General features: G+C 69.3%; 57 protein-coding genes, 1 tRNA gene and 1 pseudogene (2 of these 59 cut by a window edge). 34 read left to right on the top strand and 25 right to left on the bottom strand.

Going from position 1 to position 53,679, the window contains the following annotated elements; translation table 11 throughout:
* On the bottom strand, positions 1 to 1,991 hold the 5' portion of the coding sequence (locus FRZ32_RS06055; RefSeq protein WP_147042675.1) for a DNA translocase FtsK. It extends 331 nt beyond the left edge of the window; the window shows 1,991 of its 2,322 coding nt (coding positions 1–1,991); its start codon is at positions 1,989 to 1,991; the stop codon falls past the left edge of the window.
* A 98-nt stretch (positions 1,992 to 2,089) separates the two neighbouring features.
* On the opposite strand from FRZ32_RS06055, the gene FRZ32_RS06050 reads away from it, so the two are divergent.
* A complete protein-coding gene (locus FRZ32_RS06050) occupies positions 2,090 to 3,310 on the top strand; it encodes a UbiH/UbiF/VisC/COQ6 family ubiquinone biosynthesis hydroxylase (RefSeq protein WP_147042674.1) in 1,221 nt (406 codons plus the stop codon).
* On the opposite strand, the gene FRZ32_RS06045 is transcribed toward FRZ32_RS06050, so the two are convergent.
* Genes FRZ32_RS06045 through FRZ32_RS06035 form a run of 3 tightly spaced genes read right to left on the bottom strand, consistent with a single transcriptional unit; the run spans position 3,284 to position 5,014 of the window.
* Complete coding sequence (locus FRZ32_RS06045; RefSeq protein WP_147042673.1) at positions 3,284 to 3,472, bottom strand: Trm112 family protein; 189 nt, start codon at positions 3,470 to 3,472, stop codon at positions 3,284 to 3,286. The genes FRZ32_RS06050 and FRZ32_RS06045 overlap by 27 nt on opposite strands.
* Before the next feature lie 7 nt (positions 3,473 to 3,479).
* Positions 3,480 to 4,109 (bottom strand): LON peptidase substrate-binding domain-containing protein, encoded by a 630-nt coding sequence (locus FRZ32_RS06040; RefSeq protein WP_147042672.1) that lies wholly within the window; start codon positions 4,107 to 4,109, stop codon positions 3,480 to 3,482.
* Entirely contained in the window at positions 4,109 to 5,014 is a 906-nt protein-coding gene (locus FRZ32_RS06035; protein WP_147042671.1) for a tetratricopeptide repeat protein, read from the bottom strand. Before FRZ32_RS06035 ends, FRZ32_RS06040 begins: the two co-directional genes overlap by 1 nt.
* Before the next feature lie 105 nt (positions 5,015 to 5,119).
* Between FRZ32_RS06035 and FRZ32_RS06030 the strand changes: the two genes are divergently transcribed.
* Together FRZ32_RS06030 and FRZ32_RS06025 are read left to right on the top strand one after the other, a co-directional pair.
* On the top strand, positions 5,120 to 6,580 hold the full coding sequence (locus tag FRZ32_RS06030) for a hypothetical protein (protein ID WP_147042670.1): 1,461 nt from the start codon (positions 5,120 to 5,122) through the stop codon (positions 6,578 to 6,580).
* 21 nt (positions 6,581 to 6,601) lie between these two features.
* Positions 6,602 to 6,676, top strand: a tRNA-Gly gene (locus FRZ32_RS06025).
* Positions 6,677 to 6,728: 52 nt separating this feature from the next.
* Here FRZ32_RS06025 and FRZ32_RS06020 read toward each other — a convergent pair.
* The 7 genes from FRZ32_RS06020 to FRZ32_RS05990 form a co-directional block, all read right to left on the bottom strand.
* Complete coding sequence (locus FRZ32_RS06020; RefSeq protein ID WP_147042669.1) at positions 6,729 to 8,807, bottom strand: alpha/beta hydrolase family protein; 2,079 nt, start codon at positions 8,805 to 8,807, stop codon at positions 6,729 to 6,731.
* Between the two features lie 68 nt (positions 8,808 to 8,875).
* Positions 8,876 to 10,015: a GNAT family N-acetyltransferase gene (locus FRZ32_RS06015; RefSeq protein WP_147042668.1), complete on the bottom strand. Its 1,140-nt coding sequence runs from the start codon at positions 10,013 to 10,015 to the stop codon at positions 8,876 to 8,878.
* A complete protein-coding gene (locus FRZ32_RS06010) occupies positions 10,012 to 10,746 on the bottom strand; it encodes a glycerophosphodiester phosphodiesterase family protein (RefSeq protein ID WP_147042667.1) in 735 nt (244 codons plus the stop codon). Before FRZ32_RS06010 ends, FRZ32_RS06015 begins: the two co-directional genes overlap by 4 nt.
* Positions 10,718 to 11,188, bottom strand: coding sequence for a RidA family protein (locus FRZ32_RS06005; protein ID WP_147042666.1), 471 nt, complete (start codon positions 11,186 to 11,188; stop codon positions 10,718 to 10,720). Before FRZ32_RS06005 ends, FRZ32_RS06010 begins: the two co-directional genes overlap by 29 nt.
* Before the next feature lie 33 nt (positions 11,189 to 11,221).
* Entirely contained in the window at positions 11,222 to 11,962 is a 741-nt protein-coding gene (locus FRZ32_RS06000; RefSeq protein WP_147042665.1) for an SDR family NAD(P)-dependent oxidoreductase, read from the bottom strand.
* Positions 11,959 to 12,579, bottom strand: coding sequence for an HAD family hydrolase (locus tag FRZ32_RS05995; protein WP_147042664.1), 621 nt, complete (start codon positions 12,577 to 12,579; stop codon positions 11,959 to 11,961). Before FRZ32_RS05995 ends, FRZ32_RS06000 begins: the two co-directional genes overlap by 4 nt.
* Positions 12,576 to 12,842 carry a DUF3572 family protein gene (locus tag FRZ32_RS05990; protein ID WP_147042663.1) on the bottom strand — a complete coding sequence of 89 codons (267 nt, stop codon included), beginning with the start codon at positions 12,840 to 12,842 and terminating at the stop codon, positions 12,576 to 12,578. Before FRZ32_RS05990 ends, FRZ32_RS05995 begins: the two co-directional genes overlap by 4 nt.
* Before the next feature lie 16 nt (positions 12,843 to 12,858).
* On the opposite strand from FRZ32_RS05990, the pseudogene FRZ32_RS05985 reads away from it, so the two are divergent.
* Positions 12,859 to 13,218 (top strand): annotated as a pseudogene (locus FRZ32_RS05985) (response regulator); the annotation flags it as partial.
* 178 nt (positions 13,219 to 13,396) lie between these two features.
* Here FRZ32_RS05985 and rpmG read toward each other — a convergent pair.
* Positions 13,397 to 13,564, bottom strand: coding sequence for a 50S ribosomal protein L33 (gene rpmG / locus FRZ32_RS05980; RefSeq protein ID WP_147042662.1), 168 nt, complete (start codon positions 13,562 to 13,564; stop codon positions 13,397 to 13,399).
* Positions 13,565 to 13,732: 168 nt separating this feature from the next.
* On the opposite strand from rpmG, the gene FRZ32_RS05975 reads away from it, so the two are divergent.
* From FRZ32_RS05975 to FRZ32_RS05955, 5 genes are all read left to right on the top strand, one after another.
* The gene (locus FRZ32_RS05975) at positions 13,733 to 14,056 is read left to right on the top strand and encodes a hypothetical protein (RefSeq protein WP_147042661.1); all 324 of its coding nucleotides are present in this window, start codon (positions 13,733 to 13,735) and stop codon (positions 14,054 to 14,056) included.
* A 7-nt stretch (positions 14,057 to 14,063) separates the two neighbouring features.
* Complete coding sequence (locus FRZ32_RS05970; protein WP_147042660.1) at positions 14,064 to 14,624, top strand: TMEM165/GDT1 family protein; 561 nt, start codon at positions 14,064 to 14,066, stop codon at positions 14,622 to 14,624.
* Positions 14,625 to 14,751: 127 nt separating this feature from the next.
* The gene (locus tag FRZ32_RS05965; protein WP_147042659.1) at positions 14,752 to 15,246 is read left to right on the top strand and encodes a Dps family protein; all 495 of its coding nucleotides are present in this window, start codon (positions 14,752 to 14,754) and stop codon (positions 15,244 to 15,246) included.
* A 57-nt stretch (positions 15,247 to 15,303) separates the two neighbouring features.
* Positions 15,304 to 15,477 (top strand): DUF1328 family protein, encoded by a 174-nt coding sequence (locus FRZ32_RS05960; protein ID WP_147042658.1) that lies wholly within the window; start codon positions 15,304 to 15,306, stop codon positions 15,475 to 15,477.
* Between the two features lie 34 nt (positions 15,478 to 15,511).
* The gene (locus FRZ32_RS05955) at positions 15,512 to 17,086 is read left to right on the top strand and encodes a cisplatin damage response ATP-dependent DNA ligase (RefSeq protein ID WP_147042657.1); all 1,575 of its coding nucleotides are present in this window, start codon (positions 15,512 to 15,514) and stop codon (positions 17,084 to 17,086) included.
* Here the strand turns inward: FRZ32_RS05955 and FRZ32_RS05950 are convergent.
* Both FRZ32_RS05950 and FRZ32_RS15635 read right to left on the bottom strand, forming a co-directional pair.
* The gene (locus FRZ32_RS05950; RefSeq protein WP_147042656.1) at positions 17,083 to 17,418 is read right to left on the bottom strand and encodes a hypothetical protein; all 336 of its coding nucleotides are present in this window, start codon (positions 17,416 to 17,418) and stop codon (positions 17,083 to 17,085) included. The genes FRZ32_RS05955 and FRZ32_RS05950 overlap by 4 nt on opposite strands.
* Positions 17,419 to 17,556: 138 nt before the next feature.
* Positions 17,557 to 18,297 carry a cold-shock protein gene (locus tag FRZ32_RS15635; RefSeq protein ID WP_147042655.1) on the bottom strand — a complete coding sequence of 247 codons (741 nt, stop codon included), beginning with the start codon at positions 18,295 to 18,297 and terminating at the stop codon, positions 17,557 to 17,559.
* Positions 18,298 to 18,529: 232 nt separating this feature from the next.
* Between FRZ32_RS15635 and FRZ32_RS05940 the strand changes: the two genes are divergently transcribed.
* From FRZ32_RS05940 to FRZ32_RS05885, 12 genes are all read left to right on the top strand, one after another.
* Positions 18,530 to 19,324, top strand: coding sequence for a TerC family protein (locus FRZ32_RS05940; protein WP_147042654.1), 795 nt, complete (start codon positions 18,530 to 18,532; stop codon positions 19,322 to 19,324).
* A gap of 31 nt (positions 19,325 to 19,355) precedes the next feature.
* On the top strand, positions 19,356 to 19,973 hold the full coding sequence (locus FRZ32_RS05935) for a ribonuclease D (RefSeq protein WP_147042653.1): 618 nt from the start codon (positions 19,356 to 19,358) through the stop codon (positions 19,971 to 19,973).
* A gap of 39 nt (positions 19,974 to 20,012) precedes the next feature.
* Positions 20,013 to 20,666, top strand: a complete 654-nt coding sequence (locus FRZ32_RS05930) for an LPS export ABC transporter periplasmic protein LptC (protein ID WP_147042652.1) — start codon at positions 20,013 to 20,015, stop codon at positions 20,664 to 20,666.
* Positions 20,663 to 21,268, top strand: a complete 606-nt coding sequence (locus tag FRZ32_RS05925; protein WP_147042651.1) for an LptA/OstA family protein — start codon at positions 20,663 to 20,665, stop codon at positions 21,266 to 21,268. Before FRZ32_RS05930 ends, FRZ32_RS05925 begins: the two co-directional genes overlap by 4 nt.
* A 140-nt stretch (positions 21,269 to 21,408) precedes the next feature.
* Complete coding sequence (gene lptB / locus FRZ32_RS05920; protein WP_424141300.1) at positions 21,409 to 22,134, top strand: LPS export ABC transporter ATP-binding protein; 726 nt, start codon at positions 21,409 to 21,411, stop codon at positions 22,132 to 22,134.
* Positions 22,135 to 22,137: 3 nt separating this feature from the next.
* The gene (rpoN, locus tag FRZ32_RS05915) at positions 22,138 to 23,661 is read left to right on the top strand and encodes an RNA polymerase factor sigma-54 (RefSeq protein ID WP_147042649.1); all 1,524 of its coding nucleotides are present in this window, start codon (positions 22,138 to 22,140) and stop codon (positions 23,659 to 23,661) included.
* Positions 23,662 to 23,725: 64 nt separating this feature from the next.
* On the top strand, positions 23,726 to 24,016 hold the full coding sequence (locus FRZ32_RS05910) for a hypothetical protein (protein WP_147042648.1): 291 nt from the start codon (positions 23,726 to 23,728) through the stop codon (positions 24,014 to 24,016).
* 75 nt (positions 24,017 to 24,091) lie between these two features.
* Complete coding sequence (gene sucC, locus FRZ32_RS05905; protein WP_147042647.1) at positions 24,092 to 25,294, top strand: ADP-forming succinate--CoA ligase subunit beta; 1,203 nt, start codon at positions 24,092 to 24,094, stop codon at positions 25,292 to 25,294.
* Between the two features lie 77 nt (positions 25,295 to 25,371).
* Positions 25,372 to 26,121 (top strand): electron transfer flavoprotein subunit beta/FixA family protein, encoded by a 750-nt coding sequence (locus FRZ32_RS05900; RefSeq protein ID WP_147041976.1) that lies wholly within the window; start codon positions 25,372 to 25,374, stop codon positions 26,119 to 26,121.
* Positions 26,118 to 27,053: an electron transfer flavoprotein subunit alpha/FixB family protein gene (locus FRZ32_RS05895; protein ID WP_147042646.1), complete on the top strand. Its 936-nt coding sequence runs from the start codon at positions 26,118 to 26,120 to the stop codon at positions 27,051 to 27,053. The genes FRZ32_RS05900 and FRZ32_RS05895 overlap by 4 nt, the downstream gene beginning before the upstream one ends.
* 89 nt (positions 27,054 to 27,142) lie before the next feature.
* Positions 27,143 to 27,934 carry a nucleotidyltransferase family protein gene (locus FRZ32_RS05890; RefSeq protein WP_147042645.1) on the top strand — a complete coding sequence of 264 codons (792 nt, stop codon included), beginning with the start codon at positions 27,143 to 27,145 and terminating at the stop codon, positions 27,932 to 27,934.
* Entirely contained in the window at positions 27,918 to 28,646 is a 729-nt protein-coding gene (locus FRZ32_RS05885) for a metallophosphoesterase family protein (RefSeq protein WP_147042644.1), read from the top strand. The genes FRZ32_RS05890 and FRZ32_RS05885 overlap by 17 nt, the downstream gene beginning before the upstream one ends.
* Here the strand turns inward: FRZ32_RS05885 and FRZ32_RS05880 are convergent.
* The 3 genes from FRZ32_RS05880 to hemC are packed head-to-tail and all read right to left on the bottom strand — an operon-like array spanning position 28,643 to position 31,168.
* Positions 28,643 to 29,596: a hypothetical protein gene (locus tag FRZ32_RS05880; protein ID WP_147042643.1), complete on the bottom strand. Its 954-nt coding sequence runs from the start codon at positions 29,594 to 29,596 to the stop codon at positions 28,643 to 28,645. The genes FRZ32_RS05885 and FRZ32_RS05880 overlap by 4 nt on opposite strands.
* Before the next feature lie 13 nt (positions 29,597 to 29,609).
* A complete protein-coding gene (locus FRZ32_RS05875) occupies positions 29,610 to 30,293 on the bottom strand; it encodes a uroporphyrinogen-III synthase (RefSeq protein ID WP_147042642.1) in 684 nt (227 codons plus the stop codon).
* Positions 30,290 to 31,168: a hydroxymethylbilane synthase gene (hemC, locus tag FRZ32_RS05870; RefSeq protein WP_147042641.1), complete on the bottom strand. Its 879-nt coding sequence runs from the start codon at positions 31,166 to 31,168 to the stop codon at positions 30,290 to 30,292. The genes FRZ32_RS05875 and hemC overlap by 4 nt, the downstream gene beginning before the upstream one ends.
* Before the next feature lie 43 nt (positions 31,169 to 31,211).
* On the opposite strand from hemC, the gene tsaD reads away from it, so the two are divergent.
* A complete protein-coding gene (tsaD, locus tag FRZ32_RS05865) occupies positions 31,212 to 32,246 on the top strand; it encodes a tRNA (adenosine(37)-N6)-threonylcarbamoyltransferase complex transferase subunit TsaD (protein WP_147042640.1) in 1,035 nt (344 codons plus the stop codon).
* Positions 32,243 to 33,223: an NAD(P)H-dependent glycerol-3-phosphate dehydrogenase gene (locus FRZ32_RS05860; RefSeq protein ID WP_147042639.1), complete on the top strand. Its 981-nt coding sequence runs from the start codon at positions 32,243 to 32,245 to the stop codon at positions 33,221 to 33,223. The genes tsaD and FRZ32_RS05860 overlap by 4 nt, the downstream gene beginning before the upstream one ends.
* Before the next feature lie 26 nt (positions 33,224 to 33,249).
* Here the strand turns inward: FRZ32_RS05860 and FRZ32_RS05855 are convergent, their stop codons facing one another.
* Positions 33,250 to 33,417 (bottom strand): DUF1674 domain-containing protein, encoded by a 168-nt coding sequence (locus FRZ32_RS05855; RefSeq protein ID WP_147042638.1) that lies wholly within the window; start codon positions 33,415 to 33,417, stop codon positions 33,250 to 33,252.
* A gap of 68 nt (positions 33,418 to 33,485) precedes the next feature.
* Here FRZ32_RS05855 and htpX point away from each other — a divergent pair, with 68 nt between their 5' ends.
* The 5 genes from htpX (at position 33,486) to purH (ending at position 39,729) form a co-directional block, all read left to right on the top strand.
* On the top strand, positions 33,486 to 34,379 hold the full coding sequence (gene htpX, locus FRZ32_RS05850) for a zinc metalloprotease HtpX (RefSeq protein WP_147042637.1): 894 nt from the start codon (positions 33,486 to 33,488) through the stop codon (positions 34,377 to 34,379).
* The gene (locus FRZ32_RS05845) at positions 34,376 to 35,587 is read left to right on the top strand and encodes an RsmB/NOP family class I SAM-dependent RNA methyltransferase (protein WP_147042636.1); all 1,212 of its coding nucleotides are present in this window, start codon (positions 34,376 to 34,378) and stop codon (positions 35,585 to 35,587) included. The genes htpX and FRZ32_RS05845 overlap by 4 nt, the downstream gene beginning before the upstream one ends.
* A gap of 60 nt (positions 35,588 to 35,647) precedes the next feature.
* Entirely contained in the window at positions 35,648 to 36,310 is a 663-nt protein-coding gene (gene rpe / locus FRZ32_RS05840; protein ID WP_147042635.1) for a ribulose-phosphate 3-epimerase, read from the top strand.
* Positions 36,307 to 38,046, top strand: coding sequence for a heparinase II/III family protein (locus FRZ32_RS05835; RefSeq protein ID WP_147042634.1), 1,740 nt, complete (start codon positions 36,307 to 36,309; stop codon positions 38,044 to 38,046). The genes rpe and FRZ32_RS05835 overlap by 4 nt, the downstream gene beginning before the upstream one ends.
* 90 nt (positions 38,047 to 38,136) lie before the next feature.
* Positions 38,137 to 39,729 carry a bifunctional phosphoribosylaminoimidazolecarboxamide formyltransferase/IMP cyclohydrolase gene (gene purH / locus FRZ32_RS05830; RefSeq protein WP_147042633.1) on the top strand — a complete coding sequence of 531 codons (1,593 nt, stop codon included), beginning with the start codon at positions 38,137 to 38,139 and terminating at the stop codon, positions 39,727 to 39,729.
* A 3-nt stretch (positions 39,730 to 39,732) separates the two neighbouring features.
* Here the strand turns inward: purH and FRZ32_RS05825 are convergent, their stop codons facing one another.
* Together FRZ32_RS05825 and polA are read right to left on the bottom strand one after the other, a co-directional pair.
* Positions 39,733 to 41,259: a lipopolysaccharide biosynthesis protein gene (locus FRZ32_RS05825; RefSeq protein ID WP_147042632.1), complete on the bottom strand. Its 1,527-nt coding sequence runs from the start codon at positions 41,257 to 41,259 to the stop codon at positions 39,733 to 39,735.
* A complete protein-coding gene (gene polA / locus FRZ32_RS05820; RefSeq protein WP_147042631.1) occupies positions 41,256 to 44,018 on the bottom strand; it encodes a DNA polymerase I in 2,763 nt (920 codons plus the stop codon). The genes FRZ32_RS05825 and polA overlap by 4 nt, the downstream gene beginning before the upstream one ends.
* Before the next feature lie 96 nt (positions 44,019 to 44,114).
* On the opposite strand from polA, the gene FRZ32_RS05815 reads away from it, so the two are divergent.
* Positions 44,115 to 44,942, top strand: a complete 828-nt coding sequence (locus FRZ32_RS05815) for an alpha/beta fold hydrolase (protein WP_243445205.1) — start codon at positions 44,115 to 44,117, stop codon at positions 44,940 to 44,942.
* A gap of 17 nt (positions 44,943 to 44,959) precedes the next feature.
* On the opposite strand, the gene nadB is transcribed toward FRZ32_RS05815, so the two are convergent.
* Positions 44,960 to 46,540 carry an L-aspartate oxidase gene (gene nadB, locus FRZ32_RS05810; protein ID WP_147044350.1) on the bottom strand — a complete coding sequence of 527 codons (1,581 nt, stop codon included), beginning with the start codon at positions 46,538 to 46,540 and terminating at the stop codon, positions 44,960 to 44,962.
* Positions 46,541 to 46,676: 136 nt separating this feature from the next.
* Between nadB and FRZ32_RS05805 the strand changes: the two genes are divergently transcribed.
* Complete coding sequence (locus tag FRZ32_RS05805) at positions 46,677 to 48,167, top strand: M28 family peptidase (RefSeq protein ID WP_147042630.1); 1,491 nt, start codon at positions 46,677 to 46,679, stop codon at positions 48,165 to 48,167.
* Between the two features lie 3 nt (positions 48,168 to 48,170).
* On the opposite strand, the gene FRZ32_RS05800 is transcribed toward FRZ32_RS05805, so the two are convergent.
* Together FRZ32_RS05800 and FRZ32_RS05795 are read right to left on the bottom strand one after the other, a co-directional pair.
* Positions 48,171 to 48,635: a cupin domain-containing protein gene (locus tag FRZ32_RS05800; protein ID WP_147042629.1), complete on the bottom strand. Its 465-nt coding sequence runs from the start codon at positions 48,633 to 48,635 to the stop codon at positions 48,171 to 48,173.
* 41 nt (positions 48,636 to 48,676) lie between these two features.
* A complete protein-coding gene (locus FRZ32_RS05795) occupies positions 48,677 to 49,600 on the bottom strand; it encodes an ABC transporter ATP-binding protein (RefSeq protein WP_147042628.1) in 924 nt (307 codons plus the stop codon).
* A gap of 78 nt (positions 49,601 to 49,678) precedes the next feature.
* Between FRZ32_RS05795 and FRZ32_RS05790 the strand changes: the two genes are divergently transcribed.
* The 4 genes from FRZ32_RS05790 to FRZ32_RS05775 are packed head-to-tail and all read left to right on the top strand — an operon-like array spanning position 49,679 to position 52,184.
* Positions 49,679 to 49,918 (top strand): zinc-finger domain-containing protein, encoded by a 240-nt coding sequence (locus FRZ32_RS05790; protein WP_147042627.1) that lies wholly within the window; start codon positions 49,679 to 49,681, stop codon positions 49,916 to 49,918.
* 48 nt (positions 49,919 to 49,966) lie between these two features.
* On the top strand, positions 49,967 to 51,391 hold the full coding sequence (gene tldD / locus FRZ32_RS05785) for a metalloprotease TldD (protein ID WP_147042626.1): 1,425 nt from the start codon (positions 49,967 to 49,969) through the stop codon (positions 51,389 to 51,391).
* Positions 51,388 to 51,927 carry a DUF924 family protein gene (locus FRZ32_RS05780; RefSeq protein WP_147042625.1) on the top strand — a complete coding sequence of 180 codons (540 nt, stop codon included), beginning with the start codon at positions 51,388 to 51,390 and terminating at the stop codon, positions 51,925 to 51,927. The genes tldD and FRZ32_RS05780 overlap by 4 nt, the downstream gene beginning before the upstream one ends.
* A 2-nt stretch (positions 51,928 to 51,929) precedes the next feature.
* The gene (locus FRZ32_RS05775; RefSeq protein WP_147042624.1) at positions 51,930 to 52,184 is read left to right on the top strand and encodes a putative signal transducing protein; all 255 of its coding nucleotides are present in this window, start codon (positions 51,930 to 51,932) and stop codon (positions 52,182 to 52,184) included.
* Here FRZ32_RS05775 and FRZ32_RS05770 read toward each other — a convergent pair.
* Together FRZ32_RS05770 and recQ are read right to left on the bottom strand one after the other, a co-directional pair.
* Positions 52,120 to 52,530: a protein tyrosine phosphatase family protein gene (locus FRZ32_RS05770; RefSeq protein WP_147042623.1), complete on the bottom strand. Its 411-nt coding sequence runs from the start codon at positions 52,528 to 52,530 to the stop codon at positions 52,120 to 52,122. The genes FRZ32_RS05775 and FRZ32_RS05770 overlap by 65 nt on opposite strands.
* A 14-nt stretch (positions 52,531 to 52,544) precedes the next feature.
* Positions 52,545 to 53,679: the 3' portion of a DNA helicase RecQ gene (gene recQ / locus FRZ32_RS05765; RefSeq protein WP_424141283.1), read on the bottom strand. The gene runs 665 nt beyond the window's last position; the window shows 1,135 of its 1,800 coding nt (coding positions 666–1,800); its start codon lies beyond the right edge, outside the window — the gene reads right to left on this strand; it ends in the stop codon at positions 52,545 to 52,547.

Here is a 53,679-nt window from a genome sequence, read left to right as displayed (position 1 = left end):
TCGTCGGAGACGAAGGGGCCGTGGACGCGGGCGATCTGCTTGCCGCCGGGCATGTAGAGCATGTCGCCCTTGCCGAGCAGCTGCTCCGCGCCCTGTTCGCCAAGGATGGTGCGCGAATCGATCTTCGATGTGACCGCGAAGCTGATCCGGGTCGGCAGGTTCGCCTTGATGACGCCGGTGATGACGTCGACCGACGGGCGCTGCGTCGCCATGATGAGGTGGATTCCGGCCGCGCGCGCCTTCTGCGCGAGCCGCTGGATCAGGAACTCGACCTCCTTGCCGGCGGTCATCATCAGGTCGGCGAGCTCGTCCACCACCACCACGATCTGCGGCAGGATGTCGTAGTCGAGCATCTCCATCTCATATTGCGGCTGGCCGCTTTCCGGATCGTAGCCGGTCTGGACGCGCCGCCCGAGCGTCTGGCCCTTCATCTTGGCCTCGCGCACCTTGGCATTGAAGCTGGAGAGCTGGCGCACCCCGAGCGAGGCCATCATCCGGTAACGGTCCTCCATCTGCTCGACGGTCCATTTGAGCGCGCGGATCGCCTTTGGCGGCTCGGTGACGACGGGGGCGAGCAGGTGCGGGATGCCGTCATAGACGCTCAGCTCCAGCATCTTGGGATCGATCAGGATCATTTTGCACTGCTCGGGCGTCAGCCGGTAGAGCAGCGACAGGATCATCGCGTTGAGGCCGACCGACTTGCCCGATCCGGTGGTGCCGGCGACGAGCAGGTGGGGCATCGGCGCGAGATCGGCGACGACAGGGTCGCCGGCGATATTCTTGCCGAGGATGATCGGCAGCGAGGCGACCTGTTCTTCGAAGGCCGGGCTCGCCACCAGCTCGGAAAAGCTCACCGTCTCGCGCTTGGCGTTGGGCAGTTCGATGCCGATCACGCTGCGCCCTGGAATCGTCGCGACGCGCGCCGAAAGCGCCGACATGTTGCGGGCGATGTCGTCGGCAAGCTGGATGACGCGGCTCGCCTTGATGCCGCTCGCCGGCTCCAGCTCGTACATGGTAACGACCGGGCCGGGCCTGACCTCGACGATCTCGCCCTTCACCGAGAAATCGTCGAGCACGCTCTCCAGCAGGCGGGCATTGCGCTCCAGCGCGGCCTTGTCGAGCTGCACATTCGTCTGTTTGGGCGCCGGGTTGAGCAGGTCGATCGACGGCAGCGTGTAGCTGTCGCCGAGCGCGAGCGAGGGTTGACGCTCGCGCAGCGGCCGGCGCGCGCCCTCGGCCGGACGGGTGCGATCGGCGATCACCGGGCTGCGGCTCTCCTGCGGCGGCGTGACCACCGCCCGTGCCGGGCGTGCGGGGGACTCCGGCTCCTCGGGCGCGCTGCTGACCTCGCGTCCGCTCGGCACCGGCAGGCGGCGTGAGGCGATCCAGCGGCGCTCCTCGACGGTAAGGCCGAGCCCGATGAGGCACAAGGCGAGCCCGCCCGCGGTCGCAAGCGCCATCAGCGCGACCCGGAACGGCTGGACGATCGCCGGATTGCCGATCGCCGAGAGTCCCCATTGCGCGAGATCGGCCAGCGCCAGTCCGATCGCGCCGCCCCAGCCGGCCGGCAGCCCGACGACGGCGCCGCCGACGAGCAGCCCGGCCGCCGTCCCGATCAGGACGATGCCGATGATCGTCAGCACCAGCGAGCGGATCCAGCGTCCCGGCTCGGCGCTGCGGGCGATCCTGAGGCCGAACAGGAACAGCAAGGGCAGGACGAGGCCGATCGGCGGGCCGAACAGCATGAGCAGCGCATCCGCGCCCCAGGCGCCGACCGGCCCGAGCCAGTTGCGAGTCGGATCGCCGGCCGCCGTGTTCAGCGAGGCGTCGCTCGGATGGTAGCTGACCAGCGCGGCGAGCGCGAGCAGCGCGCCGATGCTCAGCATGCCGCCAAGCGTGGCGTCGCGCACGCGCCGCGCCGCCCGGCTGGAGCGCTCCTTCAACCGGGCGATCCGTCCGCCGCCGCTCTTTTGCGCCGTCACCGTCGCCATTTGCGTGCCCCAAATGTTCCCGCTTCGCCCTATTGCGCCCGCCCGGACTCCCGGGTCAAGCGCTTGGCGGCCCCCATGCGGCCCGCTACAGGGGGCAAATGCGGCGAAGCGACGTCATCATCCTCGGCGGCGGTCTCGTCGGTCTCAGCCTCGCGATCGCGCTCGGCCGTCACGGGCTTGCGGTCGCCGTGGTCGATCCGGCCCGGCCCGAAACGCAGCTCGCACCCGCTTATGACGGCCGCGCGACCGCGGTGTCCTCGTCCTCGTGGAAGATGCTTCAGGCAATCGGCGTCGGCGCGCGGCTGGACGGCCAGGGCGCGCCGATCCGCGCGATCCGCGTCAGCGACGGCCTCCGGCCTGGCGGCATCGTCTTCGACCCGCCCGAAGGCGACGATCCCCTCGGCATGATGTTCGAGAATCGCCTGCTTCGGCAGGCGCTGCGCGAATCGGCGCTGGCCGAGCCGGCGGTCGCCCTGCACATGCCGGCGCGCGCGTCGGAGGTCGTGCGCGAGCCCGCCGGGACGCGGGTCGTGCTGGCCGATGGCGAGACGCTCGCCGCGCCCCTCATCGTCGGCGCGGAAGGGCGCGCTTCTCCGATGCGCGAGGCCGCGGGCATCGCCATGGCGCGCTGGCGTTACGATCATGTCGCGATCGTCGCCACGATCACGCACGAGAGGCCGCATGAGGAAACGGCCTACGAGATTTTCTATCCCGCGGGCCCCTTCGCGATCCTGCCGATGCGCGCCGGCGCCGATGGCCGGCCGCGTTCTGCGATCGTCTGGTCGGTGAAGGCCAAGGACGGCCCGGCGACGCTCGCGCTTCCCGATCGCGCGCTTGCGCACGAAATCGAAAAGCGGATGGATGGCTTTCTGGGGCCGGTCACGCTTGCCGGCCCGCGCTTCTCCTACCCGCTCGGCTTCCATCATGCCGCGCGCATCACCGATATCCGCCTCGCCCTGGTCGGCGATGCCGCCCACGGCATCCATCCGATCGCCGGCCAGGGCCTCAATCTCGGCTTCCGCGACGCCGCCGCTCTGGCCGAAGTGCTCGTTGAGGGCGCGCGGCTCGGCATGGACCTCGGCGATGCCCAGCTCCTCGCCCGCTATGAACGCTGGCGCAGCCTCGATACGTTCATGGTCGCGCTCGCCACCGACGGGCTCACCCGACTCTATGGCGTGCCGGGTCGCGCCGCCTCCGCCGTCCGCCGCTTCGGCATGGCGGCGGTGGAGCGGATCGGCCCGGTCAAGGATCGGCTGATGGCCGAAGCGCGCGGCGAATCGGGCGATCTGCCCTTATTGCTGCGCGGCCTCTCCATCTAGGGGCGCGGCCTCCTCGACCAGCAGGCAGGGCACGCCGCCGCGCACCGGAAAGGCGAGGCCCGCGCCGTCCGACACCAGCACGTCGCGCGCCGGCACGTAGCGGAGCGGCCCGCGCGTCACCGGGCAGACCAGAACCTCAAGCAGCTTCGGATCGAGGCTCATCGGCCGCTCACTGAAGCGTCTGCGGCCCGTCGGCGCCGCCCGGGGCCATGCGCTGGAACTGCATGAACTGGACGAGCAGGTCGGCGCGCTCGTCGAGCGTGCGCGCCTCGAGCAGGGCCTGTTTCGAGCCCACGTCGAGCGGCGCGATCTGGCAGATTCCGTTGACGAGCTGCTCATCGTCGAGGCGCGACACCGCGTCCCAATCCACCATGTAGCCGAGCGAATCGGCATAAGCCCGCGATTCGCGCTCGATCTCCGCGCGCGCCGCGAGGCCGAGCACCTCGTCATCCGGCTCGGCATAATCGCCGCGATCGGCCTCGACCTGGCGATACAGGGTCGTCACCGGCAACTCGCGCAGGATGCGAAAGCGGCCGAGCCCGCGCAGCACGATATTGTAGCGCCCGTCCTTCAGCTTGTCGCACTCGGCGATGTGGCCGAGGCAGCCGATCGCGAACAGGCCGGGCGGATCGCGCGCGTCCCTTGGCTGGACCATGCCGATCAGCCGTTCGCCCGCCATCGCATCGGTGATCATGTCGCGGTAACGCGGCTCGAAAATGTGCAGCGGCAGCTGGCTGCGTGGAAAGAGCAGGGCGCCCGCGAGCGGGAAGACCGGAATGGTCTGGCCCCGTTCGGCCATCAGCCGAACAGGATTTCGGACAGCCGCCGGCGCTGCGCCGCGGCCCACGGATCCTCGAGTCCCACCGCCTCCAGCATCTGGAGAAAGCGGGTGCGCGCGGCGCCGTCATTCCAGTCCCGGTCACGGCGGACGATCTCGAGCAGCTGATCCGCCGCCGCATCGCGCGCGCCGCTCGCGACGAGCGCGCCCGCCAGTTCGTAGCGCGCCTCGAAATCCTCGGGATTCGCGGCGATCCGCGTCTCGAGCGGCCCGGTGTCCGCGGCCGGCGCGGCGGTCGCCAGCGCAAGCGCCGAACGGGCGCGATGCACCGCCGGATCCTTGGCCGCCTCTTCGGGGAGCGCATCGAGGAGCGCGGTCGCCTGCGCCGAATCGCCCGTCGCCGCCAGCGCGCGCGCCAGGCCGGCGACCGCGACCGGATGGTCCGGCGCCATCTCGACGATCTGGCGGAAGATGTTCGCGGCGCGCTCGGCGTCGCCGTCCGCCAGCACCTCTTCACCCATCGCGATCAGCGGCTCGATCTGCGCCTCGAGCTGCTGCGCCTCGCCCTGCACCGGCAGCTGCGACAGCAGGTGGTCGATCTGCCGCTTGAGCTCGCCTTCGGTGCGCGCCTGCGAAAGATCGGCGATCGGCTGGCCCTGGAAGATCGCATAGACGGTCGGGATCGATTGGATGCGGAACTGGGCGGCGATGAATTTCTCCGCGTCGACGTCGATCTTGACCAGCGAGACGCCCTTGTCCGCATAATCGGCGGCGACCTTCTCGATCACCGGCGACAGCTGCTTGCACGGGCCACACCATTCGGCCCAGAAATCGACGATGACGAGCCGCGTCATGCTCGGTTCGAGCACGTCGGCGCGGAAGCGGTCGATCGCTTCGCGGTCCGCGGCGCTCGGAATGGTGGCCATCACTTCGCTCCTGACATGTGTCGCGCCATATGTGCCGCCTGGCGCCGCGCGCCAAGCCCCCACGCGCACAACCCGCCGTTAACCATGAGCGGGATAGACGGCGCCATGGTCGCTCCCGCCGCCTCCTCGCTGCCGCGCCCGGCCTGGGCGGCCGTCGCCGCGCTCGCCTTCGTCGGCCTGTGGCTTCGAATCGCGGCGGCGCATGGCGGGCTGTGGACCGACGAGGCCTGGTCGATGGCCTATGCGATCGAGGCGCGCGACGCGATCGGGGTCTTCCTGCGGATCAATCACGACAACAATCATCACCTCAACACGCTTTGGCTCCAGTTCGTCGGGCCGAACGCCGATCCGGTCCTGGCGCGCGCCTTGTCGATCGCCGCCGGAACGCTCGCGGTGCCGGTGGCCGCGGTGATCGGCGCGCGGCGCGGCGGCGTTGTCGCCGCGATCGCCTCGGCCGCCGCCTTCGCCGTCGCGCCGATCATGGTGGTCTATGGCTCGGAGGCGCGCGGCTATGGCCTGCTCATCCTCGCCATGCCGCTGGCGATTCTCCTCGTCGATCGCTGGCTCGACGATCCGGCCGCCCGGCCGCCGGCGTTCGCGCTCGCGCTCGTGACGATCTTCGGGCTTCTCTCACACCTCACCATGATCGTCGCCATCGCCTTGCTCGCCTTGTGGACCTATGTCGCGCTGCGGCCTCGGTCGGGGCCGCGCGGCGCCGCGATCGCGACGCTGCGGCTGTGGCTGCCGGCCTTCGGCGTGGCGCTTGTCCTGCTCGCCTTCATCGTGATTGCCGCGCTGGCCAGCGCCACAGGGCCACGGATCGGCGGCCATGTGCCCTTCACGCTCGCGGGGCTCGGCGAAGCGCTGGGCCTGCTCACCGCATTCACGCTGGGGCCAGCTTTCGTGCCCGCCTGGATCGGGCCGGTGCTCGTCGGGCTCGGCGTCCTTGCGCTGGACCAGCTCGGCGGTCTCGGCCCGCGCCGATACTTCTATCTGGTCACGATCCTCCTGCTGCCCGCGCTGGTCGCGCTGGTGCGGCCGGGCAATGCCGAATTCGCCCGTTATTTCCTGGTCGTGGCGATCGGCCTCTTGCTGCTGGCCGCCGATCTCGCCGCGCGCGGCTGGGCAAAGGGCGGCATCGTGCGCGCGGCGTCCGCGCTCCTTCTGGCGGCGATGCTGGCGACCGGGCTGTGGCGCGACGCGGCGGCGATCGACATGCGGCGCGGCGATCCGGACGACGCGATTCGGGCGATGGCCGCGCGCGCGCCGGACGGCGCCCGCGTCCAGCTCGTCGTCGAGCGCCAGACGGCCGTCTATCGTCTGTCGGCGGCGCGGCTCCGTTACCCGCTCCTCATCGCGCGGGGATGCGCTCCGGCGGATTTCTGGCTCGTTCCGCTCGAACGGCCGACGCCGGATCGGCGGCTGCGCGACGGCTGCGGCCGGCCATGGATCCTCGTTGGCGCGCGCCGCGTCACCGGCCTCTCCGGCGACTCCTGGGCGCTCTATGCGCCACAAGCCTTGCAAAGATCGCAAGCGCCTGTTAGCGGGCCGCCTCCGATCGGGTGAATCGCCATCCGATCCGTCCGAGCGGGCGTAGCTCAGGGGTAGAGCACAACCTTGCCAAGGTTGGGGTCGAGGGTTCGAATCCCTTCGCCCGCTCCAGATTTCTCACCGGGAATCGTCGCGAAGGGCCGCCGTGAGGCGGCCCTTCGCTCTACTGCGCGGGCGTTGGCGTCGCCGGCCGCGGTGCGCCCTCGTGGTAGCGGTGGAACCATTCCAGGATCGCATTGGCCTTGGCGCCGCTCTGCGACGGGCGCGCGGCGAGGCCGCCATGGCTCGCGCCGGGCACCCGCACCAGGGTGGTCGGCACGCCGCGAAGCTGAAGCGCGGTGTAGAGCTGCTCGGCCTCGCTCGGCGGGGTGCGGTGATCCTCGGTGCCGACGACGACCAGGGTCGGCGTCTGGATGTTGCCGGCGAGGCTGAGGGGCGATCGCGCCCAATAGCCCTGCGGGTCCTCCCAAGGATAATGGCCGAACCAGTAGCGCGAGAAGAAGGGCGTGAAATCCGACGTCAGGACGAAGCTCGCCCAGTCGATCACCGGCTTCTGCGAGGCCGCGGCGCGGAACCGGTTGGTCTTGCCGACGATCCAGGCGGTGAGCACGCCGCCGCCGGAGCCGCCGGTAACGTAGAGATGATCGGGATCGGCGAATCCCTGTGCGATCGCCGCATCGACCGCGCTCATCAGGTCGTCATAATCCTGGCCCGGATAGGCATGGTGGATGAGATTGGCGAACTCGGCGCCATAGGAGGTCGATCCGCGCGGATTGGTGGACAGGACCACATAGCCGGCGGCGGCATAAAGCTGGTCGTCGGTCGAGAAGGACGGGCCATAGGCCGAGAACGGCCCGCCGTGGATTTCGAGGATCAGCGGATAGCGGCGTCCCGCCACATAATCGGGCGGAAGCGTCAGCCAGGCATCGATCGGCCGCTGGTCGACCGATGAGGCGACGTCGATGTGGCGCACCTCGCCGAGCCGCCGCGCGGCGAACAGCTCGCTGTTCAGCGAAGTCAGCCGCCGCACATTGCCGCCGCGCACCACCGCCACGTCGGGCGGCCGGTTGCCGTCGCCGGCGGAGATCGCGACCGTGCCGTCGCGCGCGACGCTGAAGCTGCCGCCGGTATAGGGTCGGTCGAACTCGGTCCCTGTGAGGCCCGTCGCGACATCGCGAATCGATCCGTCGAGACCGACGCGGGCGACCTTGGTGCGGCCGCGATCGTCATATTGGACGTAGATGGATCGTCCGTCCGCCGCCCAGACGGGGTTGGAGACGCTGCGATCGAGCGAGGCGGTGAGCGCCCGGGCGCCCGAACCGTCCGCGTTCATCACATAGAGCAGGTTGTTCTCATAGGACCGCTCGTGATCGTCATAGCCGGTATAGGCGATCAGCCGGCCGTCGGGGGAGGCCGCGGGCTCGCCGTCCGGGCCGTTGCGGCTGGTCAGCGGGGTGATCCGCGAGGTCGCGACGTCGAGCGCATAGACCTCGCTGTTGGCGGCGTCGCGCTGCCAGTTTTCGTGGCGGTTGGCGCTGAACAGGATGGTGCGCCCGTCCGGCGTCCACGACAGCGGGCCGCCGTCATTATAGGGCCCGTAGCTGATCTGGCGCGGCGCGCCGCCATCGGCGGAAACGACGAAAATCTGATCGTAGCCGGCATGGAGATAGCCGCCGCCGTCGAATCGATAGACGACCGTGTCGATCACCTGGAGGTCATCGGCCCAGCGGGCGCCCTCGGGCCGGGGCTGCGGCGCGCCGAGCCGCGGCGCATCGTCGGGGACGAACATCGAATAGGCGATCTGGCGTCCGTCGGGCGACCAGGCGATTGCGCTCGGCGCTTCGGGCAGGCCGGTGATCCGCGCGGTTTCGCCATTGGCCATCCAGCGGACATAAAGCTGCGGCTGGCCCCCCTCGGGCGTGGCCACATAAGCGAGGCGGTCGCCGGTCGGGGACCAGCGCGGCTGGCTCGCCGTGCCGGGGCCGGCGGCGATCGGCACCTGTCGCCCGCTCTGCGTGTCGACCAGCCAGATCGTCGGCCGGTATCGGTCGGTCATGATGTCGCCCGAATGGCGGACATAGGCGATCCACCGCCCGTCGGGGCTGATCTCCGGATCGCCCGCGGCCTCCAGGTCGAACAGGTCGCGCGTCGTGAAACGCGTGTCGGGGCCGGTGGCGGGCGCCGCGGCCAGACTCGCCGGCCAGGCCAGCGCAAGCGCGCAGGCCAGGATTGCTTTCTTCATGATTGCGCCTCCCCGTTTTCGATCACGTTTTGAGGATCATAAGCCCCGGGCCGGGTTCGGCAAGCGCCTCAACCCTTTCGGAACGGCCCCATCTCGCCGAGCGCCGCGATCTCGTGGGCGACGGCGGCGCGCTCGCGCTCCAGATAGTCGGCGACGGCGCGGCGGAATCCCGCATCCGCGATGTAATGCGCCGACCAGGTCGCGACCGGCCGGTAGCCCCGGGCGAGCTTGTGCGATCCCTGTGCCCCCGCCTCGACCCGGGCGAGGCCGCGTTCGATGGCGGCGTCGATCGCCTGGTAATAGCACAGCTCGAAATGGAGATTGGGCACCTCCTCGGTGCAGCCCCAGTAGCGGCCGTAAAGCGTGTCCGCGCCGATGAGGTTGAGCGCGCCGGCGATCGGCCGCCCGTCGCGAAGCGCGAGGATCAGCAGGATCCGGTCCGCCATTCGCTCCCCGATCATCGAGAAGAAGGCGCGGGTGAGGTAAGGGCGGCCCCATTTGCGGGCCCCGGTGTCCTGATAGAATTCCCAGAAGGCGTCCCAATGCGCCTCGGTGAGGTCCGCGCCGGTGACGTGCTGGATGACGAGCCCCGACGCCGCCGCCTCGCGCTCCTTGCGGATCGCCTTGCGCTTGCGGGACGAGAGGGCGGCAAGGAAATCGTCGAACGATGCGTAGCCGTCATTGGTCCAATGAAACTGGCTGTCGGCGCGGATCAGCCAGCCGGCGGCCTCGAAGATCGGCACCTCGCCTTCGGCGATGAAGGTGGCGTGGGCGGAGGACAGGCCGTTGGTGTCGACCACCCGCTCGGCCGCCGCGATCAGCGCGGGGGCGAGCGACGGGCTGCGCGTCAGCAGCCGCCGGCCCGGCACGGGGGTGAACGGCACCGCGATCTGGAGCTTGGGATAATATTCCCCGCCGGCCCGCGCCCATGCCTCGGCCCAGGCATGGTCGAACACATATTCGCCTTGGCTGTGGCTCTTCACATAGGCCGGCATCAGCGCTTCGGGCCGGCCGTCCGGTCCGTCGATCGCGATCGGCAGCGGCTGCCAGCCGGTCCGCACGGTCGCGCTTCCCGATTCCTCGAGCGCCGAGAGAAAGGCGTGGGTGACGAACGGATTGTCGGTACCGGCGCAGCGATCCCAGTCGGCGGCGTCGAATCTCGACACACCGTCGACGAGCCGGGCGACGACCGGCTCGCCGCCGCTCATGCGGGCACCTCGTAGATGATCTGATCGGCGTTCGCCGCCGCCCGCGCGCGGTCCGCTTCGGTGCGGACGGTCCAGGTCAGCACCGGCATCCCGCCGGCGCGGCAGCCGCTTGCGAAGCGCGAGGGAAAATCGCGCACGTCATAAGCGAGGAAGTCCGGCTTCGCGACGCGCAGGGAGAGATGGCGCTCGATCCGGCCGCGAAAGCCCTTCTTGCCCTCCTCCGTCACCACGAGCCCGCGCAGCACGTCCGGCGCGTGGCTTCGAAACCAGCGCCCGATCTCCGGATTGAACGACATCACCGCCACCGCGCCGATATAGGAACGAAGCGCGCGATTCACCGCCTCGCAGAGCGGCGCGACCTGGCGGCCGGGCGATTTGACCTCGATCAGCAGCGGCGCGCGGCCGGCGATCAGGGCGAGCACCTGCTCCAGGGAAGGAATGGTCTCGCCGGTGCGGCCGATGCGGATCCGCTCGAGCTCGCGCATGGCGAGGCCGCAGACCCGCCCCGGCAGGCCGGCGAGCCGATCGAGCGCATAATCGTGGATGACGGCCGCGTCGCCGTCGGCGCTCACCTGGGTGTCGAGTTCGATGCCGCTGCCGGCGGCGATGGCGGCCTCGAATGCGCCGCGCGTATTCTCGATCAGGCCGTCATGGCCGTGCAGGCCGCGATGCGCGAACGGCCTCGCGACCAGCGCGGCGAGCCTATCCGCCCGTGACGGCGACGATGGCATCGATCTCGACCGCCGCGCCGAGCGGGAGCACCGGCACGCCGACGGCGCTGCGGACGTGGCGGCCCTTGTCGCCGAACACTTTCTCCATCAGCTCGGACGCGCCGTTGGCGACCTTGGGCTGCTCGGTGAAATGGGGATCGGAAGAGACGAAGGCGCCGAGTTTCACGATCCGTGCGACGCGATCGAGCGATCCGAGCGCCTGCTTCATCTGCGCGATCAGCATCACCGCGCAGCGCTCGGCGGCCTCGCGGCCATGCGCCACGTCGAAATCGGCGCCGAGCCGGCCGGTGATCAGCGATCCGTCCGCCCGGAACGGCAGCTGGCCCGATATGTGGAGCAGGCCGCCGATTTCCAGCGTCGGCACATAGGCGGCGATTGGCGCGGCCGGCTCGGGCAAGGTGATGCCGAGCTCGGCGAGACGGGCGGAGATCGAGTCGCTCATGGGTTGGGCCTAAGCACCCGGCGGCGCGTCGGGTCAACTCCCTGGTCGCGCCACCGCGAAGCCAGCGAAGCTCTGGTTCACCGGCATCGGCTCGATCGTGTTGATGTTGAGATGGGGTGGCAGGGTCGCGATCCAGTGGATCATCCCGGCAATGTCCTCGGCCGTCATCGGGTTCATGTCCGCATAGAGCGCATCGGACGCGGCCTGGTCGCCATGGTTGCGCACGACGGTGAATTCGGTCTCGGCCATGCCCGGCTCGATCGATGTCACGCGCACGCCGGTGCCGTGCAGGTCACAACGCAGGTCGAGCGACAGCTGCCGGACGAATGCCTTGGTCCCGCCGTAGACGGCGCCCCCGCGGTAGGGATAGGTCGCCGACACGGACGACAGGTTGATGATCGCCCCCTTGCGACGGATGATCCCGGGCAGCAGCGCGTGGGTGAGCGTGACGAGGCCGGTGACGTTGGTGTCGATCACATTGGTCAATTCGCCCAGATCGGCCTCATGGAGCGATTCCAGCGGCGGGGCGAGGCCGGCATTGTTCACCAGGAGGTCGACATCGCCCGCCTCCGCCGCCGCGCGCCGGAGCGCGTCCGGATCGCGCATGTCGAGGCGCGTGGTCCTGAGGCCGCCGCCGAGCTCCGCGGCAAGCGCGTCGAGCCGGTCCTGCCGGCGCCCGGTGCCGATCACGCTCCAGCCGTCCCGCACGAACAAGCGCGCGGCGGCCTGGCCGAAGCCCGCGGTGATGCCGGTGATGAAGGCGGTCTTGGTCATGGTCTCGCTTTCTCCAGATGGTCCAGGATCCAGGTCATCGCGCTCGCCCAGTCGTCGATCCGCGCATCGGCGTGGGGCGCGGGCGAGGTGCGCTGGGCAAGGCGGGGCTCGGCGATCATGTGCAGCCGCCAGGCCTCCGGCGCATGTTTCGCAACCGATTCGTGATGGACGGCGAGATCGTCGACGAAGACGACGGGGCCGGGCTTCATCTCGTCGATCAACGCGCGGACCGGCCGCCCCTTGCCGCCCTGGTTGCACAAGACCCGGTGCCGGATGTCGAAGGCGGCGAGCTGCGCCACGCGATTCGCCTGATAATCGTCGCCGATATTGGTGAGGATCACGATGTCGGCCACCTCGGCGATCCGGGCGAGTGCGCCGGCCGCGCCGGGCACGATATTCTGGCGGTGCATCTCGCGCTCGAAGAACAGGTCGAGCAGTGGCCAGACCCGCTCCTCCGGCACGATCCGCCCGTCCTTGTGGCGCAGGGCGCCGGCAAAGCCCGGGGCGTCGAGCGCGAAGTGGAGGTCGGCGGCCTCGTCCACCCATTCGGCGAAATGCTGAACGAAATGGAGGATCACCTCGTCGCAATCGCTGATGAGGAGCGGCCGCCGGCTCATGCGTCGAGCCTCCGCCGGGCCTCGGCAAGATCCTGGGGCGTCGCGCCGATCGCGTCGGCGCAGGCGACGAGGTCCGGCTCGTGCGATTCGAGGAACCCGATCGCGGCGGCCAGCGTGGATGGATCGCCGGCGCTGGCGCGCAGGACGTCCGGGCTCAGGCCGGTCAGCGCCAGGAACCGCTCGGCGCGCGCCGGCTCGCCCAGCGTCCAGGCCAGGGCGCGCAGCGCCAGGGTCGCGGCGTGGTTTGTGTCGCTCAACGTCATCGCCTAGAGATGCCGCGTGGGACAAAAAATCCTGGTTGTCGAGGACAACGAGCTCAATCTGAGGTTGTTCTGCGATCTGCTTCGCGCCCATGGCTATCAGGCCGAGCCGGTGCGCGACGGTCGCGAGGCGGTGGCGCGGGCGCGCGCCTTCCGGCCGGACCTCGTCGTCATGGACATCCAGATGCCGCACGTCACCGGGCTCGAGCTAATCGAGCAGATGAAGGCCGATGCGGAGCTCATGGCGACGCCGATCATGGCGGTCACCGCTTATGCGGCGAAGGGCGACGAGGAGCGGATCCGCGATGCCGGCGCGGAAGGCTATGTCTCCAAGCCGATTTCGGTCGTGAAGTTCGTCGAGGCGGTCGGCACGCTGCTCAAGATCGCCGCGCGCCGCGCCGAGGCGGCCGATTCGGCGGCGCTGGAGGCCGCGGCGCCGGAGCCGGAAGCGGCGGAGGCGTCAGCCGGGCCGGAAACGCAGGAAGCGGCCGAACCCGAAGGCCAGGCCGCTCCCCAAGAGCCCGAGACAGGCGCGCCGGGTTCGCCCGGCGACGAGCCTATTTGATCTTGGCTTCCTTGAACTCGACGTGCTTGCGCGCGACGGGATCATATTTGCGGAAGCTCATCTTCTCGGTGATGTTCCGCGGATTCTTCTTGGTCACGTAGAAGAAGCCGGTGTCGGCGGTGCTGACGAGCTTGATCTTGACCGTGGTCGGCTTGGCCATGACAGCCTCTTTCGAAATGGCGAAAAAACAAAAGCGGCGAAACCGCCGCCTTTCGAGCCAGCGCCTGTGACGCCGCGCGGCGATTCTGTCAAGGGCGGGGCGCCTTAACGCGGCGCTAACCATGGCCGGCGCATGGTGCTGCCGTCGCAACGGGCATGAGGCGGGGCCATGCAGTGGGAACATGACGGGATGCTGCTCGTGAGGGCCGAACTGAGCGAGCGGCTCGACGCGCTCCAGCAGGCCGCCACGCGGATGACGATGCGCGATTTCGTTCGCGGCATCGGCGCGATCCGAACGCTTGCGAGCGCTTATGGGATGATGCCGGTCGTCTGCCTCGCCGATGCCTTCGAGCGCGCGATCCGCAGCGAGCCGCGCGGCTGCCCGGCCGGCCTCTATTTCGATCGGTTGCGCGACGCGATCGGCTGCGAGCCGCTGGACGCGGCGGCGAGCCAGACGCTGATGGCCTCGATCTCGGTCCGTCTCGGCGCCTGAGCGCCGCATGAACCCGCTCGTCCCCGCCTTCATCGCCGCCCTGTTCGCGGCCTGGGGCGAGAAGACCCAGCTCATCGTCGCCCAGCTTTCGGCACGCACGGGCAGGCCCGGCCGCGTCCTTATCGGCCTGTTCCTCGCCGCACTCGCCAGCAGCGCCGTCGCCGCCTGGGCCGGCGCGCTGATCGCCTCCACCATCACCATCCGGGCGATGACGCTGATGGTCGCGCTCGCCCTGCTGTTCGCCGGCGTCGCCGGCTTCATTCCGCGCCGGGTGAACGAGGGCGCGACCAGGATGCCGCTGCTCCCGGCCGCCTTCATCCTTTGCCTCGCCGCCGAGACCGGCGACCGGGTCCAGTTCCTCACCTTCGCGGTCGCCGGACGGTTCGATTCGCCGGCGCTTGCCGCGGCCGGCGCCGCCGCCGGGCTGACGCTCGCCTGCGTCCCGGCCGCCTTGCTCGGCGACGATTTCGCGCGCAGCGTGAAGCTGCGCCTCGTCCGCCCCGTGCTCGCGATCCTGTTCCTTGTCGCCGGCCTCATCGTCGCGTCCCTGGCGCTGAGTGGCCACTGAACGGTTCGTTCGATCACAAAGAGCGGAATTGCTCGTGCCGGCAGCGCAACTTTGCGGTGGAAGGCGGGGTGATGCGCACCTATTTTGAGGGCCGGACGCGACACCCGCGACTCAAGGAGGCCCCGATATGCTGAAGCCCGACGCCAAGCTGGCGACCCCGACCGATCTTTCGAGCAATGCGACCAAGAGCGTCGCGGATGTGCTGAACACCATCCTTGCCGACACCTTCGCGCTCTATCTCAAGACCAAGAATTTCCACTGGCACGTCTCGGGGCCGCATTTCCGCGATTATCACCTGCTGCTCGACGAGCAGGCGGCCGATATCTACGCGACCACCGACGAGATCGCCGAGCGCATCCGCAAGACCGGCAACACCACCTTGCGCTCGATCGGCGACATCGCGCGGCGCCAGACGATCAAGGACAATGACAAGGACTTCGTCGAGGCGAAGGCGATGCTTGTCGAGCTGCGCGAGGACAATCTGAAGCTGGTCGAGCAGTTCCACGAGGCCAAGGAGATCGTTGACGCGGCCAAGGACAATGCGACCTCCGGCCTGCTCGACGACTGGACCGATCGCGCCGAGCGTCGCGCCTGGTTCCTCTTCGAGGCGAGCCGGAGCTGACGGAACCGACGCCCGCCCCGGATGGTTCGGCCTCCACAACGAAAGGAGGTCGGCTCCATGCTACGCTGGGCTCTCATCTGTCTCGTGATCGGGCTGGTTCTCGCCGTGCTCGGTTTCGGCGGGATCGGCGGCGCCTTCATCGAGGTCGCCAAGATCCTGTTCTATATCTTCCTGGTCCTGTTCCTCGTGTTCCTGGTTCTCGGCATTGCGGCCGGGCGACGGATAACATGACGATGCGGCCGGCCCTGCTGCGGCGGGACCGGCCGTGAGGCCCTTCTCCCAGTTGCTCGATGCGCTGGTCTACACCCGCGCCCGCAACGACAAGCTCAAGCTGATCGGCGACTATCTTCGCCGAACCCCCGATCCGGACCGCGGCCATGCGCTCGCCGCGCTGACCGGCGGCCTCGACCTCAAGGCGGTCAAGCCGGCGATCATTCGCGGGCTCGCCGAATCGCGGGTCGATCCGGTCCTCCTGGCGATGAGCCGCGACTATGTCGGCGACATGGCCGAAACCGTGTCGCTGCTCTGGCCGGCGCCGGAGGGGGAGACGGACGACGGAACGCTGGGACTGGCCGATGTCGTCGAGCGGCTCCAGCGCCTCGGCCGCGCCGAGGCCCCGGCCGCGCTCGCCGCGATGCTCGATCATCTCGATGCCAGCGGGCGGTTCGCGCTGCTGAAGCTGGCGACCGGCGCGCTCCGGGTGGGCATTTCCGCCCGCCTCGCCAAGGTCGCGCTCGCCGATGCGTTCGGGCTCGATGTCGATTCGGTCGAGGAGGTGTGGCACGGGCTGAAGCCGCCTTATCTGCCGCTCTTCGCCTGGGCGGAGGGGCGCGGCGCGCAGCCGACGCCGGGCGATGTCCCCGTCTTCCGCCCGTTCATGCTCGCGCACCCGCTTGAGGAGGGGGCGCTTTCGCTCGACGATTATGCCGCCGAATGGAAATGGGACGGCATCCGCGTCCAGATCGTTCGCGCCGGCGGCGAGACCCGGCTCTACAGCCGCGCCGGCGACGATGTGACGGCAAGCTTTCCCGACGTCGCCGAGGCGTTCGCCAGCGAGGGCGTGCTCGACGGCGAGCTGCTTGTCCGCGGCGTCGCGCAGGGCGGCGAGGCGGGAAGCTTCAACGCGCTCCAGCAGCGGCTCAACCGGCGCACCGTCTCGGCCAGGATGCTTGCGGATTTCCCCGCCTTCGTGCGGCTCTACGACATCCTCTTCGACGGCGCGGAGGATCTGCGCGCGCTGCCCTGGACCGAGCGTCGCGCCCGGCTCGAAGCCCTTGTGCCGACGCTCGATCCCGTTCGGTTCGATCTGTCCGCCTTGATCGAGGCGCCCGATTTCGCGGCGCTTGCGGACATCCGCGCCGGCGCGCGCGACGCGGCGGTCGAGGGCGTGATGCTGAAGCGGCGCGACAGCCCCTATGTCGCCGGCCGCCGCACCGGCCTGTGGTACAAGTGGAAGCGCGATCCGCTGACCGCCGATTGCGTGCTGATGTATGCGCAGCGCGGCTCGGGCAAGCGCTCGTCCTTCTATTCCGATTATACGTTCGGCTGCTGGACGCCGGACGGCGCGCTGCTCCCGGTCGGCAAGGCCTATTTCGGCTTCACCGACGAGGAGCTGAAATGGCTCGACCGGTTCGTGCGGACCCGCACGGTCGCGCGATTCGGGCCGGTGCGCGAGGTCGAAAAGACGCTGGTCCTCGAAATCGCGTTCGATTCGATCCATGTCAGCACGCGGCACAAGTCCGGCCTCGCCATGCGCTTCCCGCGGATCGCGCGAATCCGCAGCGACAAGCCGGCGGCCGAAGCGGACACGATCGAGGCGCTGAAGCGGCTGGCGACCTAGGTCGTCGGGCGCGCGGGCTCGAGCGTGCGGCCGATCGCGCGGAAATCATGGCCGGCGCGCTGCATCTCCTCGCCGCAGCGGCTGAGGAGCGCGGTCCGCGCCGCGCCCGTGGGGGCTTCGCCAGCCGTCTCGATGTCGAAGCTCGGCGCGGCAGCGTCGATCCGGCCGAGGAAATATTGCGCGCCCATCCGGCCGACCGATTGCACGCGGGGATCGGGATCCTCGGCAAAGTCCGCCATCAGCCGGAAGCAGCCGAGATCGAGCGGCGCAGGCCCGGTGCGGGCGATCGGTTGAGGCGCGGCGAGCAACGCCGCCAGGAGAAGGCTGACCATGATGTCAGCAATAAACGGCAAATATGGAGGATCGTTCAGTCGGCGCGGTTGATCCGCGGTTAACCATGCCGGCGCCCATGCAGGAAGGGCGGCGCCTCGCGGCACCGCCCCTCCCATGATCGGATATAAGCCTCGCGCTTACTGGATCGGCGTCAGGTTCACGGCCGCGGTCTTGCCGCGGCGATCGACCTCGAGCTCGAACTCGATTCGGTCGCCTTCGTTGAGCGAGATCATGCCCGCCCGCTCGACCGCCGAGATGTGGACGAACGCATCGGGCTGCCCGTCGTCGCGCGTGATGAAGCCGAAGCCCTTCGTCGCGTTGAAGAACTTGACCGTGCCGGTCGCCTTCTCGCCGGTCAGCTGGCGCTGCGGCCCGCGATCTCGGGGGCCGCGATCCTCGACCGGCATCGGCTCGCCCTCGATCTTGAGGTTCGTCGCCGAAACCCGTCCGCCGCGATCGACGAGCGTGAATTCCAGCGGCTGGCCCTCGGCGAGGCCGGTCAGGCCGGCCTGTTCGACCGCGGAGATATGGACGAACACGTCCTCGCCGCCATCGTCACGGACGATGAAGCCGAAGCCCTTCTGACCATTGAAGAATTTGACGATGCCCTTGCCCTCGCCGACGACCTGGGGCGGCATCCCGCCGCCACCGCCGCCGCCGCGCGGGCCGCCGAAACCGCCGCCGCCGCCGCGAAAACCGCCGCCGCCGCCGCCGAATCTATCGCCACCGCCGAACCGGTCACCGCCGCCGCCGAATCGATCGCCACCGCCGAAGCCGCCTCGTTCAAATCCGCCGCCGAAATCGTCACCGCCGATATTGTCGCGCTTGTCTCTGCCGCGACCACCGCGCTCGCCGCGGCGCCCTCTGTCGAAACCCATGTTGATCTAATACTTTCCCGCGCCCATTCCCCTGTCAGAACCACCGCGCCGGGCAAAAGCGCGCAAAGGCTTCGCGCCGGGACGCCGGCACGTTCGGACTCCTATAGACGAAAAAAAAGGCTGCGGCGAGCGCTTTCGCCCGGAAATCTGCCACATTTCCGCAAACGTTGCCGAGGGACGCGGCTTCGGGCATGCCAAAGTGGACCCCCAACCGCCCTTTGAGGACCGCAGGATGATCGAAGCGCTCGGCATTTTCACCCAGGCCGAGGCCTGGGCCGCGCTGGTGACCTTGATCGTGCTGGAGGTCGTTCTCGGCATCGACAACCTGATCTTCGTCTCGATCCTTTCGAACAAGCTGCCGGAACATCAGCGCTCCAGCGCAAGGCGGGTCGGAATCGGTCTGGCGCTCGGGATGCGGCTCGTCCTGCTGTCGGCCATCGCCTGGCTGGTGGGTCTCACCCAGCCGGTTTTCGATCTCGGCCTCGCCGGCCCGGCCGATGCGCACGGCAATCCGGGGTTCGAGACGAGCTTCTCCTGGCGCGATCTCATCCTCATCGCCGGCGGGCTCTTCCTGGTGTGGAAGGCGACCAGCGAAATCCACCACAATGTCGATCCGGCGCCGTCGGGCGATGTCTTCGCCTCGACGCGCAAGGTGCTCGGCTTCGGCGCGGCGATCGTGCAGATCATCCTGCTCGACATCGTCTTCTCGATCGATTCGATCCTGACCGCGGTCGGCATGACCGACGATCTTCCGGTGATGATCGCCGCCGTGCTGGTCGCGGTCGGCCTGATGATGGTCGCGGCCGATCCGCTCGCCAACTTCATCGGCCGCAACCCGAGCGTGGTGATGCTCGCCCTCGCCTTCCTGCTGATGATCGGCATGGTGCTGATCGCCGATGGCTTCGGCGTCCATGTTCCCAAGGGCTATATCTATGCGGCGATGGCCTTTTCGGCGTTGGTCGAAGGGCTGAACATGCTCTCGCGCCGCCGCGCGTCCGCGCGCGGCGACGACGCCGCAGGCCATTGAGCGCGCGCCCGCTTCGCCCTATGCGGTCTCGATGACCGTTCATTTTCACGAGGAAGACCTGCCCGAAGGCGTGCTCGCTCCGGGCCCCGTCGCCGTCGACACCGAGACGATGGGCCTGCAGCTCGGCCGCGACCGGCTCTGCGTCGTCCAGATCTCCGATGGCCGCGGCGACGAGCATCTCGTCCGCTTCGCCGTGGGCAGCGCTTATGACGCGCCGAACCTCAAGGCCGTGCTGGCCGATCCGGAACGGCTCAAAATCTATCATTTCGCGCGCTTCGACATCGCCTCGATCCGCGCCTATCTCGGCATCGTCGCAGCGCCCGTCTATTGCACGAAGATCGTCTCGCGGCTGGTGCGCACCTATACCGACCGGCACGGGCTCAAGGATCTGGTGCGCGAGGTCCTCGGCCAGGAGATTTCAAAGCAGCAGCAGCAGACCGACTGGGGCGGACCCGAGCTCAGCGACGCGCAGAAGGATTATGCCGCGGCCGACGTGCGCTATCTGCACGCGCTGCGCGAGAAACTGGACGAGCGGCTCGCCCGCGAGGGCCGCGTCGCGCTTGCCCAGGCCTGCTTCGATTTCCTGCCGGCGCGCGCATTGCTCGATCTCGCCGGCTGGGGGGAGCAGGACATTTTCGCCCATATATGAGTTCGGGCGTCATCGAGGTGCTGATGAGCGACGCCGGCCATGTCTGAGCTTGCCGATCGCGAGCGGCGCGTGCGGCGCGGCTGGGCCGCGCCCGGCGGCAGCCACGATCTCGTCATCCGCCTGCTCAAGGTCGGCCTGCCGGCGGCGATCGGCGTGACCCTCGCCTTCCTCGCCTTCTCGCCGCTGGAGAACAAGAAGGAGGTCAGCTTCATCCTCAACAAGAACACCGCCCAGCACGCGGAGGAGAGGATGCGCGCCGCCGCCGCCGAATATCGCGGCCAGGACAATAAGGGGCGGCCGTTCGTCCTCAATGCCGCCTCGGCGATCCAGCGCAGCTCGGCCGAGCGGATCGTCGACATCCACGGCGTGACCGCGCGGATGGATCTCGAAAGCGGCCGCGCCGATCTCGCCGCGCCCCATGCGCGCTACGATATCGACAATGATCTGGTGGACGTCGTCGGGCCGGTCCGGCTCACCACCGCGGACGGCTATCGAATGGACACGCGCGACGTGCGCGTCGACCTGCGCGCCCGGCAGATGACGAGCCGCGGCGCCGTCGACGGGCAGATCCCGCTCGGCAATTTCTCCGCCGGCCAGATGCGGGCCGAGCTGGGCGATCGCCGCGTCATCTTGACCGGCGGGGCGCATCTTCGCATCGTCCCGGCCAACCAGCCCCGAAGGACCGCCAGATGACTTTCCCGCGCACGTTCGCAATCGGCGCCGCCTTCGCGCTCCTGCTCGCCTCGAGCGCGTCGGGGCAGCGCGCGACGTCGGGCAGCAACAGCCTGTTCCGCCACGATTCCAACGCGCCGATCGATGTCAGCGCGGCGCGGATCGAGGTGCAGGACCGCGCCGATCGCGCCATCCTTTCGGGCAATGTGGTCGCGACCCAGGGCGACATGCGGCTGACCAGCGCCAACCTCATCGTGCTCTATTCGAACAATCCGGGCGCGGCGGCCGGGAGCACGGGTGGCGTCCAGATCCGCCGGCTCGAAGCCTCGGGCGGGGTGACGATCACCCAGCCGGGGCAGACGGCGCGCGGACAGTTCGCGATCTATGATGTCGATCGCAAGATCGTGACCATGATCGGCAATGTCAGCCTGGTTCGCAACGATGCCCGCGTGCAGGGCGGCCGGCTCGTGCTCGAAATGGACACCGGCCGCGCGGTGCTCGATGGCGGCGCCGCCGGCGCGCCGGGCCAGCGGGCGAGCGGCGGGCGGGTCAGCGGCCGCTTCACCGTGCCGCAGACGCAGGGCCGTCAGGGCCAGGGACAGGGCGGCGCCACGGGCCATTGACGACGGCCCGGATGAATTTTCGGACATGCAAAAGTCTTGCCGGTTGAGGCGCGGCGGCGCATCGCCTACCTAGCTCAGCGGGACCAATGAACGAGACCCTTCCCATCCAGCGGCCCGAGGCCGAGGCGATCCCCGAGGATATGACGCGGGGGCTCCACGTCGTGTCGATCGCCAAGTCCTATGACAAGAAGGCGGTGCTGAGCGGCGTCAGCCTCTCGGTGCGCCGCGGCGAGGTGCTCGGCCTGCTCGGGCCCAATGGCGCGGGCAAGACGACCTGCTTCTATTCGATCATGGGCCTGGTGAAGCCCGACAGCGGCCGCATCCTCCTCGACGGCGAGGATATTACCGGTCTTCCCATGTACCGGCGCGCGATCATGGGCCTCGGCTATCTGCCGCAGGAAACCTCGATCTTCCGCGGCCTCACCGTCAGCCAGAACATCATGGCCGTCCTCGAAGTCGCCGAGCCGGACAGGAAGGCGCGCGCCGACCGGCTCGAGCAGCTTCTCGAGGAATTCCATATTGGCCGGCTTCGCGATGCGCCGGCGATGGCGCTGTCGGGCGGCGAACGGCGCCGCTGCGAGATCGCGCGCGCGCTCGCCGCCAACCCGTCGATCATGCTGCTCGACGAGCCGTTCGCCGGCATCGACCCCATTTCGATTTCCGACATCCGCGATCTCATCGTCGAGCTGAAGAAGCGCGACATCGGCGTGCTCATCACCGATCACAATGTCCGCGAGACGCTCGACATCGTCGATCGCGCCTGCATCATCTATGGCGGCCAGGTGCTGTTCGCCGGCAGCCCGGAGGATCTCGTCGCCGACGAGAATGTCCGGCGCCTCTATCTCGGGGAGAGCTTCGAGCTGTAGGTCATGGCGCTCGGACCTCGTCTCGATCTTCGCCAATCGCAATCGCTGGTGATGACGCCGCAGCTGCAGCAGGCCATCCGCCTGCTCGCGCTGTCGAACCTCGAGGTCGAGACGTTCATCGCCGAGGAGATCGAGAAGAATCCACTGCTCGAAACCGCCGCGGGGGACGAGGCGCCGCCGCCCCCGGCCGAACCGGAAGCGACCGGCCCGGATACCGATGGCGACGGCTTCGACGACGAGCCCGCTCCGCCGGAGATCGACGCCGGCGGCGGCGATTCGGCGCTCGACATCGATCCGGACGGCGAGGATTTCCACCAGGACAGCCCGGTCGATTCGGGCCGCGGGCTCGACGGCGGGCTCGGGCTCGACGGAATCGGATCGGGCGGCGGCGGGGCCGGCGAGGACGGGCCGGATTTCGATGCCTTCGCGAGCGAGCAGGTGTCGCTCCACGATCACCTGCTTCACCAGGCGGGCGAAATCCTGTCGGGCGGCGATCTGATCCTTGCCGCGCACCTCGTCGAGCAGATCGACGAGACCGGCTATTTCGCCGGCAACCTGCTCGAAATCGCCCAGCGGCTCGGCGTCCCGCTCGCCGAGGTCGAACGGGTGCTCGCCGTGCTCCAGACGCTCGATCCGGCCGGCGTCGGCGCGCGCAGCCTCGCCGAATGCCTCGCGCTCCAGGCGAAGGACGCCAATCGCTACGATCCGTGCATGGCCCGGCTGCTCGCCAATCTCGATTATCTCGCCAAGGGCAATATCGCGGCGCTGAAGCGCATCTGCCAGGTGGACGACGAGGACATGGCGGACATGATCCGCGAGCTTCGCGGCTATGATCCGAAGCCGGGCCTCCGCTTCTCCTCCGCCGGCGAGCGGGTCGACGCGATCGTTCCCGACATCTTCGTCGCCCGCCGCGGCCCGGTCTGGGCGGTCGAGCTCAACAATGCGACGCTGCCGAAGCTGCTCGTCAACCGCAGCTATTATCAGGAGCTCGCCAGCGGGCCGCAGGACCGCCAGTCCCGCGCCTGGCTCAACGAATGCCTGCAAAGCGCGAACTGGCTGCTGAAGGCGCTCGACCAGCGGGCGCGCACCATCGTGAAGGTCGCCAGCGAGATCGTGACCCAGCAGGAAGGCTTCTTCCGCCACGGCGTCTCGCACCTGAAGCCGCTCACCCTGCGCGCCGTCGCCGAAACGATCGGGATGCACGAATCGACGGTGAGCCGGGTCACCTCGAACAAATATCTCTCCTGCGAACGCGGCCTGTTCGAGCTCAAATATTTCTTCACCTCGGGCATCCAGTCGGCCGACGGCGGCGATGCCGTCTCGGCGGAGGCGGTGAAGAGCCGGATCAAGGCGCTGATCGCGGCGGAAGACCCGAACCGCATCCTTTCCGACGATCAGCTGGTCGAAATGCTGAAGGGCGAAGGCTTCGACATCGCCCGCCGCACCGTCGCCAAATATCGCGAGGCGATCGGCCTCGGCTCGTCGGTCCAGCGGCGCAGGCAGAAGGCGATCGGCCGGGCGGCCTGACCTGTCCGGGCGGTTGCGAGGAGTTCATTTGCCGCCCCGGGCGCGCGCGCGTAACGATTTGCCGATGCGCGCCGGATTTGCCCTCGTGGCCCTCGCCCTCCTCGCCTCCTGCGGCCTGCCGGAGGCGCGGCTGCGCGCGGGGCTCGAACATGCCGGCATCCATCCCCGCATGGCCGGCTGCATGGCCGAGCGGATGGCGAGGCGGCTTTCGATCGCGCAGCTGCGCCGGCTCGGCGATCTGCCCCGCGCGCGCCAGGCCGACAGTCTCGACCAATATCTCCACGACGTGCGCGCCCTCGGCGATCCGGAGATCGTGCGGGTGACGAGCCTCGCCGCCGCGCGCTGCGCGCTCTAGCCGTCGCCATTCGCGAAAATTGTGCTGCATCGCAGCGCTTCCCATTGCGACGACTCTATGCTTTAGGCACCGCCCATGGACATCCACGAATATCAGGCCAAGGATCTCCTGGCCAAGTTCGGCGTCCCCGTTCCGGCGGGCTATGCCGCGATGAGCGTCGATGAAGCGGTGGCCGCCGCGGGCAAGCTCCCCGGGCCGCTCTATGTCGTCAAGGCGCAGATCCACGCCGGCGGGCGCGGCAAGGGCAAGTTCAAGGAATTGGGGCCGGATGCCAAGGGCGGCGTCCGCCTCGCCCGCAGCCTCGACGAGGTCCGCGCCCATGCGGCGGAGATGCTCGGCAACACGCTGGTGACGGTGCAGACCGGGCCGCACGGCAAGCAGGTCAACCGGCTCTACGTCACCGACGGCGTCGACATCGCGAAGGAATTCTACCTCGCCCTGCTCGTCGACCGGAAGACCGGCCGGATCGCCTTCGTCGCCTCGACCGAGGGCGGCATGAACATCGAGGACGTGGCGCACCAGACGCCGGAAAAGATCCATACGTTCGACGTCGATCCTGCGACCGGCCTGATGCCGCATCACGGCCGCGCCGTCGCCAAGGCGCTCGGCCTCACCGGCGATCTCGCCAAGCAGGCGCAGACTGTCGCCGCGAAGCTCTATGACGCCTTTCTCGGCACCGATGCCTCGCAGATCGAAATCAATCCGCTCGCCGTCACCGAGGATGGCAAGCTGATGGTCCTCGACGCCAAGGTGGGCTTCGATTCCAATGCCATGTTCCGGCACAGGGATCTGGAAGAGCTGCGCGACGTCACCGAGGAGGATCCGATGGAGCTGGAGGCGAGCAAGTACGATCTCGCCTATATCAAGCTCGACGGGAATATCGGCTGCATGGTCAACGGCGCCGGGCTCGCCATGGCGACGATGGACATCATCAAGCTCAACGGCGCCTTTCCGGCCAATTTCCTCGATGTCGGCGGCGGCGCCAGCAAGGAGAAGGTGACCGCGGCGTTCAAGATCATCCTCTCCGATCCCGCGGTGAAGGGCATCCTCGTCAACATCTTCGGCGGGATCATGCGCTGCGACATTATTGCGGAGGGGATCGTCGCGGCGGCGAAAGAGGTGGATCTCAAGGTTCCGCTCGTCGTCCGGCTCGAAGGCACCAATGTCGAGGAAGGCAAGCGCATCCTCGCCGAATCCGGCCTCGCCATCGTGCCGGCCAACGATCTCGGCGATGCGGCGCGCAAGATCGTCGCGGAGGTTGGTAAAGTAGCTGCGTAGCTCTTTGTGCTCCTGCGAAGGCAGGAGCCCTGACTGGGTTCCCGCTTCCGCGGGAAAACAAGAAAAGGGATGAGAAGATGAAGGTCCTGGTCGCCGTGAAGCGGGTGATCGACTATAATGTGAAGCCGCGTGTGAAGGCGGATGGCACGGGGGTCGATCTTGCCAACGTCAAGATGAGCATGAACCCGTTTGACGAGATTGCGGTCGAGGAGGCGATCCGTCTGAAGGAGAAGGGCGCGGCCGAGGAGATTGTTGCGGTTTCGATCGGCCCGGCCAAGGCGCAGGAGACGCTTCGCACCGCGCTTGCGATGGGCGCGGACCGCGCGATCCTGATCCAGACCGACGACGAGGTCGAGCCGCTGGCGGTTGCCAAGCTGCTGAAGGGCGTCGCCGACGAGGAGCAGCCGGGCCTTGTCATTCTCGGCAAGCAGGCGATCGACGATGATTCGAACCAGACCGGGCAGATGCTGGCGGCCCTGCTCGGCTGGCCGCAGGGCACCTTCGCCTCGAAGGTCGAGCTCGCCGGCGACAAGGTGGACGTGACCCGCGAGGTCGATGGCGGGCTGGAGACGGTGCGGCTGAACACGCCGGCGGTCGTCACCACCGATCTTCGCCTGAACGAGCCGCGCTATGCGAGCCTGCCCAACATCATGAAGGCCAAGTCCAAGCCGCTCGCGACCAAGGCGCCGGCGGATTATGGCGTCGACACGAGCCCGCGGCTCACCACGCTCAAGGTGAGCGAGCCGCCCCGGCGCCAGGCCGGCGTCAAGGTCGCGGACGTGGATGAACTGATCGGCAAGCTGAAGAATCTGGGAGTGGTGGCATGAGCGTCGCGATCGTCCTCGTCGAACATGAAGGCGGCGCGATCAAGGACGCGACGCTTGCCGCCGTCACCGCCGCGGCGAAGCTCGGCGAGGTCCATGCGCTGGTCGCCGGCCAGGGCGTCGGGCCGGTTGCCGAGGCCGCCGCGAAGATCGCCGGCGTTGCCAAGGTCCATGTCGCCGACGATGCGGCCTATGCGCACCAGCTGGCCGAGAATGTCGCGCCGGTCGCGGCCGCGCTGATGAAGGACCATGGCGATTATTTCGTCGCGCCGGCGACGACCACCGGCAAGAATGTCGCGCCGCGCGTCGCCGCCTTGCTCGATGTCATGCAGGTCAGCGACATCCTGTCGGTCGAAGGGCCCGACACCTTCACCCGGCCGATCTATGCCGGCAACGCGATCGCGACGGTGAAATCGTCCGATGCCAGGAAGGTCATCACCGTCCGCACCACCGCATTCGAGAAGGCGGCGGCAAGCGGCGGATCGGGCAGCGTCGAGCCGGTCTCCGGCGGCGGCGATGCCGGGCTCTCCAGCTTCGTCGGCGCGGAGCTCTCGAAGTCCGAGCGGCCGGAGCTGACCAGCGCCAGGGTGATCGTCTCGGGCGGCCGCGCGCTCGGCTCGTCGGAGCAGTTCCACGCGCTCATCGATCCGCTCGCCGACAAATTGAAGGCCGGCGTCGGCGCCAGCCGCGCCGCGGTCGATGCCGGCTATGCGCCCAACGACTATCAGGTCGGCCAGACCGGCAAGATCGTCGCCCCCGAAGTCTATATCGCGATCGGCATCTCCGGCGCGATCCAGCATCTCGCCGGCATGAAGGACTCCAAGACCATCATCGCCATCAACAAGGACGAAGACGCCCCCATCTTCCAGGTCGCCGACATCGGCCTGGTCGGCGACCTCTTCAAGATCGTCCCCGAGCTCACCGAAAAGCTCTGACCGCGCACGGGGCCGGCCCAGCCGGCTCCATCTGCTCGTCCGGATCGGCGGCGGAACGCTTTGCACGGGCGCGCCGTTTTCGATCCGCCATGAGCACGCAGCTTCCAGCGCTGGACCATTCGGCCTTCGAGCCGCCGCCGGACGCGGTCGATTTCTATGTCGAATGCCTGCGCCTGCTGGGCGAATCGGGCCTGCCCTTCCTGCTGTCGGGCACCTATGCGCTCGCCTGCTACACCGGCATCGTCCGCCCGACCAAGGATCTCGACATCTTCTGCAAGCCGTCGGACGCGCCGAAGATCCTCGGCTTCTTCAAGGCGCGCGGTTATCGAATCGATATCGAGGACGAACGCTGGATCGGGAAGGTCTGGAAGGACGATCGCCACTTCTTCGACGTCATCTACAATATCTCGACCGCCAGCATCCCGGTGACCGAGGACTGGTTCGCCGAGGCCTATGAGGTCGAGGTCTACGGCACCAACGTGCGGATCACCCCGCCGACCGAGTTCGTGCTCTCCAAGATCTTCCTGCAGGACCGCTACCGCTATGACGGGGCGGATGTCGCCCATGTGATCCTCAAGAAGCATGCGGAGATCGACTGGCGCCGCCTGCTCAACGCGCTCGAACTCTATTGGGAGGTGCTGCTCGGCCACGTCCTCAATTTCCGCTTCATCTACCCGACGATGCGCGAGTGCATCCCGCGCTGGCTGCTCGACGAATTGCTCGATCGCCTCCACGCCCAGGCCGAGATGCCGACCGCGCGGATGCAGATCTGCCGTGGCCGCCTCTTCTCCCCGCGCGACTATATCACCGACATCACCGAATGGGGCTTCGCCGATGTCGTCGGCAAGGGGATCGAGGAGCGCCATGAGCCAAAGCTCTGAGCCGCTGCGCCTCGCCGCGGTCGGCGACCTGCACGTCACCGAGGCGAGCGAGCATCGCTATCGCGACATGTTCGATGAGATTTCGCGGGAGGCCGATGTCGTCGCCCTGTGCGGCGATCTCACCAATTTCGGCAAGCCGCGCGAGGCCGAGATACTGGCGGAGGATCTGCGCGCCTGCACCATCCCCGCGCTCGCCGTGCTCGGCAATCACGATTATGAATGCGGCCAGCCGGAGGAGGTGGCACGGATCCTCCATTCGGCCGGCGTCACGGTGCTGTCCGAACAGGCGGTGATCGTCGAAGGCGTCGGCTTCGCCGGGGTGAAGGGCTTTCTCGGCGGATTCGGCCGGGGCGAGCTCGGCGCGTTCGGCGAGGCGCCGATCAAGGCCTTCGTCGATGCCGCGCTGGACGAGGTCCGCCGGCTCGAAAACGCGCTCCGATCGCTCAAGACCGAACGAAGCGTCGCCATCCTCCATTATTCTCCGGTCGTCGACACGCTGGAGGGCGAGCCGCTCGAAATCTATCCCTTCCTCGGCTGTTCGCGGCTCGCCGATGCGATCGACCGCTTCGATCATGTCGCCGCGGTCGTCCACGGCCACGCCCATCGCGGCGCCCACCGGGGGCGGACGCCCCGCGGCACGCCCGTCTACAATTGCGCGACGATGGTGGCGTCGGCGGCGACCGGGCGGCCTTACGCCCTGATCGAAATCTAGCGGGTCTCGGCCGGGGCCGGCTGCGCGGCCGGCGCTGGCGCCGAGGCGCCCGGCTGGGCGGCGGGCGGCCCTTCGCCGGCGCGGGGCTCCAGCAGGGCGGCGGTCTCGATCGTGTCGAGCGCGGCGCGCGCATCGGCATAGAGCCGGGCCTTGCGGATCCAGTCGGCGGCGCGGGCGCGGCCCGGCAGGCGCATCACCTCGGCCAGCGCGACATCGACCTGGCCGACCTCCAGCCGCTGGCGGGCGCGGCGCAGCCGCTCGGCCGGCTCCGGGGACGGCGATCCGGCGCGGCGCACCGTGATCAGCGTGCCGAGCTGCGCCGTGAAGGCCTGCCACCAGCCGGCACCGCTCGGCGGGCCGATCAGGCGGGGCGCGAGGTCCTGAAGCTCGGTCTGCAGGTCCTGCAGGGTCACCGGATGTTGCGCGGCAAGGATGATCATGCCGACGGCGCGCGGCTGCGACTGGCCGAATCGCTGGCGGAGCAGCCCTTCGAGGAAGCCGAGGCCGACGCCGCGATCGAGCGCGCGCCGGGCCGCGAAGGCGACGAGCAGCCCTTCGGCCCGGTCCGCATTGCCGACGGCCGATCGCGATTGAAGGTCGATCTCGCTCATCCGCTGCTCGAGCGCGCTCACCCGGCGCGAGACCTCGGGATCGATGATCACGCGCTGCGGCGCATCGGCGTCGCCGGGGCTCGCGGCGGACGGCGAGGATGCGGGCTGGACGAGCGCGGACGGCGCCTGCGCCTGCGTCTGGCTCCGCGGCTGCGGGGTCTGGGCCGCGGGCGGCGGTGCCTGGGCGACGCCGAGCATCCGCGCGCCCTCCTGCCAGTGTGTCAGCAGCCAGCCCATCGCGGCGACGCCGAGCAGGAAGCAGAACAGGGCGAGCAACGCATAAAGGCCGATCGGCCGGCGTGGCGGCGCGCTGTCGATCGCTTCATATTCGCCGTTCATGCCTCGCCCGCTCTCATTCGTCGTCGCCAGTCTGGCACAGCTTGGCGGCAAGCTCCAGCAACGCTTCGTCGCGCGGCCTTTGCGCGATTGCGATATCCGCCCATCCCGCCCCGGCGGCCTGCGCGGCGGCCGGGCTGATCGCGGCGATGCGGGTCCGCGTCCGCCACGCGTCGGCCAGCCGCGCGAACAGCGTCGCCGCCCGCGACGAATGGAGCAGCGCGACGGCGCCGCGTTCGAGCGCGGCCTTTGCCGCCTCCGGCAGCCGGTCCACCGGATCGGCGGCATAAACGGGGATTTCGACGATCGCGATGCCGGCCGGCGCAAGATCGGTGCGGTCGGCGCCGCACAGGTGGAGCGCGGAGGCGATGCCGTCCGCGCGCATCGCCGCGATCAGCGCGGCGCCGTCGGCCGGGCCGGTCCGCACATCGGTGAAGCCGGCGGCGCGTGCCGCCTGCGCCGTTGCTTCGCCAACCGCATGGCAGGGCAGGTGACGCAATGACGTCATGCCGTCGCCTCCGCACCGCGCCGCATTGGCGCTGGTCAGTATCACGGCCTCGAACGCGGCCTGCGGACATGTCCATGGCAAGGCGCGGATGGCGAAGAGCGGCGCGATGACGGGACGCAGGCCGATCGCCGACGCGCGCGCGGCGGTCGCATCCGCGCCGGGCTGTGGGCGAAGGATCAGCAGCGGCCTCATGGTCCCGCGAACATCGCGCGGAGCGCCGGGCTCGCCTGCGCCAGCAGCCGCGCGGCAAGCTCGGCGGGGTCGGCGCTTTCGCCCGATCGCACCTCCCGCCCATCCGCGCTGAGAATCTGCGCGCGCAGGATCACCGATCCGTCGACGACCGTGGCCAGCGCCGCGACCGCCGAATGGCAATCGCCGCCGAGCGCGAGCAGGAAGGCGCGTTCCGCCGCGACGCACCGATGCGTCTCCTCATCGTCGATCGCGGCGAGGAGGCGCATCAGGTCCGCGCGGCCGGCCAGGCATTCCACCCCGATCGCCCCCTGCGCCGGCGCCGGCAGCAGATCGAGCGGGACGCCGATGTCCATGCCGAGCCGGTCGAGCCCGGCGGCGGCGAGCAGGGTCGCCTCGGCCTCGCCGCGCGCCAGCTTGGCGAGCCGCGTCTGGACATTGCCGCGCAGCGTGACCGGCTTGAGGTCGGGACGCACCGCCAGCAATTGCGCCGATCGCCGGGGCGATGAGGTGCCGATCACCGCGCCCCTGGGCAGCGCCGCGATGCTCGCCGCGCCGATCAGCCGGTCGCGCGTGTCCGCCCGCTTCAGCATCGCCGCGATGACGAGGCTCGGCGGCCGGATCGTCTCGACATCCTTCATCGAATGGACCGAAATGTCGGTGCGCCCGTCGATCAGGCAGCGGTCGAGCTCCTTGGTCCACAGCGCCTTGCCGCCGACATCGGCGAGCGGCCGGTCCTGGATCAGGTCGCCGCTCGCGGTGATCGGCACGATCTCGCTGGCAAGGCCGTGCGTGACGCTGAGCGCGTCCGCCACCATATGCGCCTGGGCAAGGGCGAGTGGCGAACCGCGGGTGCCGATCCGGATGGGGCTGGTCATGCGGCGCTTGTGCTAGCGATTGTGACAGTGGCAGGGAAGCATGATGAGCCTGATCCTCGGCATCGAATCCAGTTGCGACGAAACCGCGGCGGCATTGGTCGCCTCGGATCGGCGCATCCTCGCGCACCGGCTCGCCGGGCAGGAGGCGGCGCACCGGCCCTATGGCGGCGTCGTCCCGGAAATCGCGGCGCGCGCCCATGTCGAGATCCTGCCGCGCCTCGTCGAAGAGGCGCTGGCCGAGGCGGGCGTCGGCCTGGGCGACGTCGATGCGATCGCGGCGACCGCGGGGCCCGGCCTCATCGGCGGGGTGATGGTGGGGCTCCTCACCGCCAAGGGCCTCGCGCTCGCCACCGGCAAGCCGCTGGTCGCGGTCAACCATCTCGAAGGCCATGCCCTTTCGCCGATGCTCGCCGATCCGGATCTCGCTTTCCCCTATCTGCTGCTGCTCGTCTCGGGCGGCCATTGCCAATTGCTTTTCGTCGAAGGCGTCGGCCGCTACCGCCGGCTCGCCACCACGATCGACGATGCCGCCGGCGAGGCGTTCGACAAGACCGCGAAGCTGCTCGGCCTCGCCTATCCCGGCGGCCCGGCGGTCGAGCGCGTGGCGGCGGCGGGTGAGGCCGCGGCCGTGCCGCTGCCCCGTCCCCTCGTCGGCAGCGACGAACCGCATTTCTCCTTCGCCGGGCTCAAGAGCGCGGTGCTCCGGGCCAAGGAATCGGGCCGCCATGCCGATGCCGACATCGCCGCCTCCTTCCAGCAGGCGGTGGTCGATTGCCTGGTCGATCGCACCCGGCGGGCGATCGTCGCCGCGCCCGGAGCCACCGCGCTCGTCGTCGCCGGCGGCGTCGCGGCCAATCAGGCGATCCGCGCCGCCCTCGCCGATCTCGCGCATCGCCACGATCTTCCCTTCGTCGCCCCGCCTTTGTGGCTGTGCACCGATAATGCGGCGATGATCGGCTGGGCCGGCGCGCTCAGGTTCGAGGCGGGCCTGATCGACGGCCTCGACGCCCCGGCCCGCGCCCGCTGGCCGCTCGATCCCTTGGCGGAAAAGGCGCGCGGCGCGGGGGTCAAGGCATGAAGATCGGGATCGTCGGCGCCGGCGCCTGGGGCACCGCCCTGGCGCAGACCATCGCGGCGGAGGGCGCGCAGACGCTGATCTGGGCGCGTGAAGCCGACGTCGTCGACTCCATCACCACGTCCCACGAAAACCGCCTCTTTCTCCCCGGAATCCCGCTCAGCCCCACGCTGCGCGCCACGCAAAACCTCGCGGAACTCACGCATTGCCACGCATTTCTCGTCGTCACGCCGGCGCAGCATCTGCGCGCCGTCCTCTCCGCTTTGCCCGCAGGCGGCCAGCCGCTCGTGCTCTGCGCCAAGGGGATCGAGGAGGGGACGGGCCTCTTGATGCACGAGGTCGCCCGCGCCGTCCGGCCCGGCTCGCCGGTCGCCGTCCTCTCCGGCCCCACCTTCGCGCATGAGGTGGCAAGGGGCCTGCCGACGGCGATCACCCTGGCGGCGGAGGATCGCGACCTCGGCGAGCGGCTGATCGCCCGCATCGCGCGCCCGCATTTCCGGCCTTATTATACCGACGATGTCGCCGGTGCCGAGGTCGGCGGCGCGGTCAAGAACGTGCTCGCCATCGCCTGCGGCGTGGTCGAGGGCCGCGGCCTCGGCCAGAATGCCCGCGCCGCGCTCATCTCGCGCGGGTTCGCCGAAATGACCCGCTTCGGCCTCGCCAAGGGCGCGCGGGCGGAGACGCTGGCCGGCCTGTCCGGCCTCGGCGACCTCGTGCTCACCTGCTCCTCCACCGCGTCGCGCAATTTCAGCCTCGGCAAGGGGCTTGGCGAGGGCCGCTCGGCCGCCGATCTCCTCGCCGACCGCCGCACGGTGGCGGAAGGCGCGTTCACCGCGCCGGTGCTGAAGGCGGCAGCGGCAAGGCTGGGCGTCGACATGCCGATCGTGAGCGCGGTCTGCGCGCTGCTGGCGGGCGAGGCGTCGGTCGACACGGTGGTGGGCGACTTGCTTTCGCGCCCGCTCAGGAGCGAAGGCGACTGACCCCGAAAGTCGCCGCCCGGGCGCGCTCAGAAATCCCAGCAGAGCCCCTTATTCTCCCAGTCGCCATAACGGGTCGGCTCGCGCCCCTTGGGTCCGCCATGCTCGTTCGCGGGCTCGGCCGGGCCCGGCGCAGGCACTGGCGGGCTGGGGGTGAGGTAAGCGGGCGGCTTCAGATGTGCGGGGCGCTTGGCCATTGCCGGTTTCCATTTGAATATGCAGCGTCTTCTTCCCACATTTCGGTCGAGGAGGCTGCAAAGGCAAGATGAACGGTTTCAAGACGACGATGCTGCTCGCGGCATTGACCGCCTTGTTCATGGGGCTGGGCTATACGCTCGGCGGCGCCGGCGGCGCGATCGTTGCGCTCTTGCTCGCCGCGGGGATGAACCTGTTCACCTACTGGAACGCCGACCGGATCGTGCTTCGGATGCACGATGCACGCGAGGTGACGGCGGAAAGCTGCCCGAAGCTGGTCGGGATCGTCCACGGCCTCGCCGCGCGCGCGGGCCTGCCGATGCCGCGCGTCTATCTGATCGATTCGCCGGTGCCCAACGCCTTCGCCACGGGCCGCGACCCCGCTCACGCCGCCGTCGCGGCATCGATCGGCCTGCTTCGGATCCTCGATCGCGAGGAAGTGGCGGCGGTGATGGCGCATGAGCTCGCCCATGTGAAGAATCGCGACACGCTGGTGATGACGATGACCGCGACCATCGCCGGCGCGGTCTCGATGCTCGCCAATTTCGGCCTGTTCTTCGGCGGCGGCCGTGATCGCAACTGGATCGCGCTGCTGCTCGCGGTGATCGTCGCGCCCTTCGCGGCGATGATCGTCCAGCTCGCGATCAGCCGCACCCGCGAATATTCCGCCGATCGCGGCGGCGCCTTCATCAGCGGCAACCCGCGCGCGCTCGCCTCGGCGCTCGCCAAGCTTGAGGAGGGCGCGCGGCGCATCCCCAATCCGGTCGCGGCGCGCAATCCGGCGGTCGCGGCCCTCTATATCGTCCCCGGCTTCGAGGGCGGCGACAGCCTGTTCTCGACCCATCCGGCGACCGGCAACCGCATTGCCGCGCTCCAGGCGATCGCCGCCGAAATGGGCGGTCCGCCGCAGCGCTCCGCCTTGGCCCGCGCCAGCGCTCTCGATCCGCTCGGGCGGCGCGCCTGATTTCCGCCGATCCGCCAGGAACGCCCGCGCGCCGCGCGGCGGTGCGGCTGCTTGACGCTGTGCTGCGCCGCGGGCTGCCGCTCGAATCCGCGCTCGATTCGGCCGCGCGCGATGTCGCCCGACCCGAAGACCGCGCCCTCGCTTATGCCATCGCGGCCGAGGCGCTTCGCCGCCTGCCCGATCTCGACGCACTCATCGACCGCGCGACGAAGCAGCGGCTCGCCGAGGATGCAAAGGCGCGGTTCGCGCTCCGGATCGCCCTGGTCCAGCCGCTCGCGCTTGGCACGCCGCCGCACGCCGCGATCTCGACCGTCCTGCCGCTGGTCGACGGCGGCCCGCGCCGGCTGGTCCATGGCGTGTTCGGCGCGGCAATGCGGGCCGGCTGGACGCTGCCCGAGGTGCCGACGCTGCCAGCCGACGTGGCGTGCCGCTGGCGCGCGGCCTGGGGCGAGGATGTCGTCGCGGCCGCCGCGCGCCTGATCGCGTCGCCGCCGCCGCTCGACCTCTCCTTCGCGCTTCCCGGACCGCCGCCGGCCCTCGACGGAATCAGCCTCGCCCCCGGTCATTTGCGGCTGCCGCGCGGGACGAATGTCACCAGCCTGCCCGGCTTCGCGGAGGGCCGCTTCTGGGTCCAGGACATTTCCGCCTCGCGCCCCGCGCGCCTCCTCGGCGAGGGGCATGGGCGTATCGTCCTCGATCTGTGCGCCGCGCCGGGCGGCAAGACGATGCAGCTCGCCGCCGCTGGCTGGCGCGTCACCGCGGTGGATTCGTCCGAAAGTCGTCTGGCGCGACTTGCCGACAATCTCGGCCGCACCGGGCTTGCGGCCGAGATCATCACTGCCGACGTGATGCGCTGGACGCCGCCGGCACCGGTGGATGCGATCCTGCTCGATGCACCCTGCTCGGCGACCGGCATTTTCCGCCGCCATCCCGATGTGCTCCACCGCGTCCGTCCGCGCGCCATCGCCGCGCTCGCCCAGACGCAGGGCGCGATGCTCGCCCGCGCGGCGGACTGGCTGAAGCCCGGCGGCGCGCTCGTCTATTCGGTCTGCTCGCTGGAGCCGGAGGAAGGCGAAGCGGTGGCCAGCGCTTTCGCCGCAAGCCGCCCCGATTTTACCCTCGAGGAGTCGGAGCGTATCCTGCCGGGGGCCCATGAAGAGGCGGGCGGCGCCGATGCTTTCTATCTGGCGCGTTTCCGGCGCAATTAGCCGGGGATAAGTCCGCCCGCTTCCTTGCCCAGCGAGTCGCGCGGATGTTAGATTCGCGCCGTGCAGCAACCCGTCCGTATCGCCCCGTCCATCCTCTCGGCCGATTTCGCGCGCCTCGGCGAGGAGGTCCGCGCCGTCGACGAGGCGGGCGCCGACTGGATCCACGTCGACGTCATGGACGGGCATTTCGTCCCCAACCTCACCATCGGCCCGGCGGTGGTGAAGGCGCTTCGGGCGCACACGGCCAAGCCGTTCGACGTCCACCTGATGATCTCCCCGATCGATCCCTTCCTTGAAGCCTTTGCCGAGGCCGGGGCGGACACGATCACCGTCCATCCGGAGGCGGGGCCGCACGTCCACCGCACCGTCCAGGCGATCCGCAAGCTCGGCAAGCGCGCCGGCATCTCGCTCAATCCGGCAACGCCGGCCAAGGCGCTCGACTATCTGCTCGAGGAGATCGACCTCGTCCTCGTGATGAGCGTCAATCCGGGCTTCGGCGGCCAGAGCTTCATCGAAAGCCAGCTGAGGAAGATCGAGGCGATCCGCGGCCGGATCGACAAGCTCGGGCTTGCCGTCGACCTCGAGGTGGACGGCGGCGTCGATCAGGGCAATTGCCGCCGCATCGTCGAGGCGGGGGCCGACGCGCTTGTCGCCGGCACCGCGACCTTCAAGGGCGGGCCCGACGCTTATGCCGCGAACATCCGCGCGCTGAGGGGCGGATGAGCCTGATGGACCCGATCGACGTTCCGGGCGATGACGGGATCGAGCCCGGAAAGCGGCTGATCCGGGTTGGCGACGATCGGGGCCTCTCGCTGTTCGAGCGGCTCGGCTACCGGCTCCACCGCACGGCCTGGCGCACGCCGCTGCACCGCCTGCGGCTGCGCGGACGGATGCCGCTTCGTCTGCTATGCGTGCCGAAGGACCCCGTCGCCGGCGACAAGAGCGCCGGGGCGGCGCTGCTTTCAGGAACGGTGCGTCATGGCGGCACCGAGCTTGCCGTCGCGGAACTCGACTTCACCACGCTCGGGCGGCCGGCCGATTTCGATCAGTATCTCCACAGCTTCGCCTGGCTTCGCGACCTCGCCGCCGCGGCGACGCGGGAGCGCGGCGCCAAGATCGCGGAGGCGCTGACCGCCCGCTGGATCGCCGCGCATGGCGAGACGGTGAGCGAGCCCGCCTGGCGCGCCGATCTGTGGGGCCGGCGGATCCTCTTCTGGACCGCTTATGCGCCCTACATCCTCTCGAGCCGCGACCCGGTCTATCGCTCCTCCGTTCTCTACACGCTTGCGCGCGGCGCGCGTCATCTCGATCGCGGCGCCGACAAGGTCGCGCCGGGGCTCGGCCGGATCGTCGCCTGGTGCGGGGTGATCGCCGCGGCGCTTGTCGTCCAGGGCGGCCCGGCGCGGCTGCGGTCGGGCGAGGCGGGGCTGGCCCGCGCGCTCGCGCTCGCGATGAGCGACGATGGCGGCCTGGTCAGCCGCGCGCCGATCGAGCAGCTCGCCCTTGTCGAGACGCTGTCGCAGCTGCGCGCCGTCTATATCGCCTCGCGCCGCGAGGTGCCGGAGCTGCTGGCGGAGGCGCTGGCCGCCGCGCTTGGTGCGCTGCTGTCGGTCGTGCTCGGCGACGACGAGCTGTCGAGCTGGCAGGGCGGGAACATGGCCAACCGCCGCCGCGTCCTCGCCGCCGTCGCCGCATCGGGCATCGACAGCCGGGCGCTGCGGCAGGCGCGCGGATGGGGTTATCAGCGGCTCCACGCCAGACAGAGCGTGCTCGTCTTCGACGCCGCGCCGCCGCCGCCGCCGCGCGCGCTCTCCGGCGGCTGCGCCTCGACGCTCGCCTTCGAGCTCAGCGACGGGCCGAACCGGCTGATCGTCAATTGCGGCGGCGTCGGCGAGGCGATCGGGGCGATCCCCTCCGAGCTGGTGTTCGCGCTGAGGACGACGGCCGCCCATTCCACGCTGACGCTTGGCGACCGCAATTCGACCGCAATCCATCCGGACGGGTCGCTCGGCAAGGGCGTCGCGGAGGTCGAGATGTCGCGCGACGACACGGCCGGCATCCTGCGCGTGGAGGCGAGCCATGACGGCTATGTGCGCCGCTACGGCCTCGTCCACGAACGCCGGCTCACGCTCTCGCCCGATGGCCGCAGCGTCGTCGGCGAGGACCGGCTGATCGCCGCGGAGCGACGCCGCAAGGCGGGGCTGGTCCCGTTCACGGTCCGCTTTCATCTCGCCCCCAATGTCGAGGTCACCCCGACCGCCGACGGCCAGGGCGCGATCCTGCGGCTTCGCGGCACCAACGTCTGGCAATTCCGCTGCCGCGGCGGCCAGCTCTCGGTCGAGGACAGTCTCTGGATCGACGGGGAGGCGCGGCCGCACGGCACGCTCCAGCTCGCCGTCAGCGGGGAGACGCCGCCCGACGGCATGACCATCTCCTGGGAGCTGAAGCGCGCGGGCTGAGCGTTCGAACGGGCGCGGCGAAAATGAATGCTGAAACCGGTCCGGCATGGCGATAAGGGGGCCGGACATTCCTCTAATCCGGGACCCGACATGACCGACGTGAAGATCGCGCGCGCCCTGCTTTCCGTTTCCGACAAAACCGGCCTTGCCGATCTCGGCCGGGCGCTTGCCCGCCACGGCGTCGAGCTCGTCTCGACCGGCGGCACCGCCGCCGCGCTGCGCGAGGCAGGGCTGGAGGTCCGCGACATTTCCGAGCTCACCGGCTTTCCCGAGATGATGGACGGGCGGGTCAAGACGCTTCACCCGAAGGTGCATGGCGGCCTGCTCGCGGTTCGCGACGATCCCGAACATGCCGCCGCGATGGCCGAACACGGCATCGGCGCGATCGATCTGGTCGTGGTCAATCTCTATCCCTTCGCGCAGACGGTGGCGCGTGGCGCGGGCCGCGACGAGATCATCGAGAATATCGACATCGGCGGCCCCTCGATGGTCCGCTCGGCCGCGAAGAATCATGGCTATGTGACGATCGTCACCGATCCGGCGGATTATGGCGCGCTCATCGAAGCGCTGGATGCAAGCGGCGGCATGACGTCGCTCGATCTTCGCAAGCGTCTCGCCGCAAAGGCCTTCTCCGCGACCGCGGCCTATGATGCCGCGATCGCCGGCTGGTTCGCCCATGTCGACCAGGGCGAACGCTTCCCCGATCGCGTCGCCATCGCGATGACGAAGCGCTCAGAGATGCGCTACGGCGAGAATCCGCACCAGATGGGGGCGCTCTATGTGCCGGCCGGCGGCACGCCAGCGGGCACGATCGCCGCGGCCGAGCAGGTCCAGGGCAAGGAGCTCAGCTACAACAATTACAACGATGCCGATGCGGCGCTGGAGCTGGTCAGCGAGTTTCGCGACGGGCCGCCGACGGTCGTCATCGTCAAACATGCCAATCCGTGCGGCGTCGCGACCGGCGCGACCCTGGCCGAGGCCTATGCGGCGGCCTTCGCCTGCGACACCGTGTCGGCCTTCGGCGGCATCATCGCGGTCAACCGCCCGCTCGACGGACCGACCGCCGAGGCGATTTCGGGAATCTTCACCGAGGTCGTCGTCGCCCCCGGGGCCGACGATGCCGCGAAGGCGGTGTTCGCGAAGAAGAAGAACCTGCGCCTGCTGCTCACCGGGACGCTCCCCGATCCAGCCCGCAAGGCGAAGGCGATGAAGTCGATCGCCGGTGGCTTCCTGGTCCAGTCGCGCGATTTCGGCCGGGTGACGAAGGATGATCTCAAGGTGGTGACGAAACGCGCGCCGAGCGAGCGGGAGCTGGCCGACTGCCTGTTCGCCTGGACGGTCGCCAAGCACGTCAAGTCGAACGCCATCGTCTACGCGAAGGACGGATCGACCGCCGGGATCGGCGCCGGGCAGATGAACCGGCTCGAATCCGCGCGGATCGCCGCCTGGAAGGCGAAGGACGCGGCGGATAAGGCCGGCTGGAGCGAGCCGCGCACGATCGGGTCCGCCGTCGCCTCCGACGCCTTCTTCCCCTTTGCCGATGGCCTGCTTGCCGCCGCCGAGGCGGGGGCGACCGCGGTGATCCAGCCGGGCGGATCGATCCGCGACGACGAAGTGATCGCCGCCGCCGACGAGGCCGGGCTGGCGATGGTCTTCACCGGCATGCGGCATTTCCGCCACTGATCGTCAGGGCGTCGGCAATTCCCCGGTCGGCAGGGTCGGGGCCTCGCCGCCGCGCAGGCGGAACAGCACCCGATCCTCGGCGGTGAAGCCCCGGCGCCAGACGATCGCGCCGAAGACGAGGAGGATCACCGGGACGCCGAAGACCAGCTGCGCCCATTCCAGGCTGTGGGGGAGCGCGGTGAACAGCGCACCGACGGCGACGGCGGCCGCCGCGGCCCAGGCGAGCGGCCAGCGCCAGCCCTGCACCGGCGCATCGAGCAGCCGCGCGAGCAGCCGCGCCTTCGCGACCGACGCGCAGCCGAGCGCAAGCGCGAGGGCAAGCGCGGCGCTGGCGGCCTGGTAGGCCTGCGGCCAGTGCAGCGCCCTCACGATCAGGATGATCGCGACCGTCAGAACGGCCTGGACGCCGATCATCGCCAGCGAGATGAGCAGGTTGCGGTGCCGCGCGACGTAGACGAGCGCCGCCTCCGAAACCGCCGCCGTCGCCGCGACCGCCTCGGCGGCGAGCAGGAAGGCGAGCGCGCCGGTGCCGCCGACGAATTGGGGGCCGACGAGGCCCATCACCGCCTCGCCGGGTATGCCGAGCGCGAGGGCGATGCCGGTCTGCGCCGCGATGATCCAGAAGCCGACCTGGCGCACCTGCCGCGCCACCGCGGGCCTGTCGCCTTCCGCAAGCCGCTGGGTGATGACCGGCGCGAGGATCGGATCGAAACTCGTCTTCAGCTTCTGCGGGAGCGAGGCGACCTGCTGCGCCACATAATAGACGCCGACATAATAAGGCGCGACGAAGAGGCCGAGGATGGCGATGTCCAGCCGGCGCGATCCCCATTCGATCGCATCCGCGGCGGCGAGCGGCACATTGGTGCGCGCCAGCGCCATCACCCGGGCCGGCCGCGGGATCCAGCCGCGCGGCAGGCCATAGCTTCGCCCGAGCCGCCACAGCGAGGTGGCGAGGCCGGCGCAGACCGAGATCACATAAGCGAGGATCAGCCCGTCGCGTGAATGGACGAGCGCGAAGGCGCCGGCGGCGATGCTGATGGTCCACGGCTCGACGATGGCGCGGGCATGGACGGTCGATGCGACGTCATGGCGGTAGGCGAGCGCGGCCAGCGCGACATCGGCGCCCGCGATCGCGAAGATGACGAGCGGCAAGAGCCATTCGGCCCCGCGCATGTCGTTGTGCGGGAACATCGCCTGCGGAAAGACCATCAGGATCGCGCTCGCCGCCGCCGATGCGATGAAGGCGGCGGCGAGGCCGTCCCACACCGCATGAACATGCGGGCGATCGGTGGTCGACAGCTGCTGCGCCAGGCCGCGCTTCAGCCCGATGTTCGCCAGCGTCGCCGCGAATTCGACGATGATGACCGCATAGGCGAAGCGGCCGAGCAGGTCCGGCCCGTAGAATCGCCCGGCGATGAACAGGAAGGGCAGGCGCGCCGCCAGCCGCAGCAGGAAGCCGAAGAAGTTCGTCCGCCCGCCCTTGGCCAGGGCGGCGATATCGTCGGCCGGCGCCCCCTCGACGCTGCTCAATGCGCTGCGCCCCAGTTCGGGCCGACGCCGACCTCTACACCCAATGGCACCGAAAGCTTCACCGCCGGTTCGGCCGCGCTTTCCATCACCCGTCGGACGACATCGCGCGCGCGGTCCACATCGTTCTCGGGCACTTCGAAGACGAGTTCGTCATGGACCTGCATCAGCATCCGCACCTCGCCCAGGCCTTCGGCGGCCAAGGCCGGGCCCATCCGCGCCATCGCGCGCTTGATGATGTCGGCCGCGGTGCCCTGGATCGGCGCGTTGATGGCGGCGCGCTCGGCGCCCTGGCGTTCGTGCTGGACGTTGCTCCTGAGGCGCGGAAAATGGGTCTTGCGCCCGAAGAGCGTGGTCGTGAATCCGCTCTCGCGCGCGTGGGTGAGCGTCTCGCCGATATAGGCGCGGATGCCCGGGAAGCGTTCGAAATAGCGGTCGATGATCGACTGCGCTTCCTCGGGCGTCGTCTCGAGCCGCTGGGCCAGGCCCCAGCGCGAAATGCCGTAGAGGATGGCGAAGTTGATCGTCTTGGCGCGCGCGCGCGTGTCGCGATCGACCGCGCCGAACAATTCCTGCGCGGTGCGATTGTGGATGTCCTCGCCAGCCGCGAAGGCCGCCTTGAGCTCCGGGACGTCGCACATATGCGCGGCGAGCCTCAGTTCGATCTGGCTGTAATCCGCCGCCATCATCACGAATCCGGGATCGGCGATGAAGGCGTCGCGGATGCGCCGGCCGATCTCGGTGCGGATCGGGATGTTCATGAGATTGGGATCGGTGGATGCGAGCCGCCCGGTCTGCGCGCCCGACAGGCTGTAGCTGGTGTGGACCCGCCCGGTCGTCTTGTTGACCTGCTCCTGGAGCGCGTCGGTATAGGTGGACTTGAGCTTGGTGAGCTGCCGCCATTCGAGCACCAGCCGCGCGATCGGCACGCCCTCGCGCTCCAGCCGCTCGAGCTCGTTCTGGTCGGTGGACCAGGTGCCCGACTTGCCCTTGCGACCGCCGGACAGGCCCATCCGGCCGAACAGGATCTCGCCAAGCTGCTGCGGCGATCCGATGGTGAACGGGCCGTCCGCTTCGGCATGGATCCGCGCCTCCAGATCGGCGATCTGGGTGTTGAACGCCGCCGAAAGCTCGCTCAGCACCGCCCGGTCGATCCGCACGCCGCTCTGCTCCATGCCGCCGATGACGCTGACCATCGGCCGGTCGACCAGTTCGTAGACCCGGGTCACCTTTTCGAACGCGAGGCGCGGGCGGAAACGATGCCACAGGCGCAGCGCCACGTCGGCATCCTCCGCGGCATATTCCGTCGCCCGCTCGACCGGTACCCTGTCGAACGTGATCTGCTTCTGCCCCGTGCCGCACAGCGACTTGAACGAGATGCATTCGTGATCGAGATGCTTCTTCGCGAGATCGTCGAGCGCGTGGCTGTTGAGCCCGCCGGCATCGAGGTTGAAGCTCATCACCAGCGTGTCGTCATAAGGGGCAAGCGTGATGCCGCGCCGCGCGAAGACCACCCAGTCATATTTGAGATTGTGGCCGATCTTGAGGATCGCCTCGTCCTCGAGCAGCGGCTTCAGGCGCTCCAGAACCAGCGCCGCGTCGAGCTGCGGCGGGCGCTCGGCGAACATGTCGTCGCCGCCATGCTCGAGCGGGATGTAGCAGGCCTTGTTGGGATCGGTCGCGAGGCTGATGCCGACCAGCCTTGCGCTGACGCAGTCGCGGCCGTCGGTCTCGGTGTCGATCGCCACCAGCCCGCGGGCCTGGATGGCGTCGATCCAGCGCGCCAGCGCCGCCTCGTCGGCCACGGTCTCATAGAGCGATCGGTCGATCGCTGGCTCCGGCGACGGCTCGGGAAGCGCGCTTCGGGCCGGCGCCGGAGCGGCCGCCTGCGCCTGCGCGCCCAATCGCGCGAGCAGCGAGCGGAAGCCGTGATGCTCCAGGAATTCGCGCAGCGGCGCCTCGGGTATGCCCTTGATCGACAAGTCTTCGAGCGGCGCCGGCAGGGCCGCGTCGCAGACCAGGCGGACGAGCTGGTGCGACAATCGCGCCATGTCGGCATGGGCGATCAGATTGTCGCGCATCTTGGACGGCTTCATCTCCGGCGCGGCCGCCAGCACCGCTTCCACCGTGCCATATTCCTGGATCAGCTTCGACGCCGTCTTGGGCCCGATCCCCGGAACGCCCGGCACATTGTCGACGCTGTCGCCCATCAGGGCCAGCACTTCGCCCACCTGGTCCGGCCCGACCCCGAATTTGTCGAACACCTCGGGGACGCCGATGCGGCGATCGTTCATCGTGTCGAGCATGTCGACCTTGCCGTCCTCGACAAGCTGCATCAGGTCCTTGTCGGAGGAGACGATCGTCACCTGCCATCCCGCCGCCTTGGCCGCCATCACGTAGCAGGCGATGATGTCGTCCGCCTCCAGCCCCTTCTCTTCGAGGCAGGGGATGGAGAAGGCGCGAGTCGCGTCGCGGATCAGCGGGAATTGCGGCACCAGCTCGGGCGGCGGCGGCGGGCGGTTGGCCTTGTACTGGTCGAACAGCTCGTTGCGATGGGTGCTTTCCGAGGCGTCGAGGATCACCGCGAGGTGCGTCGGCCCGTCCGCCTTGTTGAGGCTGTCGGCGAGCTTCCACAGCATCGTCGTATAGCCATAGACCGCGCCGACATTCAGGCCATGCTTGTTGGTCAGCGGCGGCAGCCTGTGGAAGGCGCGAAAGATATAGGACGAACCGTCGACGAGATAGAGGTGCGGTGCGGGCATAAGGCTCAGGTCTAGACGAAGGGGACGCGGGTGCAAACCGCCAGGTCGATGACAAAGGTCAGGCGCGGTTCAACCGGCGCCGCTACCTATATAGGCATGGATCGTCGTCTTTTCCTTCTTTGCGGACTCGCTCTCGCCGCTATGCCGGCCTTCGCGCAGCGCGCGCCGTTCCGGCCGACCCGCTTTTCGGTCCAGGTGAGCGGTCGCGGGCCGGACGTGGTGCTGATCCCCGGTCTCACCTCGGGGCGCGACGTCTGGTATTCGACGGTGCGGGCGCTGCCGGGGCGCCGTTATCACCTCGTCCAGGTGGCCGGATTCGCCGGCGAGCCGGCGCGCGGGAATGCGCGGGGGCCGATCCTGCTCCCGCTGGAGGAGGAGATCGCGCGCTACATCGCCGCCGCCGGGCTCAACCGCCCGGCGATCGTCGGCCATTCGATGGGCGGGACGCTCGCGATGATGCTCGCGGCGCGGCACCCGGGCCTGGTCGGGCGGCTGATGGTCGTCGACATGATGCCGCGGCCCGCCGGCCTGTTCGGCGGCGACACCAATCTCGGTCCGCTCGCCGACCAGCTTCGATCGATGATCGCGACGCCGGGCGGGCGCCAGCTCTTCGCCAATGTGATCGGCGCGTTCAGCCCGCCCGATCCCGGCCACCGCAGCGATCCCGATGTCGTCGCCCGCGCGATGGACGAGCTCGCCGCCATCGATCTCACGCCGCAGCTCCCCCGCATCGCCGCGCCGTTGACGGTGATCTACGCCTCGCCGACGCCGCAGGCCCGGGCGGTCCTCGACCGCGATTTCGCCCGTGCCTACGCCCCCGCCCGGTCAAAACGCCTGGTCCGCATCGACGGCAGCGGCCACATGGTGATGCTCGACCAGCCGGCCCGCTTCCAGGTGGCGCTGAGGGCGTTTCTGGGGTCGTAGTCGAGGCGCTCGGGCCGCTAGGGGGCCAGCACCGTATCCACCGCCCTCGCCAGGGTTTTCGGATAATCCAGCGTGTAATGCAGCCCGCGGCTCTCGTGGCGGTGGAGCGCGGAGCGGACGATCAGGTCGGCGATCTGGAGCAGGTTTCGCAGTTCCACCAGGTCCGGCGTCACGCGGAAATGGCCGTAATAATCATCGACCTCGTCGGTCATCATCTTGATCCGGTGAGCCGCGCGCTCCAGCCGCTTCGTGGTCCGCACGATGCCGACATAGTTCCACATGAAGCGGCGAATCTCGGTCCAGTTCTGCTTGATCACCACCTCCTCGTCGGAATCGGTGACGCGGCTTTCGTCCCAGGGGCGGATCGGCGGCGGGGCCGGCAGATCGTCCCAGTGCGCGGCGATATGGCGCGCCGCCGCCTCGCCGAACACGAAACATTCGAGCAGCGAGTTGGAGGCAAGGCGGTTCGCGCCGTGCAGGCCCGACTGGCTGACCTCGCCCGCGGCATAGAGGCCGGGCAGGTCCGTCCGCCCGTCGAGATCGATGACCACGCCGCCGCACGTATAATGCTGCGCGGGCACGACCGGGATCGGATCGCGGGTGATGTCGATGCCAAGCCCCAGCAGCTTCGAATAGATATTCGGGAAATGCTGCTTCACGAAGTCGGGTTCGCGGTGGCTGATGTCGAGATGGACATAATCGAGGCCGAGCCGCTTGATCTCATGGTCGATCGCGCGGGCCACCACGTCGCGCGGGGCGAGCTCGGCGCGTTCGTCGAAATCGGGCATGAAGCGATGGCCGGTCGCGGGAATCCTGAGCTGGCCGCCTTCGCCGCGCACCGCCTCGGTGATCAGGAAGTTCTTGACCTCCAGATTGTAGAGGCAGGTCGGGTGGAACTGCATGAACTCCATGTTGGAGACGCGGCAGCCCGCGCGCCACGCCATCGCGATGCCGTCCCCCGTCGCCCCCCTCGGCGCGGTCGAGAAGAGATAGACGCGCCCCGCGCCACCGGTGGCGAGGATCGTCGCGCGCGCCGTGAAGGTCTCCACCTTCCCGCGCGCCCGGTTCAGCGCATAGACGCCCCAGACATGGCCATCGCCCGAATAGCGCTCGCCGTGGCGGCTGGTGACGAGATCGATGCCGACCATGTCGGGGATGAGCGTGACGTTCGGGTGATCGCGCGCGGCGCGCTCCAGCGCTTCCTGCACCGCCCAGCCGGTGGCGTCGTCGACATGGACGATGCGGCGATGACTGTGCCCGCCTTCGCGCGTGAGATGCAGGTCCTTCGTTCCGTTCGCCATCGTGAACGGCACGCCGAGATCGATCAGCCGCTCGATCGCGCGCGGCGCATTTTCGACCACGAACTCGACGGTGGCGCGGTTGTTGAGCCCCGCGCCGGCGATCATCGTGTCCTCGATATGGCTCTCGAACGTGTCGCCGGGCTCCAGCACCGCGGCGATCCCGCCCTGCGCGTGCGCGGTCGAGCCTTCGTTCAGCGCGCCCTTGGCGATCACACCGACCTTGAACCGCTCGGCGAGGTTGAGCGCCGCCGTCAGCCCGGCCGCGCCGGAGCCGATGACGAGGACGTCGAATTCGATGGCCTTGGACAAAACCGGACGCTCCGTCGGATGGACGCGCTTGCCTAACCGAGCGTCGAGGGAGCGTCAAAGCCGTGCGGGCCGGGCTGGGCAGCGCAGCCCATCATGCTATAGCGCCAGCCGGGAGGCCGATCCGATGAAAATCCTTTTGCTTCCGCTGCTTCTGGCGAGCCTTGTCGCGGCCGCGCCGACGCGTGACGCGGATACCGAGACATGGTGGCGGATCGCAGTCGCGCTCTCCGACGACGGCATGGAGGGGCGCGACACCGGCTCGGCGGGGTACGACCGTGCGGCCGCGCTGGTTGCGCAGCGGCTGGCCGCGGCGGGCGTACGGCCGGCCGGCGATGGCGGCGGCTGGTTCCAGACCGTGCCGCTTGAGGAACTGGCGGTCCGCGACGCCGCGATCGCCGTCGACGGCCGCCCGCTCGATTTTCTTCAGGACATCACGGTCACGCCCGAAAGCGTTGGCGCACCGCTCGATCTCCCGATCGCCTATCGCGGCTATTGCGCGAGCGATGCGCTCGGCGACGTGCGCGGCAAGCTGGTGATCTGCCACGGCTCGCGCCGCGAGGGGATGCCCGCCCCCGCACAGCGCACCGCGGCCCTGGTCCGGGCCGGCGCCGCCGCGGTCGCGGTGATCGCCGATCCCGGCTTCACCGTCGAACCGCCGCGCTGGCCCTTCGCCTATGCGCGCAGCGTCTGGATCGCCGGCGAGACGCGCCCGCAGCCGTCCCTGCCGAGCTTCGCGCTCAATGCCGACGCGCTCGGCGCCATGCTGGCGGGGAGCGGTCGCGACGCGTCGGCGCTGATCGCGGACGGCGCGTCGGGCCGGGCGCTCCCCTCCTTCGACGCGCCGGGCCGGTTCACCGCGCGCTTCACGCTGGCGCGTCGCACCTATTCATCGAAGAATGTGATCGGCCTCTTTCCGGGCACCGATCCGGCGCTGGCCGATCAACCGATCGTCCTCACCGCCCATCTCGACGGCTATGGCTATGGCCGGGCGGTCGATGGCGACCGGCTCTACAACGGCACGCTCGATGATGCGGCCTATGTCGCGCTCATCGTCCATATGATCGAGCGGCGCCACGGCCACGGCTTTCGCCGGCCGCTGCTGGTCGCCGCGGTGACGGGCGAGGAAAAGGGGCTGCTCGGCTCGAAATGGCTGGTCGCGCACCGGCCGGCCACCGCACCGCATTTCGCCGCCGACATCAATCTCGATCAGCTCCGCCCGATCTTCCCGCTCGAGCTGCTGACCGTCCACGGCCTCGACGATTCAAGCCTGGGCGCCGACGCGCGCGCGATCGCCGCGACGCTGGGCTTCGCGGTGCAGAACGATCCGGAGCCCGAGCGCAACCTCCTGCGCCGCTCGGATCACTGGAATTTCATGCAGGCCGGGGTGCCGGCGGTGAACTTCGTCTTCGGCTTTCGCCCCGGAACGCAGAGCGAGCGAATCTACCGGCAATGGTACCGCACCGGCTATCATCGCCCGCAGGACGACCCGCAGCAACCGATCGACTGGACCGCCGCCGCCGATTTCAACCGCTTCTATTATGCCTTGGTCGAGCGGGTCGCCGATGCCGACGCGCCGCCCGCATGGCGCGAGACCAGTCCCTTGCGCCCGCGCTGAGGCTCAGGCGCGCTCGGGATAGGGCGTGCCGTCCTTGTGCACGAAGCGGCCATCGGCGTTCGTGCTCATCATGTCGATGTCGGAGCAGATGGTGACATCTTCCGCCACGCGTCCGCCGATCTCCAGATAGACCGCATCCCTGTCCGATCGGTTGACGAGGTGATGGCCGTCGCCCGAATTCTTCGGAAAGGCCGCGCACGCGCCGGCGCGCAGGACCGTTTCCCCCGCATCCTCGATCAGCGTGACCTCGCCCTCCAGCACGAAAACGAACTCGTCGTCGTGCGAATGCCAATGGCGCTGGCTCGACCAGTTGCCGGGAGGCAGCCGCGTCAGGTTGACGCCGAAGCCGGTCAAACCGCCGGCGTCGCCGATCCGCTGGCGGATGCGGTCGCGGCTCGGCCGGTCGAACGGCGCCGGATAGCCGGTGCCCTTGCGCTCGGGAACGCGGGCAAGGTCGATCTTCGGCATCGCGCAATCCCCTCTCTTCGCGCCGCCCGCCTGTGCGCGCCTTATGCCGGCGTGGCGCGGGTCAGGTTCAGGAATACGTCCTCGAGATCCGCCTCGCGCGTCGAGACGTCGACCACACCGAGGCCCTCGCGCTGAAGCGCGGCGAGCACGTCGCCGGCGTTCACCCTGTCCTTGCGATAGGTAATGGTCAGCGTCCGCTCGCCGGCCAGTTCGATCTTGTCGAAGCAGAGATTTTCCGGTGCGGTCGCGATATCGCGGTCGACAACGACCTCCACGACCTTTTCCTGCGCCAGGGCGAGGAGATCGCGTGTCGGCTGATTGGCGATCAACCGGCCATGGTTGATGATCGCGATCCGGTCGCACAGCTCCTGCGCTTCCTCGAGATAATGGGTGGTGAGGACGATGGTGACGCCCTGGGCATGGAGCGAGCGCACATAATCCCACAATTGCTGGCGAAGCTCCACATCGACGCCGGCGGTCGGCTCGTCGAGGACGAGGATCGGCGGGGAATGGACCATCGCCTTGGCGACGAGCAGCCGGCGCTTCATGCCGCCCGAAAGCGTTCGGGCGTAAGCGTCGGCCTTGTCCTCGAGATGCACCGCCTTCAGCAGCGCCTCCGTCCGCCGGTCGGCCTTCGGGATTCCGTAGAGCCCGGCCTGGATTTCGAGCGCCTCTCGCGGCGTGAAGAAGGGATCGAACAGGATCTCCTGCGGCACGATGCCGATCGATCGCTTCGCATTGCGCGGATGGGCGTCGATGTCGAAGCCCCAGATCGAGGCGCTGCCGCCGCTTTTCATCACCAGTCCGGCGAGGATGTTGATCATCGTGGACTTGCCGGCGCCATTGGGGCCGAGCAGCCCGAAAATCTCGCCGCGCGGCACGTCGAGCGTGACGCCGTCGAGCGCGCGCTTGCCGCCCTCATAGGTTTTCTGGAGATCGCGGATCGAGATTGCAGCTTCGGTCATGGAGAGGGCGCATAGCGCCTCGCGGGCGCCGCGCGAAGCGGATTGTCCGCCCCGCGGCGGGTTGCTAGAGGATCGCGCATGGCCGCCACCGACCCGTTCCAGCCCGAGATCGTCCGCACCGACAGCACCCGCTGCGTCTGTGACGGCGCGACCGATATTTCGCCCGCGCTCGGCCACCCGCGCGTCTTTCTCCAGATCGACGAGAAGGGCTATGTGGATTGCGGCTATTGCGACCGGCGCTTCGTCCTGATCGGCGGTCCGGCGGACGGCGCGGACCAGTCGAAACTTCCCGATCATCCGGCCGGCGCGAGCGTCTGACGGGCGCGGCGCGGTTTACCGGCCGCCCGATCGCCCTATATTGCGGACATGACCTCCGATCCCCGCCGCTTCCTCTACCGCCCCGACGGACTCGATCCCGATGCGGCGCTTCGTCTCACCGCCGACGCGCTGAAGGGCTGCGACGATGGCGAGCTCTACCTGCAATATATCGCCTCGGAGAGCTTCGGGTTCGATGACGGCCGCCTCAAGACCGCCGATTTCAACAGCCAGGCGGGTTTCGGCCTGCGCGGCGTATCGGGCGAGACGACCGCTTTCGCCCAGGCGAACGAGCTGAGCGAGGCGGCGATCCGCCGCGCCGCCGAGACGATGCAGCTGCTCGATCCGGCGAAGGCAGGCCGCCAGCCACCGCCGCGGCGCACCAATGCGCGGCTCTACACCGACGCCGATCCGCTGAGCCTCGTGCCGTTCGCGAGGAAGGTCGCGCTCTGCCAGGAGATCGACGCCGCCGCCCGCGCGCGCGATCCGCGCGTCGTCCAGGTGTCGGTGATGCTGGCGGGCAGCTGGAGCGTCGTCGAGATCGTCCGCCCGGACGGCTTCGTCGCCCACGACGTGCGCCCGCTGGTGCGGCTCAACGTCCAGATCGTCGTCGAGCAGAATGGCAGGCGCGAGAGCGGCTATCATGGGCTCGGCGGGCGTTGGCTCTATGACGACCTGTTCGATCCGGCGCGCTGGAACCGCGCCATCGACATCGCGCTCGCCCAGGCGCTGACCAATCTCGATTCGGTCGCCGCGCCGGCCGGCGAGATGACGGTGGTGCTCGGCCCGGGCTGGCCCGGCGTGCTTCTGCACGAGGCGGTCGGCCACGGCCTCGAAGGCGATTTCAACCGCAAGGGGACCAGCGCCTTTTCCGGCCGCATCGGCGAGCGGGTCGCCGCGCCCGGCGTCACCGTCATCGACGACGGATCGATCGAAGGCCGGCGCGGCTCCCTCACCATCGACGACGAGGGCACGCCGACGCAGCGCAACGTCCTGATCGAGGACGGCATCCTCAAGGGCTATATCCAGGATCGGATGAACGCGCGGCTGATGGGCGTGGCGCCCACCGGCAACGGCCGCCGCGAGAATTTCGCCTATGCGCCGATGCCGCGCATGACGAACACCTTCATGCTCGGCGGCAGGGACGATCCGGGCGAGATCCTCGCCCGCGCGAAGAATGGCATCTATGCGAAGAGCTTCGGCGGTGGCCAGGTCGACATCACGAGCGGCAAGTTCGTCTTCTCCTGCACCGAAGCCTATGCGATCGAGAATGGCCGGCTCGGCGCCCCGCTCAAGGGCGCGACCCTGATCGGCGACGGGCCGAGCGTGCTCACCCGCGTCGCGGCGATCGGCGACGACATGGCGCTGGACGAAGGCGTCGGCATCTGCGGCAAGGGGGGGCAATCCGTCCCCGCCGGTGTCGGCCAGCCGACGCTGCTGGTCGAGGGGCTCACCGTCGGCGGCACGGCCGCATGAGCCTGCCCTGGACGCGCGAGGTGCTGGATTTCTGGTTCTCGAAGAGCTGGGACGATTGGTGGCGCGGCTCGCCCGCTTTCGATGCCGAGATCCGCGAGAGGTTCGAGCCGCTGTGGCGTGCCGAGCGCGATCGCACGCCCGCGGAACTGCTCGGCTCGGCCGATCACGCGCTCGCCGCCGTCATCCTGTTCGATCAGTTCCCACGCAACATGTTCCGCGGCCATGCCGATCAATTCTCGACCGATCCGCTCGCGCTCGCGGTGGCGAAGGGGGCGATCGAGCGCGGCTATGACGACGGCATGGCGTCACAGCGGCGCGGTTTCCTCTACATGCCGTTCGAGCATAGCGAGGATCGCGCCGACCAGCGCCAGTCGCTGCTTCTCTTCACCGCGCTCGGCGATCCCGAATTGCTCAAATATGCGCGGCTGCACCACGACGTGATCGAACGGTTCGGCCGCTTCCCCCATCGCAATGCGGTCCTCGGCCGCAAGCCGACCGCGATCGAGACGGCGGCCGGCGACGTCTTTCCCTGGTAGCCGTGGCACTGGTCGAAGCCGCGAAGTTCTTCACCGGGTTCGAGGCGGCGCTGGCGCGCGGCCGGCTCGAGGCGGCGGGGATCATGTCCGTCCTGTTCGATACGAACATGAACTGGGGCGGCTTCGATCTCGGCGTGGTGCCGGTGCGGCTGATGGTCGACGAGGACGATCTTGCCGAGGCGCGGGCGGTGCTCAGCGAACCAGATACGGACGAAGCGCCGTCAGATCATAGCCCGCCGCCCGGGCCCTGGCGATGAGCCCATCCGCGTCCGCCCCGGCACGGGCGCGGGCAAGCGCCCACAAATAGGTCGATCGCGTCCCGCTCGCGCAGAAGGCGAGCACGGGGCCGGATCCGGCGTCGAGCGCCTCCGCCATCGCCGCGACCTGCGCCTCGGAAAATCCGCCCGCGACCGGAATATGGACATAGGCGAGCCCGGCGGCCCTCGCCGCCGCCTCGATCTCGGCACCCGAAGGCTGGCCGGCCGCCTCGCCGTCGGGGCGGTTGTTGACGATCGTCGCGATTCCCGCCCGCGCCGCATCGGCGACGTCGCCTGGCGCGATCTGGCGCGATACGAACACCTTGTCCTCGAGCGCGACGAACATTCCCGTTCCTTCCTTCATTCGAAACCCCGGATGACCCCGACGAACGCCGCGCCGTAACGATCGAGCTTGGCGGCGCCGACGCCGCCGAGGCGCGAGAGCGCGTCGAGCGTCGTCGGTTTCGATTCGGCCATCTCGCGAAGCGTCGAATCGTGGAAGATCACATAGGGCGGCACGCCGGCTTGGGCTGCAAGCTCACGCCGTCGCGCGCGCAGCGCATCGAACAGCGGGTCGCCGATCGGGTTGTCGGTGCGTTCGGCGCGCCGGCGTCGGCCCCGTGGCGGCGGAGCGACGATCTCCAGGCCCTTCTCGCCCTTCAATATCTCCCGCGCATCGCCGGCGAGCTTCATCCCGCCATGTTCGGTGGCGGCGAGGCTGCCGCGCGCCTGGAGCGCCCGCGCGACGGGGCGGATCAACCGCGCCTCGTCGGCGCCGACGATGCCGAAGACCGACAGCCGGTCGTGACCGAGCTTCTCCACCCGCTCGTCGCTGCCGCCGGTCAGCACCTTTTCGAGATGACCGACGCCGAAGGACTGACCGGTGCGATAGACCGCCGAGAGCAGCTTGCGGGCAAGCTCGGTGGCATCGATCACGTCGGGAGCGCTGAGGCAGTTGTCGCAATTGCCGCAGCGCTCCGGCGGGTCCTCGCCGAAATGGCGAAGCAGGATCGCGCGGCGGCATCCGGGCGTCTCGACGAGCCGGGCAAGGGCATCGAGCCGGGCCCGCTCCCCGGCCTGGCGGCTGTCCTCGACCTCGCCGATCCGCTGCCGCGCGAGCGCGAAATCGCTCGCACCCCAGAAGAGATGGGCAACCGCCGGATCGCCATCGCGCCCCGCTCGCCCTGTCTCCTGATAATAAGCCTCGATCGACTTGGGGATGCCGGCATGGGCGACGAAGCGCACGTCGGGCTTGTCGATGCCCATGCCGAAGGCGACCGTCGCGACGATCACCATGTCCTCGGATTCGACGAAAGCGGCCTGGTTGCGTCGCCGCGTGTCGGGATCGAGCCCGGCATGATAAGCGCGCACCGGCCGTCCGCGCGCGCCGAGCTTTTCGACGAGCTTCTCGACCGCATTGCGGGTCGGCGCGTAGACGATGCCCGGCCCCGGCTGCGCGGCGATCAATTCGGCGATCTGCTTCGGCCCGTTGGTG

The organism is Sphingosinicella ginsenosidimutans (assembly GCF_007995055.1).
Lineage (GTDB): Bacteria > Pseudomonadota > Alphaproteobacteria > Sphingomonadales > Sphingomonadaceae > Allosphingosinicella > Allosphingosinicella ginsenosidimutans.
The sequence above is the reverse complement of the archived record's forward strand: the minus strand, read 5'-3'. Positions and strand labels throughout refer to the sequence as shown.

Excerpts from the sequence above, each read along its gene's own strand:
- FRZ32_RS06050 (WP_147042674.1), top strand. The coding sequence starts at position 2,090 with ATGCGGCGAAGCGACGTCATCATCCTCGGCGGCGGTCTCGTCGGTCTC.
- FRZ32_RS06045 (WP_147042673.1), bottom strand. The coding sequence starts at position 3,472 with ATGAGCCTCGATCCGAAGCTGCTTGAGGTTCTGGTCTGCCCGGTGACG.
- FRZ32_RS06040 (WP_147042672.1), bottom strand. The coding sequence starts at position 4,109 with ATGGCCGAACGGGGCCAGACCATTCCGGTCTTCCCGCTCGCGGGCGCC.
- FRZ32_RS06035 (WP_147042671.1), bottom strand. The coding sequence starts at position 5,014 with ATGGCCACCATTCCGAGCGCCGCGGACCGCGAAGCGATCGACCGCTTC.
- FRZ32_RS06030 (WP_147042670.1), top strand. The coding sequence starts at position 5,120 with ATGGTCGCTCCCGCCGCCTCCTCGCTGCCGCGCCCGGCCTGGGCGGCC.
- FRZ32_RS06020 (WP_147042669.1), bottom strand. The coding sequence starts at position 8,807 with ATGAAGAAAGCAATCCTGGCCTGCGCGCTTGCGCTGGCCTGGCCGGCG.
- FRZ32_RS06015 (WP_147042668.1), bottom strand. The coding sequence starts at position 10,015 with ATGAGCGGCGGCGAGCCGGTCGTCGCCCGGCTCGTCGACGGTGTGTCG.
- FRZ32_RS06010 (WP_147042667.1), bottom strand. The coding sequence starts at position 10,746 with ATGCCATCGTCGCCGTCACGGGCGGATAGGCTCGCCGCGCTGGTCGCG.
- FRZ32_RS06005 (WP_147042666.1), bottom strand. The coding sequence starts at position 11,188 with ATGAGCGACTCGATCTCCGCCCGTCTCGCCGAGCTCGGCATCACCTTG.
- FRZ32_RS06000 (WP_147042665.1), bottom strand. The coding sequence starts at position 11,962 with ATGACCAAGACCGCCTTCATCACCGGCATCACCGCGGGCTTCGGCCAG.
- FRZ32_RS05995 (WP_147042664.1), bottom strand. The coding sequence starts at position 12,579 with ATGAGCCGGCGGCCGCTCCTCATCAGCGATTGCGACGAGGTGATCCTC.
- FRZ32_RS05990 (WP_147042663.1), bottom strand. The coding sequence starts at position 12,842 with ATGACGTTGAGCGACACAAACCACGCCGCGACCCTGGCGCTGCGCGCC.
- rpmG (WP_147042662.1), bottom strand. The coding sequence starts at position 13,564 with ATGGCCAAGCCGACCACGGTCAAGATCAAGCTCGTCAGCACCGCCGAC.
- FRZ32_RS05975 (WP_147042661.1), top strand. The coding sequence starts at position 13,733 with ATGCAGTGGGAACATGACGGGATGCTGCTCGTGAGGGCCGAACTGAGC.
- FRZ32_RS05970 (WP_147042660.1), top strand. The coding sequence starts at position 14,064 with ATGAACCCGCTCGTCCCCGCCTTCATCGCCGCCCTGTTCGCGGCCTGG.
- FRZ32_RS05965 (WP_147042659.1), top strand. The coding sequence starts at position 14,752 with ATGCTGAAGCCCGACGCCAAGCTGGCGACCCCGACCGATCTTTCGAGC.
- FRZ32_RS05960 (WP_147042658.1), top strand. The coding sequence starts at position 15,304 with ATGCTACGCTGGGCTCTCATCTGTCTCGTGATCGGGCTGGTTCTCGCC.
- FRZ32_RS05950 (WP_147042656.1), bottom strand. The coding sequence starts at position 17,418 with ATGGTCAGCCTTCTCCTGGCGGCGTTGCTCGCCGCGCCTCAACCGATC.
- FRZ32_RS15635 (WP_147042655.1), bottom strand. The coding sequence starts at position 18,297 with ATGGGTTTCGACAGAGGGCGCCGCGGCGAGCGCGGTGGTCGCGGCAGA.
- FRZ32_RS05940 (WP_147042654.1), top strand. The coding sequence starts at position 18,530 with ATGATCGAAGCGCTCGGCATTTTCACCCAGGCCGAGGCCTGGGCCGCG.
- FRZ32_RS05935 (WP_147042653.1), top strand. The coding sequence starts at position 19,356 with ATGACCGTTCATTTTCACGAGGAAGACCTGCCCGAAGGCGTGCTCGCT.
- FRZ32_RS05930 (WP_147042652.1), top strand. The coding sequence starts at position 20,013 with ATGTCTGAGCTTGCCGATCGCGAGCGGCGCGTGCGGCGCGGCTGGGCC.
- FRZ32_RS05925 (WP_147042651.1), top strand. The coding sequence starts at position 20,663 with ATGACTTTCCCGCGCACGTTCGCAATCGGCGCCGCCTTCGCGCTCCTG.
- lptB (WP_424141300.1), top strand. The coding sequence starts at position 21,409 with ATGACGCGGGGGCTCCACGTCGTGTCGATCGCCAAGTCCTATGACAAG.
- rpoN (WP_147042649.1), top strand. The coding sequence starts at position 22,138 with ATGGCGCTCGGACCTCGTCTCGATCTTCGCCAATCGCAATCGCTGGTG.
- FRZ32_RS05910 (WP_147042648.1), top strand. The coding sequence starts at position 23,726 with ATGCGCGCCGGATTTGCCCTCGTGGCCCTCGCCCTCCTCGCCTCCTGC.
- sucC (WP_147042647.1), top strand. The coding sequence starts at position 24,092 with ATGGACATCCACGAATATCAGGCCAAGGATCTCCTGGCCAAGTTCGGC.
- FRZ32_RS05900 (WP_147041976.1), top strand. The coding sequence starts at position 25,372 with ATGAAGGTCCTGGTCGCCGTGAAGCGGGTGATCGACTATAATGTGAAG.
- FRZ32_RS05895 (WP_147042646.1), top strand. The coding sequence starts at position 26,118 with ATGAGCGTCGCGATCGTCCTCGTCGAACATGAAGGCGGCGCGATCAAG.
- FRZ32_RS05890 (WP_147042645.1), top strand. The coding sequence starts at position 27,143 with ATGAGCACGCAGCTTCCAGCGCTGGACCATTCGGCCTTCGAGCCGCCG.
- FRZ32_RS05885 (WP_147042644.1), top strand. The coding sequence starts at position 27,918 with ATGAGCCAAAGCTCTGAGCCGCTGCGCCTCGCCGCGGTCGGCGACCTG.
- FRZ32_RS05880 (WP_147042643.1), bottom strand. The coding sequence starts at position 29,596 with ATGAACGGCGAATATGAAGCGATCGACAGCGCGCCGCCACGCCGGCCG.
- FRZ32_RS05875 (WP_147042642.1), bottom strand. The coding sequence starts at position 30,293 with ATGAGGCCGCTGCTGATCCTTCGCCCACAGCCCGGCGCGGATGCGACC.
- hemC (WP_147042641.1), bottom strand. The coding sequence starts at position 31,168 with ATGACCAGCCCCATCCGGATCGGCACCCGCGGTTCGCCACTCGCCCTT.
- tsaD (WP_147042640.1), top strand. The coding sequence starts at position 31,212 with ATGAGCCTGATCCTCGGCATCGAATCCAGTTGCGACGAAACCGCGGCG.
- FRZ32_RS05860 (WP_147042639.1), top strand. The coding sequence starts at position 32,243 with ATGAAGATCGGGATCGTCGGCGCCGGCGCCTGGGGCACCGCCCTGGCG.
- FRZ32_RS05855 (WP_147042638.1), bottom strand. The coding sequence starts at position 33,417 with ATGGCCAAGCGCCCCGCACATCTGAAGCCGCCCGCTTACCTCACCCCC.
- htpX (WP_147042637.1), top strand. The coding sequence starts at position 33,486 with ATGAACGGTTTCAAGACGACGATGCTGCTCGCGGCATTGACCGCCTTG.
- FRZ32_RS05835 (WP_147042634.1), top strand. The coding sequence starts at position 36,307 with ATGAGCCTGATGGACCCGATCGACGTTCCGGGCGATGACGGGATCGAG.
- purH (WP_147042633.1), top strand. The coding sequence starts at position 38,137 with ATGACCGACGTGAAGATCGCGCGCGCCCTGCTTTCCGTTTCCGACAAA.
- polA (WP_147042631.1), bottom strand. The coding sequence starts at position 44,018 with ATGCCCGCACCGCACCTCTATCTCGTCGACGGTTCGTCCTATATCTTT.
- FRZ32_RS05815 (WP_243445205.1), top strand. The coding sequence starts at position 44,115 with ATGGATCGTCGTCTTTTCCTTCTTTGCGGACTCGCTCTCGCCGCTATG.
- FRZ32_RS05805 (WP_147042630.1), top strand. The coding sequence starts at position 46,677 with ATGAAAATCCTTTTGCTTCCGCTGCTTCTGGCGAGCCTTGTCGCGGCC.
- FRZ32_RS05800 (WP_147042629.1), bottom strand. The coding sequence starts at position 48,635 with ATGCCGAAGATCGACCTTGCCCGCGTTCCCGAGCGCAAGGGCACCGGC.
- FRZ32_RS05795 (WP_147042628.1), bottom strand. The coding sequence starts at position 49,600 with ATGACCGAAGCTGCAATCTCGATCCGCGATCTCCAGAAAACCTATGAG.
- FRZ32_RS05790 (WP_147042627.1), top strand. The coding sequence starts at position 49,679 with ATGGCCGCCACCGACCCGTTCCAGCCCGAGATCGTCCGCACCGACAGC.
- tldD (WP_147042626.1), top strand. The coding sequence starts at position 49,967 with ATGACCTCCGATCCCCGCCGCTTCCTCTACCGCCCCGACGGACTCGAT.
- FRZ32_RS05780 (WP_147042625.1), top strand. The coding sequence starts at position 51,388 with ATGAGCCTGCCCTGGACGCGCGAGGTGCTGGATTTCTGGTTCTCGAAG.
- FRZ32_RS05770 (WP_147042623.1), bottom strand. The coding sequence starts at position 52,530 with ATGTTCGTCGCGCTCGAGGACAAGGTGTTCGTATCGCGCCAGATCGCG.